The following is a 57,671-nucleotide window of genomic DNA, read 5'->3' on the forward strand; positions in this document are numbered from 1 at the left end:
CTGAGGAGCCGGGTCACCCGTCCTCGGGGTCGAGGAGGCGGATGTCCCACGTGCCGTCCGGACGCCGGTGGACCGCCCAGCGCCCTGGCTCGTCGGTGAAGGGGGCCACGGCGCCCGGGCCCGCTTCGAAGCGCACGCCCTCGAAGCGGACCCGGCCCTGGAAGACCGCGTGCGCGAGGTCGACCGGTCCGTGGAACACGGCGCCGCCGCAGACCAGCCCGCGTTCCCACGCGGCGGACGCGAAGGAGACCGGCCCGGCGAAGTCGGCACCGCTCAGCCCGGCCGGACCACCGAAGACGGTGCGGGAGAAGTCCGCCGTCCCGGTCACCCGCATCCCGTTCAGGTCGGCCGCCGATTCCAGCGCGGCCTGGCCGAAGGAGACCCCCTCGAGGAACTCGGTGTCCGTGAACTCCGCCGAGCCGCGGAAGACCGTACGGCGGAACGTACCCGCACGCTGGAAGAGGCTCCTGTCGAAGACCGCGACGCCGTGGAACACCGCGCCGGTGAAGGAGGCCCGCCCCGCGACGGCGGTGCGCACGAACACGGCCCGGCCCGCGAACACGGCCCGGGAGAAGGAGGCGCGCCCCGAGAACTCGGCGTCCACCGTGTTCCAGTCGTCCACGAAGTGGGCCCGGTCGAAATCGGCCGGCCCGAGCCTCACGCGCCGCGAACGCGGCTGCCGCACCGCCTCCAGGACCTCCTGGAGCAGTCCGCCCTCGAAGGTGGTGCCGCGCAGGTCCAGGGGCGATCCCGGTTCGAGCGTCCCGAGGTAGGCCCGCTGCTCCGCGCTCGCCAGATGGGCCAGGCACCGGTCGTAGCCGGGCAGCCGGATACCCGTGCACGGGGTGCGGGGGGAGCGGACGGAACGGCGGCCGCAGACCGGCCAGTCGACGCCCTCGCCCCGGAGCTCACCGGCCTCCGTCAGGGCGAGGCCCAGTTCGGCGGGGTCTGCGGTGCACAGCCAGCCCTCCGCCGCGCCCCCGACCGGCGCGAGGGCGCGCAGCGCCGCGGGACCGACCAGCTCGCGGAGTTCCTCGTACACGGGAGGGGAGACGGCCACGGCGAGGGGTCCCGCCGTCGACCCGGTCCGGTCCATCTGCCGGAGCACGCGGACGGCCTCGGAGGCGGGCGGCCCGGTGACGGCGGGAAGTCCGTCCGAGAGGCCTTCCATGGGCCCGGCGGCCACGGCCACGCGGAGGGAGAAGGGTCCGCCGTCCGTCCGCCGGCTCGCGAACACGGCGATGGCGCCGGGCAGTTCGGACAGAAGCCGGCCGGCCTTGGCGAGGGCTCCCGGCGCGTCCAGCAGCAGGAGCGCCGTCGCGCCGTCCCCGGCGCCGACGATCCGGACGGCGATGCCCGTGTCCCCCACCAGCCGCACCATGAGGTCCCTCATCTCCGCGTCCGGCGAGCTTCCGGTCGGGTACACGTTGTCGTCGGCGGGCAGCACCGCCAGGCACACACCGGAGTCCTCCGCCGGGTGCGCCCGCCCGTGCTCGGCCATGGCCTCGCGGAAGCCGGGGAGTTCCCGCAGCGCGCGGCCCGACAGGAACACCATGCGGTCCGGCCAGACCCCGTGCACGACGCCGACCAGCTCGCCGGCGCGGGAGACCGGGCCGCCGCGGTAGTGCGTCCAGCTCTCGGGCTCGGCGGAGAGCCGGACGAGCTCGCCGTTGCGGGCGCCGTCGTTCGGGACCACCTCGCCCGTCAGCGCGACGGGTTCCCCCCGGTCCGTCAGGCCGTCGACGCGGACGCGCGCGGTCTCCGTGTCCGCCTCGACATCGGCCTCCGCCTCCGTCTCCGCCCAGGGCAACGGCTCCGGCCGGCCCGCCCGGTCCGCCCGGTCCGTCCATTCCTCCAGGTCCTCGTCGGCCAGCAGCAGGGAGACCCGGGGCAGTGCGTCGTCCCACCACACCGGGCGGCAGGAGACCTCCCGGGCGCCGGCCCGCACCCAGGCGACCGCGCCGCGGGGGAGCGGGGCGTCGCCGACCGTGAGCACCAGCTGTGGCGTCAGCAGGGTGCCGACCTCCTGCGGCTCCGGCATGGCGTCGTAGCGGACGCGGACGACCCGGTCCGGCAGGCCCGGCTCGTGCGGCGGCGCCGCCGCGAAGGGCAGCGCCTCGTCGGCCACCGTGCGGCGGCCCGTCCCTCCCGGGGTGACCCGGACCGCGGTGAAGTCCGGTGCGGGTCGCCGGTTGCGGGACACGAACTCCCAGACGCGGCGGCGCACCAGCTCCCGTACGGCGGCCACGTCTCCGCGCAGCTGCGAGCCGAGCAGGACCTCGCGCACCCCCGGCAGGAAGTCGAACTCGGCGTCCTCGGCCGCCTGTTCGGCGCCCCAGGGGGCGAGGAGCCCGCCGAGGGCGACCTCCGCGAGGTGGCCGTGCTCGGAGTCCCGCAGCAGGGAGCGCCGCACCAGCGTCATCACCGGCAGGGTCAGCGGCACGGCCGCCAGGTGGGCGGCGAGCTGCTGCGCGGTCGGGGAGGCGTTCGCCCGGAAGCGTTCCACCACCTCCAGGGGGCTGCGGGCGGCGGTGGGGGCGGGATCCTCCGGGGTGCTCGCGCCCCCCGGCCCGGCGTCCAGCCGCAGGCAGGCCAGCCGTCGCCACCGGCCGTCGCCGGAGACCACCCGCACCAGCCGGGCCAGGCTGCCCGAGGCGATGCCGACCACCGGTACGACGGTTGCGGCGGCGGCCGCGCGGCGGCGGCCGGCGCCGGACCGCCGGGTGGCCGGGACCCGCTGCCAGGACCGGGTGGCGGCCGCGGGCCGGTCCGCGCGGACGGCGAAGGGGACGGGCCGGACGGCGCCGCGCGTCCAGAGCCTTTCGGGCAGGACGTTCAGGACGGCCACGGCGTTGTGGGCGCACCAGTGCCGGAGCACGCGCTGCACGGGTGCCTCCCGCCAGCCGCCCGCCACGGTGTCGGAGAGTACGAGGATCAGCCGGCGGCCCGCCGGGTCGGCCAGTTCCAGCGGGTTGCGGGGCGGGCCGCCGCGGCCGCGCGTGAGCATCGGGGTGGCGCCGGGGCCGGTGCCGGTCAGCTGCCAGGTGCGTACGTCGCGGAAGACCCCGCTGCGGGTCAGAACGCCGCGGAGTTCGTCCACGAGGTCCGACCACAGCAGCATCGAGTGGTGCGTGTCGACGACCAGTGCCAGGTCCAGCCAGCGGCTCTCGGCGGGCCGCAGGACCGGGGTCGCCATCCTCCGCTCGATGCTGCGCTCGACGGTGAGCTGCTCGTCCAGTTCCTCCCCGGGGCCGCCGATGGAACGCCGGCCGACGGGGCGCAGGGAGCGCATCAGGGCGAGCGGATCGTCGAGGGAGGCGGCGCGGGGCAGCCGTACGGGCGAGCCCCGGCGGCCCGCGGCGGTGTCGGCCGGTTTCCCGGCGGGACCGGGCGGGGCGGCCGGGAAGAGCTGGACGGCGGGCGTGCCGCCGTCCGGGCGGTCGGGCCCGGATGGCGGGAGGGTGTCGGGACCGGCCTCGGGCGGGGCCGGTTCGGGGGCCGGCGGCTGCTCGCCCGTCGGGTCGGCGGCGGGCGCGCCGGGCGGGCGGGCCCCGGCCGGGTCCACCCGGGCCGCCAGCCACAGGATGTCGGCGAGCTCCTCCACGCCGACGCCGGTGCGGGGGCCGCCGTCGTCGGCGCCCTCGGCGATCGCGGCGAGCAGCCTCTCGATCACGCCGTGGGCCCGGTCAGGTGCTGCATGACGGTGGCGAGGAAACGGTCGCGGTCCCCGGGGGCGGACCAGGCGCCGGCGAGGCGCAGCTGGATGGCGTTGAGGAGCTGGTCGGTGGCGAGGTCCCCGTCCTCGCCGCGGTCGAGGAAGCTCCGGACGAGCTCCTGGTACTCCTCACCCGTCTCGATGTCGACGCCCAGCCGGCGGCGCACGATGCGGGCGAGCTTGTCCGGTCCGGGCGGCTCCACGTGGAGGCGGACGCAGCGCCGCAGGAAGGCGGGCGGGAAGTCGCGTTCGCCGTTGCTGGTGAGGACGACGACGGGGAAGTACCGGCACTGGACGTGGCCCTGGGTGATCCGCACGCCGGCTTCGGGGTCGTCGTCGGTGCCGATGGCGACGGTGGGGTCCTCCTGGGCGAGGCGGGCGAGTTCAGGGATCTGGAAGCCGCCGTCCTCGAAGATGGTGAGGAGGTCGCCGGGCAGGTCGATGTCGCTCTTGTCGATCTCGTCGACGAGCAGGACGCGGGGCCGGTCCTGCGGGAGCAGTGCGGTGCCGAGCGGTCCGAGGCGCAGGTAGCGGGAGATCGACGGGGCGCCGGCGGGGACGGCGGCGGCCGGGTCCGGTGGCGGTGGTACGGCCGCCGCGCCGGGCGCCCCGGCGCCCGCGGGGTGCGCGCCCGGCGTGCGCAGCTGTTCCAGCCCGGCCTCCTGGAGGCGCCCGATGGCGTCGTACAGGTACAGCCCGTCCCGCAGCACGGTCCGGCTGGTGATCGGCCAGTGCAGTACGGGGCCCAGGCCCAGGTCCGTGGCGATGCTGGCGGCGAGCGTGGACTTGCCGACGCCCGGCTTCCCGGTGACGAGCAGCGGCCGGCGCAGGTACAGGGCGGTGTTGACCACGTCCTTCTCCGCCTCGTCGGGTACGTAGCCCACGCCGCGCCGCCAGGTGCGCTCCCAGGCGGGTCCCGCGCAGCCGGGTGGCCGGTATCCCGGGTCGGGGATGCCGGTGAAGTCCCGCCAGGGGGGCGGGGATCCGGCCTCCAGCCGGGCGCGCCGGTCCTCGCCGGGTCCGCTCCCGTGGTACAGCCACCAGTCCTTCGCCACTGCCTGTGCCTCCATCGTCCGTGTCGCGGTCTGTCGGTGGTGGGTGGTCGGGGGGTCAGGCCAGGGACCGGTGGCCCGGCACGTCGTCGGGATCGTCCCACAGGAGCACCAACTGGTCTCCCCCGGGCGGAGGTTGGCGGGCGCTCGCGGCGTCCGCGGCCGCGCCCGGGGCGCGCGCGGCGGCGAGCGCGGCCGCCCGGCGCACCTCCCGCACGCGCGCGGGCAGTGCCAGTACGTCGAGCGCGCCGGGGTCGGGCCGGCCGTCCGGCCCGGCCGGTGCGAGCAGGTCGAGGAGCGCGGGCGCCGGCAGGCCGCCCCCGCGCCGCCACACGGCCACCGGTACCCCGCCTTCGAGTACGGCTTCCAGCAGCCCGGCGTGCGGCGCGGCCGTCGTGTGCGCCAGGACGCAGGCGGGCGCGGGCCCCTCGGCCAGTTCCAGCCCGAGCGCGTCCGTGACCTCGGGGTCCGCCACCACCCGGACGGCGTCGGGGTGCCGGCCGCCCCGGGCGCACAGCCACCGCCAGGAGGTGTGCCATTCGGCCCGGGTGTCCGCCCGCTCCTGCGGGCAGCGCACCACCACCTGGTGGAGCCGGCCGAGCGCGTGGGTCCGGCCCCGCGGGCCGCGGGGCACCGGCCACTGGTCGAAGTCGGCGTCGAGCAGTTCGTAGGGCACGTGGAACTCGATGCGGTCCACCGTGCGGTGCGTGCGCCGGCCGGCCTCCGCGTTCCCGTCCGGCGTCGCCCCGATGAGGACCAGTTGACGTACGAGTTCCTCCCGTACGGCGTCCAGCCGGACCGGTGCGCCCTCGGACTCCCATATGTGCTCGGTCCGTTCGCCGTGCAGCCACATCCGGGCGAGGTGGCCGGGGCCGCCGTCCGGCGGCGCCTCCAGCCGGACGTGCACGACGGTCCTGGGCGGGGCGGGCGGGGGCTTGGGCACCGCGGGCAGGCCGAGGCGCTCGCGGGTGGCGTGCACCCAGTCCGTCAGCCGGCCCGCCCAGGCCTGGTCGCCCGCCTTCGCGGCCCGCTCCGCGAGGAGCCGTACGAAGGGCACGGCCAGCGGCATCCCGCCGCGCCCGCCCTGGCGCTCGTCCAGGTCCTGGACCACCTCCAGGAGGCTGTCCCCGGGCAGGCCGGCGCGCACCGGGGTGGTGCAGCCGGCCACCTTGAACGCCCAGGTGTAGGCCTCGTGTGCGCTGCGCGGCAGTTCGCGGCCTTCGAAGAGCTCGCCGAGCCCGTCCCAGGCGGGCTGGTCGAGCCGGGCGGCGCGGGGCTGCCGGGGCCCGGGCGGCCCGTCGTCGAGGAAGGAGCAGGCGTCCCAGTCGCGGTCCACCACGAACTGCGGCAGCTGCCAGCCCTCGCCGCGCTCGCGCAGCTCCTGGAAGGAGCGGTGGATGCTGAGGGCGGCGCCGGGCAGCCCGCTGACGCTCTCCCGCAGGGACCGGTGCCCGATCTCCCCGAGCAGGGCCTCGGTGAAGCGGCCGGCCCCGCGTTCGGCGTCGTTCTGCGCGGCCTCGCCCTCCCGGGAGGCGTAGAGCCGGAACTGGCGGCGGCCGGGCACCGAACTGCCGCCGCCGTAGTCGGTGGTGCCGAAGTTCCACCGGGCGTCGCGGGGCGCGTCGACCCGGCAGGAGTCCACGAGTGCGGCCTGGAGCGGGAAGCGGCGCGGTTTGACCAGGTCGGTCCGCCACCAGCGCAGCGCCGAGTCGAGGTTGAGGTGGCGGATCTGGCCGCGGCTGGCGTCGGCGCAGGGCAGCATCAGCTCCTGGCGCGGGCCGAGGTAGCCGTGTCCGGCCCAGAAGATCCACAGCAGGTCGCCGTCGCACTGCGGGAGTTCGTCGAGCAGCACCGCCTTCACGTTCTCCTCGGTCGCCGGGCGGTGCGCGGTCCGCAGGGCGGCCATGGCGGGCGTGTCCGTCCAGTCGAGGTCGTCCGGCGCGTCGAGCGGGGACAGCAGCAGCCGGACGTTGCCGGCGGGCACCTCGGCGGGACCGGTCAGCCAGCGGGCGAAGCGCAGGGCGTCGCGGGCCGGGCCGCGCAGGTTCCAGTGGTGGCTGATCTCGTAGCGCTCGACCCCGGCGACGAGCGCGAAGGTGCGCCGCGGCCCGAGGGCCGGGGGCAGGAAGTCGGCGGGAGTCACCCGATCTCCGCCTCGGCCACCGCCTGTTCGATCCGCTCGTAGAGGGAGTCCTGTTTCCAGTAGGCGCTGTGGCAGGCCGGGAAGGGCTGGCGGCTGCCGACCTCGTGGTCGGTGACGCGCGGGTCGCCGGGGAAGACCGGTCCGGCGAGGTAGGAGAGCACGTCCTGGCGGTCGTAGACGTTGAGCCAGCGCGGGAAGCCGTACGGGAGTTTCGCGCCCGGTTCGAGCGCGGTCAGTGCGCCGAGCTCGTAGAGGAAGGGGGCCTGGGAGCCGACGGTGACGAGCAGTTCGGCTCCGGGGACGGCCTCGCCGCGGGCGGCGGCCAGGGCGAGGAGGTCCACCAGGGCGATCCCGCCGAGGCTGTGGCCGATGAGTACGGTGGGCGCCGGGTCGGCGGCGATCCGGGCGTGCAGGAAGGTGCGCAGGTCGTGGCCGCGGGCCTGGTAGCGCAGGATGTCGCCGAGCGCGGGCGTGGCGCCGACGGTGAGCGAGCCGCGCCAGGCGTTGAGCAGGGGCTGGGTGGTGACCCGCAGGGCGAGCCGGCCCAGGACGGCGGCCGCGCGGGCGCCGGGCACCCGGGCGTCGCCGCCGAGGCGGGTGGTGAGCAGTTCGACGAGGCGGTCCCGTTCGGCGCCGGTGCAGTCGGCCTCGGCTCCGGCGCGGGCGAGCGCGGCGGCGGTCACGGCCCGGGCGAGGGCGGTGGCCAGCTCGCGCGCCTGCGGCTCGCCGGCGGCGCGTGCCCCGGCCCGGGCCGCCTCGGCGGAGCGGGCGGTGGTCTCCAGGGCGGCGGCGAAGTCCGCGGCGAGTCCGGTGCCGTGCAGCAGCGCGCCGAGCTCGTCCCCGGCCCGGGGCGGCGCCGGCGGTAGCGCGGCCAGCAGCCCGAGCACCCGGGCCCCGGCGGGCTGGACGCCGGGCATCGCGAAGCCGTCGTCCTCCGCGTCGTCGCCGGCCCCGGCGTCCCGGCTGTCCCAGCCGGCCTCGGCGAGGACGCGCAGCTCGCACAGCGGGTCGGCGAGCAGCAGCGCCCACTCGGCCGTCTCGGCGTCCACGGGGTCGGGCTCGGCGTCCGGACCCGGCCGCCGCAGCCCGGGAACGGAGCGGCCGCCCGCGCCGAGGGTCGCACCGAAGCGGTCGCCCCAGTAGCAGGATTCGACGGCCGCGTCGGGGAATCTGGCCGTCAGCCGCTCCCGTACCAGGGCGAAGAGCCGGTCGTGCCGCTCGCGCCGTACCCCCGTGCCGTGGACAAACAGAAAACGCATCGCCGCCCCGCCCCCCTACGTACGGTCGCCCCCGCCCGCACCATAGCGCCGCGCGGGTGACGAGGGGCGTGGAACCGGGAGTTCGGGGCCCCCGCCGCTCCGGGGCTCCCGGCTCCCCCGGGCTCGGCGGCCGCGCTGCACCACCGTCGCCCGGACCTGGCAGCGGGTACCGGTCGGCGGAGACGATCGAGGCGTGGTGGCCCGCGAGGAGCGGGAGGCGGTCGCGGGGGCGGCGCGGCCGGGCCGGGCTCCGGCGCGGCCGGCGGTGTCGAGGTCGGGGTGTCCGGCCGCGAGCCGGCCGGGGCGGTGGACGGCGTCGCCGAGCCTGACGGTCAGCAGCGCGTCGAGGTCGGCGGGGCCGCGGACGGGGGTGGCGGCGAAGCCGTCCTCGAGGTCCGGCTCGAGGACGACCGGCCGGTGGCCGGGGTGGGCGTCGTGCCGGCTGCGGATGTCGGCGAGGCAGCCGGCGACGCGGGGAAGGTCCTCGGCGGCCCCCGCCGGAGACGCGGGCCACGACCGCCGGCAGGGCGGTCACCGCCCCGACCACCGGCAGGGCGGTCACCGCAGCCGCCGTCCGCTTCCGCGCTCTCCTACCCTGGCTCCTGTCGATCAAGGTGGGGCCGCTCACGGCGCCTGGAGCGCAGGGCGGTCGTGTGGACGACAGAAGGCGAGGACGACCCGCACACGGCCATGCGGTCGGCTGTGAGCACGGACACGTCCGGTTCCCGGAACCCGGACCGCCGTCCCCCCATCGAACGAGGCGTCAGACGTGTCGGTGGGGTGGGAGCAGCAGATGGCCAGCAGGGTTGACGGGCGCGGGCGGGGACGGGAACGGGGGCGGGAGCAGGGCCGGAGCGCACGGGGCTCCCTGCTCCTCGGCCTGCTCTGCACCGTGGTCCTGGCGGGCCTCGGGTACGCCGCCTGGGAGCTGCGCGGCATCGCCGCCAACCGCGCCGACGGGGACCCCGCCCGGGGCACCTACCAGCAGGACCCCGAACGCGCCGACAAGACCGCGGGCGCCGTCCTGGACGGGATCGTCCGGGAGGACCCGGAGGAGGCGCCCGACGGCAAGGCCTTCGCCGGGGGCAGCGCCCCCGCGAACTGGCGGACCACCGGCTGGCAGCCCTCCGATCCGCTGGAGACCCGGCCCGCCCCCGCCGAGCCCGCGATCGGAGCGCTCTTCTCCCCCGGCTCCGACGGCGACCCCGACCACCACTGCTCGGCCGTCGTGGTCCACTCCCCCACCGGCGACCTCATCGCCACCGCCGCCCACTGCGTGTACGGCGGCGGCTTCCGCACCAACCTCGCCTTCGCCCCCGGCTACCACGACGGCGTGGCCCCGTTCGGCGTCTGGGTGCCCACCCGGATCGACGTCGACCCGCGCTGGACCGAGGACCAGGACCCCGACCACGACGTCGCCTTCCTCCGACTGCGCCGGCCCGGCTACCCCGGCCAGCGGCTGGAGGACGTCACCGGAGCCGAGACGATCGCCTTCCGGCCCGAACTGCCCGCACCCGCCCGCCTGGTGGGCTACCCGAACTACTCCGAGCAGCCGCTGGAGTGCCGCAACACCGCCCGCGCCGCGGGCCCCACGCAGCTGCGGCTGGACTGTGCGAACGTGCCCAACGGAACCAGCGGCGGCCCCGTGCTGACCGACGGCCGCACGCTCATCGGGGTGATCGGCGGCCGTGACGGGGGCGGCGACGACGAGACCTCGTACAGCGTCTACTTCGGCGACGACACGCGGGCGCTGTACGAGCGCGCCACCAAGCCCTGATCCAGGTCACCAACGGAAGTCACGAAGGACCTTTCCGGAACCGTCTTCCAGTTCCGCGATCTTGCTACGCTCGGTGGCGCAGATTCCGGACAGCACCACGCACACCGACGGGACCGCAGCATGTCTCCCAAGCAACAACGCGGCGAAGCCACCGTCGACCTGCTCCTGACCTCCGCGCTGCGCGTGTTCGCCGAATCCGGTCAGCAGGGCTTCACCGTGAACGCGGTCGTCTCGGCCAGCGGGGTCAGCCTCGGCAGTCTCTACCACCACTTCGGCAGCTTCGACGGCCTCGCCGCCGCGCTGTACATCCGCTGCATGGACATGCTGTGCGACGACATGGTCGCCGCGCTCACCCGCTGCCGCACCGCCCGCACCGGGGTGCGCTCCTGGGTCTCCGCCTATCTGGCCTTCACCCAGGAGCACCGGGACGTCGCGCTGTTCCTGCACGCCTCCGCCTACTCCGGCTACCTGGTGGCCCACGCCGAGGAGATCGGCGCGGCCAAGGCGGAGAAGTTCGCGGCCATCATGCAGTGGCTGGGGGTCCGCATGGAGCGCGGCGAGATCGCCCCGCTGCCGGCGCCCGTGATCGAGGTCCTGGTCATGGGCCCGCTCGCCGAGGCCGCCCGCCGCTGGCTGTCCAGCACCTACGAGATCGACCTCACCGAAGCCGCCCGCCACCTCCCGGAGCACATCTGGCGCTCGCTGCGCCCCGAACCGGCCTGACCGCCCCGAGGACCACCGCAGGGGCGTGGACTGCTGGGTGGTTGTCCGTATCGTCGTCGCTCATGCCGCCGAGTCTCCAGCGCGGGCGGCGCCCGGGTCAGGCCCGGGCCGGGGCGCCCGGAGGCGACCCGGGGGCGGACGGACTCACGGCGGGGGCGCCCGCGCGGCCGCGGGGCCGGATCAGCGCGGCAGGGATGCGTACGAGACTCCCGTGAGCTTCTCGGACGCCGCCCACAGCAGTTCGCCGGCCTTGTCGTCGAGGGTCCACTTCGCCCGCCACGACGGCGCCGGCGCTCCGCGCCAGCCGAACCGCGGGCCGATGAACGCGTCCTGGCGAACGCCGGGCGCGGTGGCCGCGTACAGGGTGGGCAGTGCGCCCGAGGCGGTGGGCTGGGCGAGGACCGCGTTGCCGAAGGCCGCCACGCGCGAGTTGAGGCTCGGCCCCTCCACCTTCGAGGCTCCGGAGTGCAGGTTGCTGGAGGCGTAGCCGGGGTGGGCCGCGGCGGCGGTGATCGTGGAGCCGGCGGCGGTGAAGCGGCGGGCCAGCTCGTGCGTGAAGAGCAGGTTGGCGGTCTTGGAGCGGCCGTAGGCGACCCAGCGGCGGTAGCCCTGCTCGCCGGAGAGCGCGTTCAGGCCGCCGCCCTCGACGTCGATCCTCCCCAGTACGTGGAAGCCGCTGGAGACGTTCACGATGCGGGCCCCGGGGGCGGCCTGCCGGAGCCGGGGCAGCAGCAGTCCGGTGAGGGCGAAGTGCCCGAGGTGGTTGACGCCGAACTGGGTCTCGAACCCGTCGGCGGTGCGCCCGTACGGGAGCGCCATCACCCCGGCGTTGTTGACCAGCAGGTCCAGGGCGGCGTGCCGCTGCCCGTACGCGGAGGCGAACTCTCGCACCGAGGCCAGGTCGGCGAGGTCCAGCTCCATGAACTCCGCCTCGGCTCCCGGCACTTCCGCGCGGAGCCGGACCAGCGCCGCCCGGCCGCGCGCCGCGCTGCGGCAGGCCAGCACGACCGAGGCGCCGTGCCGCGCGAGCTCGCGGGCGGTGACGTAGCCGATGCCGCTGTTGGCCCCGGTGATGACGGCGGTCCGGCCGCTCTGGGCGGGGATCTTGCTGGCGTTCCAGCCGGGCATGGCGGCTCCCTCGTCTCGCGGTGGGTCACCGAGGGTAGACCCCCCGGCGTCGCGGGGGCGCCGTAGGGGCGCCGCGGGGCGCCGCTTCGGGGCGCCGCGAGGGCTCCGCAGCGGCCTTGCGAGGGTGGGCGCGGGCCCCGCATCCGCAGGCCAGTAGGCTGCGGGTCCGCCGTCTTTCCCCTTCCCGTCCCCGAGGTACCGCGCAGTGAGCTCCGCACCGCCCCCCAGAACCGTGACGGTCGTCGGCCTCGGCGCCGACGGCTGGGCCGGGCTCACCACCGCCGCGCGCTCCGCGCTGTCCGCGGCCCAGGTCCTGATCGGCGGGCCGCGCCAGCTGGACCTGCTGCCGGCCGGGGAGTGCGCCGGTGAGCGGGTGGCCTGGCCGAGCCCGCTGCGGCCGGCCGTCCCGCAGCTGATGGCCGAGCACGCCGGCCGCCGCATCGCGGTGCTGGCGAGCGGCGATCCGATGTTCTACGGGATCGGCCGGGCCCTCGCCGAGGAGCTCGGGCCGCTGTCGCTGCGGGTCCACCCGCACCCGTCGTCCGTGTCGTACGCCTGCGCCCGCCTGGGCTGGCCGGTGGAGGACACCGAGGTGATCACGGTGGTCGGCCGCCCGGTGGCCCGCGTCGCGGCGGCGCTGCACGACGGCCGCCGGGTGCTGGTGCTCAGCGCCGGAGCGGCGACCCCGAACGAGATCGCTGCTCTGCTTCGAGAGCGGGGCTTCGGTCCGAGCCGGATGCGGGTGCTGGAGCAGCTCGGGTCCGAGCGCGAGGACGCGTACGAGGGCCGCGCCGACAGCTGGGACCACGCACCCGGCGACCCCCTGAACGTCGTGGCCCTCGACTGCCGGCGCGACCCGGCCCACGCCGCACCGCGCCTCGGCGCGACCCCCGGCCTGCCGGACGCCGCGTACGAACACGACGGGCAGCTCACCAAGCGCCACGTCCGCGCCGCGACCCTGTGCGCGCTGGCGCCGGCCCCGGGCGAGCTGCTGTGGGACATCGGCGGCGGCTCCGGCTCCATCGGCATCGAGTGGATGCGCACGCACCCCTCGTGCCGGGCGGTGGCGGTGGAGCGCGTACCGGAGCGGGCCGCACGCATCAGCCGTAACGCGGCGGCGCTCGGCGTACCGGGCCTGCGCGTGGTCGTCGGCGCCGCGCCGCAGGCCCTCGACGGACTCCCGGCCCCCGACGCGGTGTTCATCGGCGGCGGGCTCACCGCGCCGGGCCTGCTGGACGCGGCCTGGGCGGCGCTGGCCCCCGGCGGCCGCCTCGTCGTCAACACCGTCACCCTCGAATCGGAGGCGGTCCTCACCGACCGCTACCGCCGCCACGGCGGCGAACTGGTGAAGCTCGCGGTCGCGCACGCCGTGCCCGTCGGCGGATTCACGGGCTGGCGGCAGGCGATGCCGGTCACCCAGTGGTCGGTCACGAAGCCTGCCGAGCCGGCCACCGCATCCAAGGAGAAGGATCGAACATGACCGTGTACTTCATCGGTGCGGGCCCCGGCGCCGCCGACCTGATCACGGTGCGCGGTGCCCGGACCCTGGCCGCCGCCCCGGTCTGCCTCTACGCGGGCAGCCTCGTACCGCGCGAGCTGCTCGCCGAGTGCCCGGCGGACGCCCGCCTCGTCGACACCTCGCGGCTGAACCTCGACGAGATCATCGCCGAGTGCGTACGGGCCCACGCCGGGGGCCAGGACGTGGCGCGGCTGCACTCCGGCGACCCGTCCATCTTCAGCGCCGTCGCGGAGCAGATGCGCCGGCTCGACGCGGCCGGCATCCCCTACGAGGTCGTCCCCGGCGTACCCGCCTTCGCGGCGGCGGCCGCCGCCCTCAAGCGGGAGCTGACGGTGCCCACCGTCGGCCAGACGGTGATCCTGACCCGCATCGCCCAGCAGGCCACCCCGATGCCGCCCGGCGAGGACCTGGCCACCCTGGGCCGCAGCGGTGCGCTCCTGGTCCTGCACCTGGCCACCCGCTACGTGGACCGGGTCGTCGACGAACTGCTGCCGCACTACGGGGCCGAGTGCCCGGTGGCGGTCGTGGCGATGGCCAGCCGCCCCGACGAGCTGATCCTGCGCGGCACCCTGGCCGACATCGCCGCCCAGGTGAAGGAGGCGGGCCTGGTGCGCACCGCCGTCATCGTGGTCGGCCGCACCCTGGGGGCGGAGCAGTTCCGGGACAGCCACCTGTACTCCCCGGAGCGCGACCGCCATGTCTGCTGAACCCGGCCGCGAGCCGGACCGGCACGTCCTGATCCTCGGCGGCACCACGGAGGCCCGCCGCCTCGCGGAGGCACTGGAGCACCACGGCTCGTACCGGGTGACGACCTCGCTCGCGGGCCGGGTCGCCGCGCCCGTCCTCCCGCCGGGCGACACCCGCGTCGGCGGCTTCGGCGGCATCGCGGGACTCGCGGGCTGGATCATCGGCTTCGGGGTCACGCACGTGGTCGACGCCACCCACCCGTTCGCGGAGCGGATCAGCTTCAACGCCGCCGAGGCGCAGGCGCTCACGGGCGTCCCGACGCTGGCGCTGCGCCGGCCCGGCTGGACCCCGGGTCCCGGCGACGACTGGCGGTTCGCCGACTCCCTGGAAGAGGCGGCCGCCGCACTGCCCCCACTGGGCGGCCGGGCCTTCCTGACCACCGGGCGGATGGGCCTGCACACCTTCGCGCACCTCACCGACACCTGGTTCCTGGTGCGCTCGGTGGATCCGCCGGACGGTCCCGTGCCGCCGCGCCTGGAAGTGCTGCTGGACCGGGGCCCGTTCACCCTGGCCGACGAGCGGGAACTGCTCGCCCGCCACCGGATCGACGTACTCGTCACCAAGGACAGCGGAGGCTCGGCCACCGCCCCCAAACTCACGGCCGCCCGCGAGGCCGGCATCCCGGTCCTGGTCGTCCGCCGCCCCGCGGTGCCGCAGGGCCAACCGCAGGCGACCTCGGTCCTCGAGGCACTGCGCTGGCTCGACTCCGATCCCGCGTAGGGCGCGGACGCCCGCAGACGCGGACGGCGCGGGCCGAGGCGGGACCCCGGGCCGCGGTCCGGCTCCGGCCGCCGTCCGGCCCCGGGCCGCGAACAGCCCGGGGCCCGGAGACGGTTCGCCGCTCCGGGCCCGGCCAGACCTACGTGGCCGCCCTCACGGGTAGCGGCGCGGGGTCCACGTGATCCGCGACCCGTCGGGCCGCTCGGTGACCTGCGTCTGCGAGGAACCGATCAGCAGGATCGTGCGCATGTCGACCTCGGACGGCTCCAGTTCGCCGAGCGTGACGGTCCGCACCGACTGCTCCGGCCCGCCCACGTCGCGGGCGACGACCACCGGGGTCTCGGGAGCGCGCAGTTCCAGCAGCAGCTCGCGCGCCTGCGCCACCTGCCACGTGCGGCTGCGGGAGCCGGGGTTGTAGAGGGCGAGCACCAGGTCGGCCGAGGCGGCCGCGCGCAGCCGCTCCGCGATGACCTCCCACGGCTTGAGCCGGTCCGAGAGGGAGACGGTGGCGTAGTCGTGGCCGAGCGGGGCGCCGGCCGCGGCGGCCGCCGCGTTGGCCGCGGTCACGCCCGGCAGCACCCGTACGGGCACGTTCTCGTACTCCGCCTGCCCGGCCACCTCCAGGACGGCCGTGGCCATGGCGAAGACACCGGGGTCGCCGCCGGAGACCACGGCCACCCGCTGCCCGCGCCGGGCCAGGTCGAGGGCGAACTCGGCGCGCTCCGACTCCACTTTGTTGTCGGAGCCGTGCCGGATCTGGCCCGGCTTCACGGGAACGCGGTCCAGGTACGTCGTGTAGCCGACCAGCACCTCGGCGTCGGCCAGCGCGCGCCGGGTCTGCGGGGTGAGCCACAGCGGGCCCGCCGGGCCGGTGCCGACGACCACGACCTCGCCGGGGCCGGACGGCACGCTGCCCGGGTTGCCGATCCGGCTGGGCACGACGGCGACGGCGAAGTACGGCACGCTCGCCGGGTCGGTGTCGGCGAGCCGGCCGGTCCGCTCCCCCTCCATGGTGGCGCGTTCGACGTAGCGGGCCTCGGCGAGCCGGCCGCTGTTCTCCATCGCGCCCCGCACGGCCGGGAAGGTGCGGCCGAGCTTCATCACGACCGCCGAGTCGGTGGCGGCGAGACGGGCGGTGAGCTCCTCCTCGGGCAGGGTGCCGGGGAGGATGGTCAGGACCTCCTCGCCCTCCACCAGCGGGGTGCCGAGCCGGGCGGCGGCGGCGCTCACCGAGGTGACCCCGGGGATGACCTCGGTCTCGTACCGGTCCGCGAGCCGCTTGTGCATGTGCATGTACGAGCTGTAGAAGAGCGGGTCGCCCTCCGCGAGCACGGCGACGGTCCGGCCGGCGTCCAGGTGCGCGGCCAGCCGGGCGGCGGCGGCCTCGTAGAACTCCTCCATCGCGCCCTGGTAGCCGCCGGGGTGGTCGGTGGTCTCGGTGGTGACCGGGTAGACCAGCGGCTCCTCGATGTGCGTCTCGCGCAGGTGCGCCGCCGCGATCGAGCGGGCGATGGAGCGCCCGTGCCGGGCGCTGTGATAGGCGACGACATCGGCCTCGCCGATCACCTGCACGGCCCGCAGCGTCATCAGGTTCGGGTCGCCGGGCCCGAGCCCGACCCCGTAGAGGCGCCCCCGCAGGGCCTGGTCGGCGCTCATTCGGCCACGCTCGCGATGGCGTTGACGGCGGCCGCGGCGATGGCGCTGCCGCCCCGCCGGCCCCGCACGATCAGGTGGTCGAGCCCCGAGGGGTGGGCGGCGAGGGCGTCCTTGGACTCGGCGGCGCCGATGAAGCCGACGGGGACGCCGATGACGGCGGCCGGGCGCGGAGCGCCCTCCTCGATCATCTCCAGCAGCCGGAACAGCGCGGTCGGGGCGTTGCCGACGGCGATCACCGAGCCCTCCAACAGGCCGCGGTCCCGCCAGACTTCGAGGGCGGCGGCGCTGCGCGTGGTGCCCATCTTCGCGGCGAGGTCCGGCACCGCCGGGTCGGAGAGGGTGCAGATCACGTCGTTGTCGGCGGGCAGCCGCTTGCGGGTGACCCCGCTGGCGACCATCTGCACGTCGCACAGGATCGGCGCGCCGGCCTCCAGTGCGGCGCGGGCGCGGAGCACCACCTCGGGGGTGTAGCCGAGGTCCTGCGGGAGGTCGGTCATTCCGCAGGCGTGGATCATGCGCACCGCGACCTGGGCGACCGAGGCGGGCAGGCCGGAGAGGTCCGCCTCGGCGCGGATCGTGGCAAAGGACTGGCGGTAGATCGCGGCGCCGTCCTTCTCGTACTCGAACACGGTGTACTCGCTCATTTCTGCACTGAGTCGGGGAGGTTGTCACGTACGTGATCTGCGTGGCGGGCGTCCGCGAGGGCGGGGGCGAGCTCGCCCTCCGGTACGCCGCGTCGCGGGGCGCGGCCTTCGAGGTGGAGGTCGTATCCGCCGGGGGTGGCGACCAGGTCCACCCAGGCGGAGCCGCGCGGGTGCCCGCACCGGCGCTCGCAGCCGGACCAGTGCACGGGCAGCGGCCCGCGGGCGCGTTCCATGACGGCCCGCGCGTCGGCGCGTACGTCGGCCAGGGACTTCGTACAACCGGGCTTGCCGGTACAGGCGGTGACGGACCGCCAGGGGCTGTCGGTCGCCGTGACGAGACCCGCGTCGGCGAGGCCGGCGAGCGCGGCGGAGGCCGCGCGGCCGGGCAGTCCGGGGGTCACGATCCCCCGCCAGGGAGTCAGCCGGACCCGGCCCGTGAGCCCGGCGAGCCGACGCCACTGCGCGGTGGTGAGGCGCCCGAGCGGCGCGAGCAGGGAGAGCGAGGCGGTGCCGTCGGGCCCGGGCACGACACCCGGCTCGGGCGGCGGGGCGGACGGTACGGTCGGCGCGGACGGGTCCGGTGTCGCCAGGACGGCGTGGACACCGGCATCGGCCAGCCGCTCCGCCAACCGGGCACCGGACAGAGCGTGTTCGGGAGCCAGCTCGGCCACCCGCCAGACCCGGGTACCGGCTTCGCGGACGGCGTCGAGGAAGTACTCGGCGGCCACCAGCGCGGCCTGCGGCGCGTCGTCCGAAGAGACGCGCACGGCCGCGTCACCCCTGGCCCCCACCCACAGCAGGGCGCTCCCTCCCGCCCGCGGGACGAGGTTCACGTCCGCGTCGAGCGAGGTCACGTCACCCCGGCCGTCGTCGAGGGCGAAGAGGAACCGCCCGGACAGCCCGGCCGCCGCCCCGCTCGCGCACAGCAGCGCGTCCAGCTCCGCGACCCAGGGGGACACATCGGGCAGGCCCAGCAGGTCGAGGCCGGTGAGCGGCGAGCAGACGATGTTGCGTACCCGCTCGTGCGTGGGTGCGGGCAGCAGCCCGGCGGCTGCCAACAGCCCGGCCAGTTCCCCGCCGCAGCTCTCCCCGAGGCCGCGCAGCTGTACGTTGCCGCGCGAGGTCAGGTCGAGGTGCCCGTCGCCGAGCCGGTCGGCGGCATCGGCCAACAGCAGCGCCGCGGCGCCGTCGAGCATGCCGCCGGGAATCCGCACCCGCGCCAGGAACCCGTCGTCCGCCGCGTGCAGCCGCAGCGCACCCGGGCAGGCGTCACCACGGTCCCGTATGACGGGTTCGTCCCGCGATGCGGCGGAAGGTGGCTGGGGCATGGCGGCGAGCATACCCACGATTCCCCTCCCCCGACCTGTGTCCGTCACCACCCCCACCAGCCCGGACACCATTCCAGCCAGACCCGGACCATCCAGCCCCGACAAGGGCGCCGCACCCACCTGGCCACCCAAGGCCCCGCCAATCCAGCCCCGCCGGCGTTTGAGGCGCGGGGCCCGGGGCAGAGCCCCGGCAACGGCGCCGCACCCACCCGGCCACCCAAAGCCCCGCCAATCCAGCCCCGCCGGCGTTTGAGGCGCGGGGGCCCGGGGGCAGAGCCCCCGCAACGGCGCCGCACCCACCCGGCCGGCCAGCCAGGCCACATCCCGCCCCAGCCCAGCGCAGCGACCGGCAGAGCGCCCGCAACCACGCCGCACCCAACCCGACCACCCCAGCCCGGCGGCGCACCCCGTCCCACCCCACCCCTAAGATGACCTTCCGGCGGACCACACGGCCCGCCGTCGCCGAGGACGGCGACATGGGAGGAAGCCCGGTGCGATTCCGGCGCGGTCCCGCCACTGTGAACCCGGCAGCGCCACACCGCCGGGCAAGTCAGGAACTCCCGCTGTCCTCACTGCCCGGGGCGCGGAAACCCCGAGGAAGGCCTGCCGCCGCATGATCCTGCTGCTGTCGACGTCCGACACCGATCTGCTCAGCGCCCGCGCGGCGAACACGGCGGACGGCCCCGTCCCGTACCGGTTCGCGAACCCCTCCCGCCTTCCCCTCGACGACCTCCCCGGCCTCCTCGACGGGGTCGACCTGGTCGTCGTACGCCTCCTCGGCGGCCTCCGCGCCTGGCAGGACGGCCTCGACCTGCTCCTCGCCCCCGGCCAGACCCGCCCTGTCGTGGTCCTGACCGGCGAACAGGCGCCGGACGCCCAGCTGATGGAGGCCTCCACGGTCCCGATCGGCATCGCGGCCGAGGCCCACGGCTATCTCGCGCACGGCGGTCCCGCCAACCTCGACCAGCTGGCCCGGTTCCTCTCCGACACGGTCCTGCTGACCGGCCACGGCTTCGAACCGCCCGCCGCCGCCCCCACCTGGGGCCCCCTGGAGCGCGACGCCCAGCGGACCCCCGGCACCACCACCGGCACCGCCACCGGCACCGCCCCCAAGGTCGCCGTGCTCTACTACCGCGCCCACCAGATGAGCGGCAACACCGCCTTCGTCCACACCCTCTGCGAGGCCATCGAGGCGAAGGGCGCCCAGCCCCTCCCCCTCTACGTCTCCTCCCTGCGCACCCCCGAGCCGGAGCTCCTCCAGGCCCTGGAATCCGTGGACGCGATCATCACCACCGTCCTCGCGGCCGGCGGCACCCGTCCCGCGACCGCCTCCGCCGGCGGTGACGACGAGTCCTGGGACGCCGGCGCACTCGCCGCGCTCGGCGTGCCGATCCTCCAGGCCCTGTGTCTGACCGGTTCGCGCAGCGCCTGGGAGGAGAACGACGAGGGTCTGTCCCCCCTCGACGCCGCCACCCAGGTCGCCGTGCCGGAGTTCGACGGCCGCCTGATCACCGTCCCGTTCTCCTTCAAGGAGCTCGACGAGGACGGCCTGCCCGCCTACGTGGCCGACCCCGAGCGGGCCGCCCGGGTCGCGGGGATCGCCGTACGCCACGCCCGTCTGCGCCACATCGACCGCCGCGACAAGAAGGTCGCGCTGGTCCTGTCCGCGTACCCCACCAAGCACTCCCGCATCGGCAACGCCGTCGGCCTCGACACCCCGGCCAGCGCCGTCGAGCTGCTGCGCACGCTGATCGCCGGCGGCTACGACTTCGGCCCCGCCCAGGACGTCCCCGGTCTGGTGTCCGGCGACGGCGACGAGCTGATCCGCGCCCTGATCGAGGCCGGCGGCCACGACCAGGACTGGCTGACCGAGGAGCAGTTGGCCCGCAACCCGGTCCGCATCCCGGCCGCCGACTACAAGCGCTGGTTCGCCGAGCTGCCGGCCGAGCTCCGCGAGAGCGTCGAGCAGCACTGGGGCGAGGCCCCGGGCAACATGTTCGTGGACCGCTCGGCGAACCCGGAGGGCGACATCGTCCTGGCGGCCCTGCGCCGCGGGAACCTGCTCGTCCTCATCCAGCCGCCGCGCGGCTTCGGCGAGAACCCGATCGCGATCTACCACGACCCGGACCTGCCGCCCTCGCACCACTACCTGGCCGCGTACCGCTGGATCCAGGCGCGCGCGGAGGACGGCGGCTTCGGCGCCGACGCGATGATCCACCTGGGCAAGCACGGCAACCTGGAGTGGCTGCCCGGCAAGAACGCCGGTCTGTCCGCGGCCTGCGCGCCGGACGCCGCGCTCGGTGACCTCCCCCTCATCTACCCCTTCCTGGTCAACGACCCGGGCGAGGGCACCCAGGCCAAGCGCCGCGTGCACGCGACCCTGGTCGACCACCTCGTCCCGCCGATGGCCCGGGCCGAGTCCTACGGCGACATCGCCCGCCTCGAACAGCACCTCGACGAGTACGCCCAGATCTCCGCGATGGACCCGGCGAAGCTGCCGGCCATCCGCGCCCAGATCTGGACCCTGATCCAGGCGGCGAAGCTCCACCACGACCTGGGCCTCGAAGAGCGCCCGGACGACGACGGCTTCGACGACTTCCTGCTGCACGTCGACGGCTGGCTGTGCGAGGTCAAGGACGCCCAGATCCGCGACGGCCTGCACGTGCTCGGCGGCGCCCCGACCGGTGAGGCCCGGGTCAACCTGGTCCTCGCCATCCTGCGCGCCCGGCAGATCTGGGGCGGTACGACGGCCCTCCCGGGCCTGCGCGAGGCGCTCGGCCTCGACGAGTCCAAGGCCACCCGTACCTCGGCGGACGCCGTCGAGGCGCAGGCCCGCGCCCTGGTGCAGGCGATGGAGGACGCGGACTGGTCCCTCGACGCCGTGTCCTCGGTCGCCGCGGACCAGTCGCCGGAGGTCGCGGCGGTCCTGTCCTTCGCGGCCCGCGAGGTGGTCCCCCGGCTGGCGGGCACGACGGACGAGATCGCGCACGTCGTCGCCGCCCTCGACGGCCGGTTCATCCCGGCGGGCCCCTCGGGCTCCCCGCTCCGCGGCCTGGTCAACGTCCTGCCCACGGGCCGCAACTTCTACTCGGTCGACCCGAAGGCCGTCCCCTCCCGCCTCGCGTGGGAGACGGGCCAGGCGCTGGCCGAGTCCCTCCTGACCCGCTACCGCACGGACAACGGCGAGTGGCCCGCCTCCGTCGGCCTGTCCCTGTGGGGCACGAGCGCGATGCGCACGTCGGGCGACGACGTGGCGGAGGCCCTGTCCCTCCTCGGCGTCCGCCCGGTCTGGGACGAGGCCTCGCGCCGCGTCACGGGCCTGGAACCGATCCCGCTCGACGAGCTCGGCCGCCCCCGCATCGACGTGACCCTGCGCATCTCGGGCTTCTTCCGCGACGCGTTCCCGCACGTCATCGGCCTGCTGGACGACGCGGTCCGGCTCGCGGCCTCGCTGGAGGAGCCGGCGGAGTCGAACTTCATCCGCGCCCACGCCCAGGCGGACCTCGCCGTCCACGGCGACGAGCGCAAGGCCACCACTCGTATCTTCGGCTCGCGCCCGGGTACGTACGGAGCCGGCATCCTCCAGCTGATCGACTCCCGCGACTGGCGTACGGACGCCGATCTCGCGGAGGTTTACACGGTGTGGGGCGGCTACGCCTACGGCCGCGGCCTGGAGGGCCGTCCGGCGCGCGACGAGATGGAGACGGCTTACAAGCGCATCACGGTCGCCGCCAAGAACACGGACACGCGCGAGCACGACATCGCGGACTCGGACGACTACTTCCAGTACCACGGCGGCATGGTGGCCACCGTCCGCGCCCTGCGCGGCACGGCCCCGGAGGCGTACATCGGCGACTCCACCCGTCCCGAGACCGTGAAGACCCGCACGCTGGTGGAGGAGACCAGCCGGGTCTTCCGCGCCCGCGTCGTCAACCCCAAGTGGATCGAGGCGATGCGCCGCCACGGCTACAAGGGCGCCTTCGAGCTCGCCGCGACGGTCGACTACCTGTTCGGCTACGACGCCACGACGGGCGTGGTCGCGGACTGGATGTACGACAAGCTCACCGAGACGTACGTCCTCGACCCGACCAACCGCGCCTTCCTGGAGGAGGCCAACCCCTGGGCCCTGCACGGCATCGCGGAGCGCCTCCTCGAAGCCGAGTCCCGCGGCATGTGGGAGAAGCCGGACGCCCGGATCCTCGAAGCCCTCCGCCAGGTCTACCTGGACACCGAGGGCAACCTCGAGGGCGAAGGCGAGTAGGACACGAAAGAGGCCGTCCTCCCCACCCCTCCCGGGGCCGGGGAGGACGGCCTCCCGCTAGGCCTTGACGGTCTGGTTCAGCGCGACGAGCGCCTGCGCCCACCGCACGTACTTCAGCTGCCCGAAGTCGGCGACGGTCCTGACCCCGAACGCCTCGTGCAGCAGCTCGCCGTCCTTGTCGCTGACGCCCTTGAGCGCGGCCACGGGAGCCGCGAGCACCTCGGCGAGCGGCTTGTCGGCCCACGCCTTGTCGAGCACCTTGTCCAGATCAATAGCCACGAGTGTCCCTCCCGGAACGCCGAAACCAACTACCGTGGCAAATCTACCCGAACTGGACATTTCCCCAAGCTCCGACACCCCCACCACCCCTGTTCGACCCCGCACACCCAGGACTTCGCAGCCCAACCACCCGCCCCGCCCGGGCCGACCCCACGCGCCTGCGCGGCTCACCGCACCACTCCCGAACCAGGACCCGCCGACGCCGGCGCACATCCACTCCATGTCCAAGTCCAAGTCCACCCTGGAGCGTGCCATCCGCGAGGGAGGAGATCGCGCACAGCGCCGCAACGCCCCGACCGCGCCGACGCAGCCCGCCAGTCCTTCACCACCGCCCGAAGCGACCACCTGCGCGCTGCACGAACTCACCCTCCGCACCGAACTCCGCAAGCGGCCAACTACTCCCGTCAGACACCCCCGGCGGGCCGCCGGAAACAGATCCTTGAAGGAAACTCCACAGCTGCGGCATGCGAGGTGAACTTCGGCAGTGACGCCTTCCATATAGCGCGGTCAACCCTGCGATCCGGCACCCAGCCGGCGCGCCGAAGGGCACCCTCTACTTCTCGGGAGAACCGCGGCCTCACGGCGCCTCGGGCGCAGCCCCATCAGCACCAAGTCGCGCCGCTGCCCCTCGGGAAGGGGACGCTCCAGAGCTGAATCTCGTCAGCTCGACAGAAGCGAAAGAAGCCGACTGGCGGCAGCTGCCACTCCGCGGTCCGTGTCCCGCGCAAGAAGCTCGACGACTTGCTTGTGCGCTAGCACCGCATCCTTCGCCGCCAGCTCCCAGGCGACCTTTGCTTCGAACGCTGAACGATATCTCGGATCTGCCGCAGCCGAGGCGTCTGCCCACTGCGTTGTCTTGTGAATCGAGGTGATCAAGTCAATCACCTCCACCCGGCACTGCGCCTCGGGGTGACCTGCCAGTTCCACAAGGAATGGAACCGTGACCGGCGTGACCTCAGACACCACGAAACCGAGCGCACAGACCCTGTCCGACAATTCATCTACAGCCGCACACGCAGCTGGCCCATCCGCCCACGCCGCCCGTGAAAGCAAAGCGGGAATGCCGTCTGCCGAGCCAGTTGCGTCCGACAGGTCGGCCCAGCGCACTGCAGCCAACCGCTTGAGAACTCTACCCACTACGGCGCCCCATTTCCTGGGTACAGGTCAGCGATTCGGAGCCTGGCCATGACGAGTTGACACGACTCACAAGCCGGAAGGAGATCCCTGTATCGCGGGTGGTCGAATGGCTTACGGAGGACCGCCAAGCTACTGCCACCTCGCACCACATCCCCGGCTTCCATCGCCTGCGCGATACATCCGATCTCAGCACAACCACCGTGATGTCCTGTCTGATCAAGAACCCTACGAAGGGGAAGGGGGAGGCTCCGCCTTGCCTCTCCAACCCTGCGCGTACTTACGTCGGAAATACGCACCTCCCGAAGGAGTTAGCAGAGCACTTGCCGCGCCCTCGTTCTTTCCAGGGCCCAGACGGTTGAGATCCGCGAATGCGCGAAGACCACGTTCGGCATTCCCGCAGTTGTGGACTAGGACGGGGGTGGCGCCTGCGAGCACATAGTACGTGTGCTGGCATCCCCTCCTCTAGCCGCCTTTATGCAGGTGGGGAGGGATTTGGCGGTCCGCCGGAGTCCGTGGTTGTGCGCCTGAATCTGTGGTTGTTGCCGTCGCTACTGCCGTCAGGAGCCGGGGCTCTCGGGCGGGGCGGGGATGCGGTCACCGCGCGACTCTGCGACCCGGAGTGCGTCGGTCAGGGCTTCAGTCAGCCGGCAGGCGAGCCACCGGTATTCGGCGGCCGAGAGCATCTTGTCCCCAGGAGCCACGACTCCGCGGGCGTACCCCAGGAGTTCTTCGCCCATGTCGAGTTGCACCTCTTCGATGCTGTCGGCGAGGGAGGAGAGGTAGCCCCTGCCGTCGGTGCTGAGGTAGCAGGGGTTCCCGTCCTGGGTGATCCAGGGCAGCAGGCGCGGTCCTGTCACCCCGGCTGCGGCGTCGTAGAGGTCCCTGCGACGCAGGCGGTCTGCGTCGCTCCTGGATGTGCTCACTGTGCACCCCCGCCTGGGTCGCCGATTGGGAACACGGCGACCGTAGGGGCCGGCGGTCTGTCACTCCATCCATGGAACATGCCAGTTGGCGACTGAGGGTGCGCGAAGTATCGCGCTGCGTGGCACCTATCCGACGACGGTCAGGTAGGCGGCCATGTCGCGCATCTCGGCCGTGAGGGTGCGCTTGCGCTTCTTCAGGATCTCCTGCATGGTCTCGGCCGCCATCCGCTGATGCCTCAGCCACTCCGGGGACGCGCGGCGGATGCCTGTCAGCTCGTCCATCGCCGCGGAGAGGTCGTTGGTCCGGGCGTGGGCGCGTGCCACGTCCAGCCGGTGGCGGTTCCAGTTCTCGTCACTCGGCCGCCCGGCGCTCTTCCACGCCTTCGGTGACATGGCGTCCTCGCCGGCCCTACGGACGACGGCGCGCGCGTCCCCGACGACCATGGCGTCTTCCACGCCCTTCATGCCGACCGTCAGGGGCCCGAAGGTGGTCCAGTGCCGGAAGAACGATCCGGTGTGTTCCCGGCCCACGGCGGACGCCGCGGTGCTCGCGACGCAGTGGTAGTGCCGTGCCTCGTCGGGGCGGTTGTTGCGGCCCGCAGCAGCCGCTGCCCGAAGTGCCAGCCAGCCCCACGCCGCGCATTCGTCTGGCGTCGCCCGCGACAGACGCGGCTCGATCACGTCGGCCGTCTGGGAGGCAAGTTGTTCGGCCTCATCCAGCCGTCCCTGCCGCAGCAGCAGCCAGCACATCCCGATCACGCCCGATGCCCCGGTGAGCTTGTCGTCTGCGCGGCGTGCGTCCGTGATCGCGCCGGCCAGGGCGGTGTAGGCGAGGTCGTACTGCCGTACCTGCGTGAGGTACCGGCCGGCCAACTGCAACGCCTCGGCCCTGGCCAAGACCGCCTGGCGGTGCTCCTCGCCGCTGTCGTAGTAGGCGACCGCGCTGTTGGCGTCCCGCAAGAGATCCGGCAGTTGGGACGCAACGCTCTTGTAGCTGTCGGAGTGGTACAGCACCGCGCCGTCCTGGACCGTCCTGCGGAACCGGCGCAGGTTCGGCTCGTCCTCGGCGGCCTCGCCGTCCAGGTCGGTGAGGCCCACCGGTGGCGTGAGCGCGGCGCGAAGCTGGATCAGGTTGACGCGGTTCGGGTCCTCCCCGCGACCCACGGGTTCGGGAGCATCGGGGGCCAGTAACGTCGCCGTGGTCACGCCCAGTGCACGGGCCAGGGCGTGCAGCGTCTCCATCCGGACCGTTCCGCCCTGTCCACCTTGCGCACCGTGCCCGGCGACACGCCTGCGGCGTGGGCGAGTTCTTCTTGGCTCATCCCGGCCCGACGCCGGTACTTGCGGACGTTGTCAGCCAGTTCCGTAGTCATCCGCTCACCACCTCCAGCGCCACGGTACGCCGGTCCGGCGAGCCAACCGAGGGCTATCCGGCAGATACCCGCCCGAAGCAATGCCCGCCTCTGCGCTCGCTGCTGGTTAGGTAGCCGGCCGGTGCAGGGCCGGCCAGCGCCCTGGCAACACCGGGGCCTGAGCGGGAGGGGTCCCTCGTCGGTCGGGCAGCTTCGCCGTACCAGGGTTCTCCGGGGGCCGCCAAGGCTCACCGGGTGACGCTTGCGCTTGGCCTTGGCGGCCCCCGGGGTTCCTGGTACGCCTCCGGTGACCGGGCGACGAGGGCCCCCTCCCGCGACCCCGACCACCCATCAACACGACGGAGCCGCACCCACACTCGACCTCCTCCCCCTCGGAGAGAGGGCCGGGGCCTGGGGCAGAGCCCCAGAACAATCCACGCTGGCGACTGTTGCGCACCCGGACCGGCGGGGCCGCCGGCAAGCGGGGCGGAGACAGGAGCGGGCGGCGGCCCTGACGGGCCGGAGCGCGCGCGGGCCGCGTCAGCGGGCCGCCTTGATCAAGTAAAGAAACTCTGAACGGCTCACCCAACGTTGACGGCTGAGCCCGTAAGCATCCTGGGGTCTGTTTGCCGGGGCAGCGGCGCTTCTTCGCCTGGCAGTGCTCGGTCTTGGGCTCCTTGCGAGCGGCTGCCGGGCCTCGTGGAGGGGGGCCACGCCGGCCACGCGGACCAGTCCCCTGGTGATCTTTCGGCCCTTGCTGACTGCTTCCTGTACGCCTCGCTGGCTCGATCGAGCTCGTCGTGGTGCTCAGCTTCGGCTCCAGCGGGACACCATCAACCTCCTCGGCCGCACTCTCCACAACCCCACCGAAGCCGCTACAGGTTCATACGCCAGTGTTGGCCCACCGATTGGCGAAACGGCCGTCCGCTGACGTTGCCGTCAACTACTGCCATCAAACACCCCAGCGGCCCCACCGGGAAAAAATCCGGCGGGGCCGCTGGGGCACTGTGAGGATGCGGCGGTCGACAATGCTTCATTCCCTGCAGAGCGCAGATCCAGAGCTCACCCTCAACTTCGCCTGCCGCCTACTATTCGGGACCGGTGATGGGGTCAACTTCGGGGGGCATGTTAACTCCGAAGCACCCGATCACCTTGAGCGGGTGCGGGTCAAGGTAAACCTTGAAATAGTATCCCGATCGCTCGCGATCGTTCGCAAAGGCCACAAGAAGTCCCCGCTCGCCCATTTCTGCAAGACTTGCAAGGCATTCCGCTACCCCGACCGTTGGCCTGCCACGCCTTTGTGCGGCCTTTACCCTCCCCAAGCAGATGCCAAGAAGCCTTGCCGCCGGAATCGGTTCGAGCCCGACTTTGAAATGAGCTCCAGAGATTAGCGCATTCCTGACAAGAGCATTGACCTCGGAATCCATCTCGAGCGCAGCCAGCAGTTCACTGGCAGGCATTTCATTCACCTCATCCCCCCGAAACGCTTCTCCATGTCGCCCCGAAGTCAAAACTGATATCGTGGGCCATAATTTCCCCGACAATGAGATGCTCATCTTCAAGTTGGTCGAATTCGCCGCCGTGGATTTGAATATTCCTCGAGGGCCCCACGAGAGGATCTATGTCCGCCACTCTGATGCGCATCATGACGCCTTTCCCGGTCCATTTCCGCCCCAGATTCTGGGCGAAATAAACGGACTGTTCGGGGTCATCCGACCAGGAGGTGAAGATGGAATCCGTATTATCTCCACCCACGTGGTCTTCTATGTTTGAGTGGCCTCGACCTCCCATGAGAGTCGCGCGGCCGTTAGTGGCGGCCTCATAACTGTGGTGCCCCTCGGCGAGGCCACGATAAAGATATCCGTCACTGATATCGCAGTTGTGGACGAGGACTGGGGTGGCGCCCGCCAGCACATAGTACGTGTGGAAGTCGTCGACCGTCAGGTTGTAAGTGGTGACGGCGTAGGGGTAGTTGCGGGTGGTTTGGACGGTGAGGGTGGTGCCGTTGGGCTGGCGGAGTTGTTCGCCGGGGGTGAGGTCCCCGGCGTCGGTCCACCGGCGGCGGGTTTCGCTCCAGTAGGGGTGGTGGAACGTGGAGGTGAGGGTGGCCGGCGGGCCGCGGGGGTTGGCGTCGTCAGTGAGGGTGAGGTCGGTGAAGTCCTTGTCGTCGGGGGTGGTGATGGTTGCGGTGACCTGCTTCGGGCGGGTTTGGCCGGTCTGCGGGTCGGTTGCCATCACGGTGTCGCCGACACGGATGTCCTCGATGGCCTTGGTGGTGCCGTCGGCCATCTGAACCTTGGTGCCCGTGGGGAAGCTGTTCGTCTTGAGCTCGCAGGAGTCGGACTTCGTCCGCGCGTCGGAGCCGCTGCCCTGGGCTTCGGCGTCCGCATCGCTTCTGCCTGACTTGGACTCTGTGCCGGCGCTGTCGCTGGCTGATTCCTTCGAGGCTTTCGCGTCACCTGATTTGGCCGCCTTGGCTGCAGCCGCAGATGCTTCGTCTTCGGCCTTCTTGGCCTTGGTGAATGCTGCCATGGCCCGACTTGATCTGCGTTCGGCGGCACTGACAGCGTCGTAGGCCTTGTTGAGTTCCTTGTAGATCTTGAAGGCCTTGACGCCGATTTTGATGGCCTTGAAAAGCTTGCCCCAGGGGACGGCGTTGAGGGCGGTATTGATGCAGGCCATGACGTCGCCCTTGGTGAAGCAGTCACGGGCGTCGTTGTAGCCGATGAGGTCCATGACCAGGTCGACCACGGCGTGCTTCAACTCGTCGCGCCGCTTCTTCGCTTTGGTGAGTTCCCCGTTGGACTCGTTCAGGGCGACTCTCTCAGGGGTCGCGAGTTCCTCGCCTTCCTGGGTCGTGTTCCTCAGGTAGTGGGTAGTGTCGGCCTCGGTGTCACCGATGTAGCGGAGGCCACTGGGGTCCGTTTTGTCGATCGGGTCGTTGTTGGAGTAGGCGTACGCGTTCCACTGCTGGGGGTCGCCCGCGTCGATGATCGGGTCGGGGCTGATGAAGCGGCCGGTGGTGGGGTCGTATTCGCGGGCACCGAGGAGGGTGAAGCCGGTGGCCTTCTCCTTGGTTCCGCCGACGAATCCCTTGTCGCCGGCCCACGTACCGGCGGCGGGCTGGGTGCCGCGTTCGTTGCCGAAGGGGTCGGCGGGGCGGCGGGCCTGGGCCAGGTCGGTGGCGTTGAACTGGACACCGTTCGTGCCGTGGTGGTCCGAGGCCTGGTAGGTGAGGGCGGAGGTTCCGGAGGTGGTGGTGCGGGTGATGGACAGGCCGCCGGGCGCGCTGTAGGTGCGGACGTTGGAGACCTTGCCGGTGGCCGTATCCAGAGTGATCTGGTCGGGGCCGAGGTTGAGGGTGGTCTTGCCCGGGTCGCGGCGGATGAGCTGGTTGCCGCCGGTGTCGTAGAGGTAGCTGGTGCCGGCGCTTTCGCCGGTACCGGTGATCTTGTCGAGCTTGCCCTGGTCGTTCCAGGTCAGGGTCTTCGTGCCCGGCGTGCTGGTGATGGAGGCGGTGTTGCCGCCGGCGTCGTACGTGTACGAGGTGACCTTCGTGCTGGAGCTGCTGGACTCGGTCGATGTCATGAGGGCGTGCGGGCCGCCCGTACCGCCGCCCGTCTTCGGGTCGGAGGACGGCGCGTTCGGGCCGGCGCCGAAGGTCTGGGTGACCGTCGTGTCCTTGGCCGTGTTGCCCGTGACGTCCTTCTTGACCAGCTTGGTGCGGTTGCCGATCTTGTCGTACTCGTACTGCTGCCAGTACGGTGCCGGGCCGCCCACGCTCGGCTTGCCGGCGCCGTCGACCGCGGGCCCGGTGCTGTGGGAACAGCCGCCGATGCCGCGGACGCTGGGCTGGGGTGCCGTGGTGGTGGTGCCGGTGTCGGTCCAGGCCTGGGTGAGGCGGCCGAGGTAGTCGGTGGTGAAGCACTGAAGATCGCGGGCGGCGCCGTCCTGTGTGTTGCTGATCGAGGTCAGCCCGCCGACCCGGTTGTAGGTGTAGTCGACGACGTCGACGCTGGCCCTGGTCGCGGTCTGCTTGTCCAGGGTGGAGCGGACCGGCCGGCCGGTGGCCTGGTCGTAGTCGACGGTCGAGACCACCTGCATGCCCGTCTCGCCGACCGTGGTGCGGATGGCACGACCGTACGGATCGTGGAAGACGTCCACCACGTAGGGCGTGCGGATACCGGCGATGGTGCCGCCGAGCGACGACAGCTTGCCGACGTCGTCAATGCCGAAGGCGAGCTGCTCCGGACCCAGACCGGCAGCGGCGATGGCGGGCAGGGCGGTGGCCCGGAGCTGCCCGTGCTTGTCGTAGGTGTTCTTGGTCTCGTAGGTGCCGGCCAGCTGCTTCTCGAACTCGGGGATGGTGACCTTGGTGCCGAGGGGCCGGTAGCCGCTGTCGTAGCCGGTGATCTCCGTGATGTAGGCGCGGCCGGCGACATAGCGGGTGGTGGTGTCCGGCTTGCCCAGGGCCTTGGTGTCGTAGGTGAAGGCTCCGACCTGCTTGGCAGGGTCGACAGCCGTCCCCTCGTACGTCGCGACGGTGCGGCCGAGGAGGTCGCTGACGGTGATGGCGCTCCTGTTGCGGGCGTCGGTGACGGTGACGAGGTTCTTGCTGTCGTCGTAGACCGTGGTGGCGGTGCCCGAGTCCGGGTCGGTGGTCTTCACCGTGCGGCCGAGGAGGTCGTACGCGAAGGTCCACTCGTTGCCCGCGGCGTCCTTGCGGCGGAGCTCCTGGCCCTGGGTGTTCGTCTCGTACGTCGTTTCGTCATACGCGCCGTCGGGGGTGTTGCCCTTGTACTGGCGCAGGACGGAGGTGGTGCCGTTGGTGATGCTCGCCGTGGCGTAGCCGCCGTTCGGCGGGATGGTGCGAACTTCGTCGGCTCCCGGGTACTCGGTCTTCGAACGCCACTGCTCGATGCCGTAGGACTGGAAGACCGAGGCGGTGGTGCGGCCGAGGCCATCGAAGACGGAGACGGTCTGCGCCGGGATCTGGCTGTCGGGGTTCACCCCGCCGTTGGGCAGGAAGAGTGCACCCGACGGCTCTTTCTCGTCGTTGTAGTAGGGGGCGCTGGTCTTGACCTGCCGTCCGTGGGAGTCGAAGAGCGCGTCGGTGATCATCCGGCCCGCGGCGCCGGACGGCGTGTGCGCCTGGGTCTGCCGGATGCGGCCGAGGCCGTCGTAGATGGTGTAACTGGAGACGTACGTCTGCTTGTTGGCCATGAGCGTCTGGCTCAGCACGGTCGTCGGCGCGTTCGTGCCGTTCATGACGTAGGAGAACTTGCGGACCGGCGGGTCGTTCTTCGTCCGGTCCTGGCCGGGCTGCCAGACGGCGGTGACCCGCCCCAGGGCGTCGTAGCCCCGCTCGGCGACATGTCCGTTCTCGTCGCTGGTCTTCATCGGCAGCGCGCGCCCGGTGTCCAGCGTGGTGGTGGTCTTCCAGCCCAGCGGGTTGGTGTGGGTGACCTCGTACGGCAGGGCGTTGGGCAGGGCCTTGTACTCGGTCTTGGTGACCGCGCCGTCCGGGTGGGCTGCGTCCTTGCGCACCTTGTTGGTCGTCGTCGTGAGACGGCCGTAGTCGTCGTAGGTGGAGGTGACGTTGAGGCGGTAGACGGGCTTGCCCGCCGCGTCGTACTTCTCCAGGACCTCGGTGCCGGTCTGGTCCGCGACGGCGCCGGCTTCGCCGAGGGGCTTGCCGTCGAAGTAGGCGCGGGTGTCGCCGACGGTGTTCGCCGCGGTCGGCGTCTCGCTGCAGCCGCCGGCGCCGTTGAGGACGAGGGTGCGGGAAGCGAGCTGGGTCAGCGCGCCGCCGGGGCCGGAGGCGTACGTGAAGGTGGTGCACAGCCGCTGGTCGGGGCGGGACAGGTCGCTCTTGTCGTCCACCTGGAGGGGCCGCGTGAAGGCGGTGTCGTCGTAGGTGGAGGTGCGCTCGCTGGTGCGCCAGGTGCCGTCGGCGAGTCTGGCGCGGCTGGTCACCTTCCCGGTGTTCATCACGCGGGCCGTGATCGGCGGCATGCCGCCGGACTGGGCGCGGGTCGCCGTTGCGTTCGGCTTGATCAGGGGGGTGGTGACCTCGTCGGCGATGACGGTGCCGCCGTCACCGTCATAGGTCTCGGTCTGGCGGACGAACCCGGACAGGACTTCCTCGTCCTTGATCGTGCCGCCGTGGGCGTCGCGGACGTCGACGCTTCGCTTGCTGCCGTTGGCGAGCACGTCGCCGTCCATGCCGCGCAGGAACGTGGCGACCGACTTGGTGCGCGGGGCCTCGGCGCCGTTGCCGTTGCCGGTGCGGGTGGTGACGGTGGCGAAGCCGCGGAACTGGTCCCAGGTACGGGTCTTGGGGTCGGTGAACTCGGAGTCGTTGCGGTGCCAGGCGATGCCGCCGCCGTACTCGTAGTCGGTGACCTGACTGACCTGGCCGGCGACCTTGTCCTGCTGGGTGACGGACTGGACGACGATCTTGTGGAACCAGTCGTCGACGGGGTCGGGGAAGGACTGTCGGGGCAGGTACCACTTGACCGGCATGCAAGCCATCGTGTTCGTGTCAGCGGCCGTCGGCATCGCGCCCTTGACGCGGGAACACTCGGGGGCTTTGTAGGCGACGTTGATCTGGCCACCGGTCTCGGTGGTGATCGTCTTGACGCGCGGTCGATTGAAGGGCGAAGCGCCTGCATCGGTGCCGTTCGGACGCTTGACGACGCCGTCCACACGGTTCGGGATCTGCTCCGGTACGCCGAAGGTGACGGGCGGCACCTCCAGCTTGGCGCGGGAGTTGGTGGCGAAGCGCTGGATGGATTCGAGCCAGAGGGTCGCCGCGGTGCCGTCGCCCGGCGGTTCGAGTCGCTGCTTGAGTACGTAGGAGTCGACGTTGCGGTAGCCGCCGGTGCCCAGGACCTCGGTGTCGATGGTCGTCAGGCGCTTGGTGGAGAAGTAGGTGGGTGACAGGTTGAGGCACTGGCCGGTGGCCGCGCACTCCTGGTCGACAGGGGTGTCTTCCCACGCGGTGGGGTTGGTCTTGCGCTTAGCGGGGTCACACGCGGCTCCCGTCTGGAAGCAGCGGTCGGCCGTCCGCAGCCAGACCTGGGCCGCGGTGTTGGCCTTGCCCTTGGCTGCGATCTGGTCGGGCAGGCGCTGGCCGTAGCCGATCCAGGTCGGGTAGGAGGCGCGCTGGTAGAGGGTGGGGGTGCCGTTGCCGTTGTTCTGGCCGCCGCCGCGCCCGTAGTAGTTGTCCTCCTGGTCGTAGCGGTACGAGATCAGGTTCTGGTGTGGGTCCACGACGTAGTCGAGGTTCCACTGCCGGCCCAGCTGCTGCCAGGTTCCGTTGGCGGGGGTGTCCGCACCCAGGCACGTGTCCCGGCCGCTGTTGAAGTAGACCGGGACCGTGGAGACCGACTTGGCCTCCGGGTCCGTTCCGTCACCGCCCGGGAGGCGGTTCGAGCCGAAGTAGTACTGCGTGCCGTCGGTCGTGGTGACCTTGAACCCCTCGCCCTTCCAGGCGGAGTTTCGCTGGCCGGTGAGGCGCTCGATCTTCGTCCCGTCATCACCCTGGAGGCGGTAGACGCAGGTGGTGTCGTCGCGCACGATCTGCCCGGCGTGCCCGGCCAAGGAGAGCGAGAGGATGTCGCCGGCCCAGCACTCGTCGCCGGAGTCCTTGATGCCCGCGTCCTTGCATCCCCGGTACGAGCGCGAGATCGAGCCCGGGTGCCAGTCCCAGCCTTCACCGATCAGGCCGGCCTGCGCGTTCGTCGACGCCGTACGGCCGTCGATCGAGGAGGAGTCGTAGCCGAGCACGACGCTCGGCGCCGCGCCGGCGATCGCCGAGGGCACCTCGGCCGTGTAGCCGTAGGTGAAGTTCGCCGCGTTCGCCCCGGCCTGCCAGGAAGCCGACGGCAGCAGCGGCGTCGCGGAGTAGTCACCGAGGTCGCTCGACGGACCCGGCTCCACGCCGAGGACGACGTCCTGAGGGCTCAGTACCTGGGGCGCGGGGGCGGACTTCGCGCCGGGCTGTGGCTTCAGCACGGAAGCGTGAGCCGCTGCCGGGTTCGGTACGTCGATCTCCGCCACCAGCCGGCCGGAGGCGTCGAGGCGGGACTCCACCGGCGTACGGGTCGTGCAGTCCGCGGCGCCCGGTGTGGTCAGGGCGCAGGCGGGGAGCCGCACCAGCCTGGCGCGACTTGCCCAGTTGGCGCTCCCGAAGTTCGCCCATGCCGAAATGTCGAGACCGACTTCGACCTTGCCGGCCGCCGCGGTTCCCACGGGGTCCGTGAGGGCGATCATCGCGCCGTTCACACCCGCAGCCTTGGCCTTGGCCGGGTCCTTCACCTCGACTTTGAGGCTGTCGGTGCCCGCTTTGACGGCCGGCGAATTTGCGCCATTCACTGCTGCGATCCAGACAGGGAGCTTCCCCGCCTGAACCGGCCCCCTCGATGCAGCCGCTTGCGCAGCACCCGCACCACCCAGCTCTACGGACGCCACACCCGAAGGGATCTTCCCGTTCGATTTTTGGGTCGACTTCCGGCCAAGCGACGGCCGCTCACCCGAGGGCTTCGCATCCGAACCCTTGACCGCCTTGACACCCGGTAATGGGGTCTGCGGCGGCGCCCACACCTCGGGGGGCTTGTCAGCCGCCCCGGCCAGGGGAATCCCCAGGCCAGAAGCGAGTACGGCGAACACTGACACGAGTACGACGCGCGAGCGAGCGGCACGCGAGCGCATGAAGATTCGACCCCGATAAGACAATCGGATCCCCCCACGGGATACATGCAACGAGAACGCCGGGCCGGCCGGGCCCGGATCACAGCGCACCCTACGCAGCGCGCGTTCGATTCATCAGCGGAGTCTCACATTCCTCCGGAGTGACTCACGTCACCCACGACTCGGCTCGGGAGTTCGCAGTACAAAACGGGCAGCGAAAGCTCCCAGTCTGTTGACAGATTGCAGGCGTGAAGGAATTGTGCGGCTGACTTCTGTCCGTCTCACTGCTTGGGGGGCCATGAACGTGAGGCCGCAATTACTCTCTTCGCCACCGTCGGGACCAGGAGGCCCGCGACGGCGGGCCTCTCGCGTGTCGCTTATCCCCGCGGTGGGCGCCGCAGTCCTCGCGCTCGGCGCCGGCCTGCTCACCGCGCCGCCCGCAGCCGCTCAGGACGCGCGGGGCCACGGACCGGCGGACAGCGCGTGGCCCGCTCCGGCGCCCCGTCCTCCCAGCCCGGAGACGAGAGCTGTCGATGCCGCCAAGGCCTTGGCCAAGAGCAGCGGCAAGCCCGTCGTCATCGAGCAGCTGACGACGGCGAGTTCGCAGACATCCGCCACTCCGCGGGGCACGCTCACCACCGAGTCCACGCCCGTGCCGCAGCGGGTCAAGACCGCCTCGGGGGCCTGGCAGCAGGTCGACGCGACACTCCGGGCCAACAGTGACGGCACCGTGTCCCCGGCAGTCGTCCCCTCCAGGCTCAGCCTCTCCGGCGGTGGCACCGGCCCGATGGCCACGATGACCACCGAGGACGGCAAGAAGCTGGCCCTCAAGGCCCCCTTCCCCCTGCCCAGGCCCGCGCTGAACGGCGACAGCGCCCTGTACTCGTCCGTCCTGCCCGGCGTGGACCTCGAGCTCAGCGCCACCCCCCTCGGCGGCTGGCGCCAGGTGCTGATCGTGCGCACCGCCGAGGCCGCCGCCAACCCCGCCGTCAAGACGTTCCGGCTCGCCGTCGAGGCCGACGGGCTCATCGTGAGCGCGGACGGCTCCGGCAACCTCAAGGCCGTGGACAGCCAGGGCGCGACCCGCTTCTCCGCCCCCGCACCTCTCATGTGGGATTCGGCGGGCACTGCGCCCTCCGCCCCTTCCGCCTCCTCGAAGTCAGCGGGCGCCCCGGCCGAGCAGTCCGCTCCGGCCGAAGACGCCCCGACCCGCTCGACCACCGACGGGCCCGGCACCGGTGCCGCCGTGCAGAAGATCGGCACGACCGTCGACGCCCAGGGCATCCAGCTCGTCCCCGACGCCACCCTTCTCGGCCAGGGCACCGGCCCCTGGTACATCGACCCCGGATGGATCCCGAGCCTCAGCAACGCCAACCAGGCCTGGGCGCAGGTCCAGGAAGCACCGGAGTACGCCGACGTCAACGAGTTCAACGGAACCGAGTACGGGCAGGACAAACCCGCCACCGGCTACTGCGGATACAGGTTCGGCAATCCACCGTGCTCCGGTATCGGACGCACACGCGCGTACTTCCAGATCGGTGTGGACTCGCGGCTCTACAACACCGAGGTCATGAACGCGACGTTCCACGCCACCGTGGTGTCCTCCTCCAGCCCGGACACCCCTACCCCGATGGGCCTCTACTCCACCGGCTACATCAGCAACCCGACCAGCTGGAACAGGCAACCCTGCGGCACCGGTTCCAGGATGCAGGGGTGCGGTCAGGTCGGTACGACCACCATGTCCGGGTCGGGCGACATCCAGTTCGACGTCAAGGACCTGGTGAGGAACGCCGTCCGGTACCAGTGGCCCACCATCACCCTCGGTCTGGCCCCCGACGACGAGTACGAGAAGCACTACCGGCAGCGGTTCACCAACACCCCTCGCATCGTCGTCGAGTACGACATCCGGCCCACCGTCTGGTGGCCCCGCACCAGCCCCACCCCCGGCTTCGCCGACATCACGTCCTACGCCGACTGCCGCACCCCGGGCACCACCCATCCCTGGGACAACCCCGGCTGGGTCGGCGCCAACAACAACATCACCCTCACCGCGTCCACGAATTCGGCGACCGGCCTGCAGCTCTGGACCGGCTTCCAGTACTGGGACGACGACGATGGCGGAAAGACCAAGTACGCCGACTCAGGATGGAACGGCAGTTTCGGCCCCATCACGGTCGACATCGGCCCCCTGACGGACGGCCACCAGTACGGCTGGCAGGCGCGCGTCACGGACGACTTCCTCACCAGCGATCCCACCGAGATGTGCTTCTTCCGCGTCGACCGCACGCCGCCGACCGCCGCGGTCGCCTCCACCGACTTCCCCGCCTCCGGCACCATCGGCGCCCACCCCAAGCTCGTCGGCCAGGAGGGCACCTTCACCCTCACCGGCAGCGACCCGGCACCGGCAACGGGCGGCCGGGCCTCCGGCCTGGCCTGTGCCCGCTGGACCACCGACCCGGTGAAGGCGGCCGCCACCGGATGGAAGTGCAGCGACACCGGACCCGGCATCGTGAAGCTGACCGACGGCAAGGCAGCCATCAAGATCGCGCCGCCTACCTGGGGCACCAACCACGTCTACCTGCAGACCCAGGACAACGCGGGCAACATGTCCCAGCCCGTCGTCTACAGCTACTACGCGCCGTCCAATCCGAGCAGCCCCGCCCCGATCTTCGGTGACCTCACCGGCGACAACAAGGCAGACGTTCTGCTGCCCGACTCGGCCGGTGCCCTCCGCGTGATCGGCGGTGGCTCCGATCCGGCCGCCGCACCCAAGGCCGGCATCAACGCCGCCCCCGGCGCCAACGGCTGGAACGGTATCCAGATCAGCCACCGCGGCAGCCTGGGCTACAAGACCGTTGACGATCTGTTCGCCCACGCGCCCACTGCCCCGGACCTGTCCCTCTACCGCAACGACGGCATCGCAGGCCGGTTCGACGCCCGCGCCACCGAAACCGTACGCAAGCCGACCGCATGCGTCACGCGCTCCCTCGCCCCCCTCCCCTGCGTCGAGGCCGGGTACGGAGCCAACTGGTCCAACGTCACCCAGATAGCAGCCTTCGGCAACCACACAGGTGACACGAGCACCCAACCGAACTCCGTGCCACGCACATCACTCCTGTTCGTCGAGAAGGGGCGGCTGTGGCTCGCGACGGCGGGCGACCCCGACCAGCTTGAGACGCAGGCCATCCTCCTCTCGGCCAACGACACCCGGTGGAGTTCATACGACCTGATCACACCCGGCCGCGCCCAGGGCACCAACTTCCCCACTCTGTGGGCCCGCTCCAAGACCAACGGCACTCTGCGTGCCTTCACGGTCAAGGGCACCTCCCAGGCCCCCGACCTCAGCGGGTTCACGGATCCGGCCGCAGGCCCGGCCATCGGGAACATCGACCCCAAGGCCTACCCCCGGATCGGGTCCGACGGTGATCTCAGCGGCGACGGCATCCCGGATCTGTGGGCCGTTGACACCAACCAGCAGCTCGTCGCCTTCAACGGCATCGGCACCCGCCCCGCCGGGCAGGGCGCTCCGCACCCCACCGTCACCGGCTTCGACTCCGTCCCGGTCACCCTCGGCAACCTCAACATGCCCAAGGCCCAGTGGCCGCTCACCGGGGAGAAGGACGGCACCACCCCGAGCACGGTCGGGAACTTCCCCGCCACCGCTGCGGGGGTCACCTGGCCCACGGGTGTCATCGGCGGACGTAGCACCAGCTATGCCGCCTTCAACGGCTCCTCGTCCGTCATCACCACGTCCGGACCGGTGATCGACACCCGCAAGAGCTTCACCATCAGCACCATGGCAAAGGCCGATCAGGCCGGAGGAGTCGTCCTCAGCCAGGATCTGAACCGCAACAGCTCTCTGCTCCTCTACCCCGACCACAAGCTGAACATCTGGCGCTTCGGCCTCGCCAACACCGACGCCGACACCGACACCGGCGCCTGGCCGTACGACCAGACCGACGAGTCCAACAGCACCGCCACGCTCGCCCTCGGCGCGTGGACCCGGCTCACCGCCGTCTACGACCACACCACCGGGCAGATGCGTCTGTACGTCAACGGCACCCTCGCCGGCACGGGCCGTCACAGCGCCGCCACCAGTCCGGCCCCGGTCGGCCCCCTCACCCTGGGCCGCTTCAGGGAAGCCGGGGCCCCCACCCCGTCCGGTTTCACCGGCGGCATCAGCAATCCGGCGGTCTACCCCTACGCCGCCTCCGTCACCGCCACGGAAGCCGTCAGCCCCATCAACCTGAGCGCGGCCGCCGACAACTGCGTCGACAACGACGGGAACAGCCCCGACGACGGCAACAAGATCCAGATCGCGGGCTGCAACGGCACCGACGCACAGAAGTTCCAGGTCCGCGACGACGGCACCATCCGGACCCACGGCAAGTGCCTCAACGCCACGGCAGCCGGCACCGCCAACGCCACACCCGTCGAACTCCGCACCTGCGACAGCAGCGCACCGAGTCAGCAGTTCCTCCCCCGCGCCGACGGCGGTATCCACCACCCCGCCTCCGGCCGCTGCCTCGACCTCGGCGGCTTCAACACCACGCCCGGAACCCGGCTCTGGCTCTACGACTGCAACAGTTCGCCCGCCCAGCGGTGGACCGTCCCCTCGCTGGGCACCGCCCCTCTCCCGATCCCCAGCCCGTAAGCACCACGCCACGCGGAGGCCGCCTCCCCCACCGGGGGGCGGTCTCCGTCGTGTTCGCATCCCGCTCCTCTTCTAGCCCCCGGCGGGGCGGTGGGGTGGGGAATGGCGGGGGTGTCACCTGAAGCGGTGAAAACTCCCTTATCCCAGGGGCACCACGGGTAGGGCACTGCTCATCTCGTGCAGGGGCCCGGGACGACCGGCCCCCGCACCCCTGGACGAAAGGCCCATCCCGTCGTGACGCAGCCCTTTCAACTGCCGGATTTCTACGTGCCTTATCCGGCGCGACTGAACCCCCACCTGGAGGCCGCGAGGGTCCACACCAAGCGGTGGGCGCGCGACTTCGGGATGCTGGAGGGTTCCGGCGTCTGGGAGGAGAGCGATCTCGACTCGCACGACTACGCGCTGCTCTGCTCGTACACCCACCCCGACTGCGACGCCGAGGCGCTGTCCCTGGTCACCGACTGGTACGTGTGGGTGTTCTTCTTCGACGACCACTTCCTGGAGACGTTCAAGCGCTCGCAGGACCGGGCCGGCGCCAAGGAGTACCTCGACCGGCTGGCCGCCTTCATGCCGATGGACCTGGCCGCCGGCTTTCCCGCGCCGACCAACCCGGTCGAGGCGGGGCTCGCGGACCTCTGGGCGCGGACCGTTCCCGCGATGTCCGAGGACTGGCGGGAACGGTTCTCCTTGTCCACGAAGAACCTCCTCGACGAGTCGATGTGGGAGCTCGCCAACATCGACATCGGGCGGGTGGCGAACCCCCTCGAGTACATCGAGATGCGCCGCAAGGTCGGCGGCGCCCCCTGGTCGGCCGGCCTGGTCGAATACGTCGCCGCCGAAGTCCCGGCGCGGGTCGCGCACTCGCGCCCGCTCGGCGTCCTGCGCGACGCCTTCTCCGACGCCGTGCACATCCGCAACGACCTGTTCTCCTACCAGCGCGAGGTCGCCGACGAGGGCGAACTGTCCAATGCCGTACTGGTGTTGGAGACCTTCCTCGGCTGCACCACCCAGGAGGCCGCCGAGGTCTCCAACGACCTGCTCACCTCCCGCCTGCACCAGTTCGAGCAGACCGCCCTCGCCGAACTCCCCCAGCTCTTCGCCGACCACGCGCTGGACCCGGCGGAGATCGCGGCCGTCCTCGCCTACGCCAAGGGCCTGCAGGACTGGCAGTCCGGCGGCCACGAGTGGCACATGGTCTCCAGCCGCTACATGAACAAGGAGGCCAGGGCCACCGCCCCGCTCACCCTGCCGTTCCTGCCGTCCGGGCTCGGCACCACCGCGCTCGACGTGAAGTCCGTGTTCACGCAGCGCTCGGCGGAGCTGCGCCGCCGCTCCTTCACCCACGTCCCGTTCGAGCGCACCGGACCGTCCGTGATCCCGGACGTCTACATGCCGTTCGCGCTCTCCCTCAGCCCGCACCTGGACCACGCGCGCGAGGGATCGGTCGACTGGGCCCGGCGCATGGGCCTGCTCCAGGCCCACCCCGGCGACCCCGGTTCCGCCATCTGGACCGAACAGCAGCTGCGCGGCTACGACTTCGCGCTGTGCTCCGCCGGCATCGACCCGGACGCCACACCCGACGCGCTGCTCCTCAACGCCTGCTGGCTGACCTGGGGGACGTACGGGGACGACTACTACCCGGTGGCCTTCGGACGGACCAAGAACCTCACGGCCGCCAAGGCGACGACCGCGCGGCTGATCGCGATGCTCCCTGTCGACCCCGCCGAACAGCCGCAGCCGCTGACGGCGATGGAGCGCGCGCTCGCCGACCTGTGGGTCCGTACGAGCCGGGACATGACCCGGGGCGTGCGCGCCGAGTTCCGGGCGACCCTGGTCAGCATGCTGGAGAGCTGGGTGTGGGAGATCGACAACCAGATCTGCAACCGCATCCCCGACCCGGTGGACTACGCGGAGATGCGCCGGCACACCTTCGGCTCGAACCTCACCATGTACCTGTGCCGGCTCGGCCACGCGGGCCGCGGCATCCCCGAGGAGATCTACGCCTCCGGCACCATCCGGTCCCTGGAGAACGCGGCGGCCGACACCGCGTGCCTGATGAACGACATCTTCTCCTACCAGAAGGAAGTGGAGTTCGAGGGCGAGGTCCACAACCACGTCCTGGTCACCCGGAACTTCTTCGACATCGGCTACCCGGAGGCCCTGCACATCTGCCACTCGCTGATGACGCAGCGCACGGAGGAGTTCGAGCACATCGTCGCGAACCAGCTGCCGCTGCTCTACGAAGACTGGAAGCTGTGCGCCGAGGCCCGCGCCGGGCTCGACGCGTACGTCGGCGAGCTCCGGGACTGGCTGTCCGGAATCCTCAACTGGCACCGGAAATGCCGTCGTTACCGCGAGGAGGATCTGCACCGGATCGGCCCGGGGCCGGCCACCGACGTCCGGAGCCCCGGCTTCGGCATGTCGGCGGCCCGGATCTCCCTGCCGGCCTGACCCCCCGGCCCGACCTGCCGGCCCGTGCCGCCCGCCTTCAGAACTCGTCGCCCGTGTGCGGCAGTACGGGCGTGCGCAGGGCCGCGTCCAGCGCCGCGGCCGCGCCCGGGGTGTGCTCCCGTACCAGCCCGGCCGCGACCAGCTCGGCGACCCGCGTCCCGCCCAGGTAGCAGGCGGCCAGTTCGCGTACGTCCAGGGCCAGGTCGGCGGCGCCGTCCGAGGGCTCGTACGCCGCCCACCCCGGCCCCGCGTCGAGCCGGAACCGCCCGGTGTTGCCGGGCAGCCGTACGTCGTGCACCTCCAGCACCACGTCCACCGGCGCGGCCCACGACCGCGCGGTCAGCGCCGCGCGTACGTCGACCAGGCGCAGCCAGAGCGCCGGGTACTGGGCGGTGACCCGCACCTGGTCCCGGTCGGCGGCGAAGTGCAGCAGCGGGTCGTCGGCCGGGCGGCCCCACGCACGGACCCGGCCGGTGAGGTCGAGAGCGGCCAGACACTCCCACAGGGCGGCGGCGACGGCCGGGGTGTCGGCTTCCAGCTCCTCGACCCGGACCAGGCCCTGGGGTGCGCGGGCGGGCCCGGCGTCGTCCTCGGGCTTCGTTCGGTAGAGCACGTAGCCGGCGATCGGCTCGCCCGGCTCCCCGAGGACGATGATCCGCGGCGGGCTCAGTTCCTCGTCCTGCTCGTCCTCTTCGGTCAGCCACTCCTCGCGCCAGCGGGGTGCGCTGCGGGTGGGGCGGCCGGCGCGGCGGGCGCGGGCGGACTCGTGGAAGGGCCCGATCACGGCGAGCGCCTCCGCCGGGTCGACGAGCCGCAGCGGGCGCCGGTCCGGGTCGATGCGCAGGGCCAGCGGCCGGGTGGAGTCGATCTCGATGGTGACGCCGGTGGTCGCGCCGCCGAAGCCGAAGCGGCCGTAGATGGCGGCCTCGGAGGCCCACAGGGCGGCGAGCGGGTTGCCGGTGGCCGCGGCGCGCTCCAGCATCTCGGTCATCAGCCCGGTGAGCACGCCGCGGCGGCGGTGGGTGGGGGCGACGCAGACGAAGGTGAGCCCGGGGCAGGGCAGGTCCGCCCCGGGTACCGAGAGCCGGAAGTCGTGGGCGGCCATGAAGCCGACCAGGGCGTCCCCGTCGTAGGCGCCGATCCGCAGGCACCGCACCAGCAGCGCGTGGTGGCGGGCGCGGGCCTCCTTCTCGGGCCGGTCGTGGAAGACGAGGTACGCGAGTTCCAGAGCGCGGTCGATGTCGTCCTCGGGTACGTCGCGGATGTCCACCATGATCGCGAGACTAATCGGTCATCGCGGACCGGTCACCTCATATGGGCCGGAGGTCACGGGTTTCGGCCGTTGCGGCGGCGGGCCGCGAGGCGGGGCACCTCTCCGGCTCCGGAAATCCGTGGCCGCCATGATCATCCGTGGGTACGGTGTGCGCCGTCGACCGTCGACCGTCGGCCGTCGCCGTCACCGTCACCGTCACCGTCACCGTCACCGTCACCGTCACCGTCACCGTCACCGTCACGAGGAGAGGATCGGGGCTTGATCGAGGGAGAGCTCGTCGCACTGCGCGCCCTGCGCGCGGAGGACGCGGAGCACCACCTGCGCTGGCGCAACGACCCCGAGGTGGTCCGTTGGGCGACCGCCGGGGACCCGTGCTTCGGCCCGGTCACACGGGAGGCGCTGACGATCTCCTTCGAGCGGATGCTGGTGCTCCCGCCCCGCGAGTCGGCGGTGTTCACGGTGGAGACCCTGCCGGACCGCCGGGTGATCGGCATGGCCGACTACCGCGACCTGGACCCCTGGGCCGGCTCGGCCACGCTCGGGATCACCATCGGCGAACGGGAGTTCTGGGGCCGGGGACACGGCTCCGAGGCGACGCGGCTGCTGGTCGACCACCTCTTCGGCGCCTTCCCGCTCACCCGGCTCCAGCTCGACACATGGAGCGGGAACGAGCGGGCGGTCCGGGCGTTCACCCGGCTCGGCTTCCGGGAGGAGGGGCGGCGGCGGGGCGCCGTGCTGCTGGCCGGTGAGCGGTACGACGAGGTGTTGTTCGGGATGCTCCGGGAGGAGTGGCGGGCCTGACCCCACTCGTGGTGCGCGCGCCCGGTGGCGACGGCGGCGTCGGCGCCCCGCGGAGGGAAGCGGGCGTGGCCGTCGCGAGGGCCGTACGATCCACGTCGGCGCCAGGCACCACCGGTCACGGCCCGGCACCGTCGACTCGACGCCGCCGCTTCCGCGTCCCGGACACCCGCGCCGCCCAGTCCCGTACCCGAGAGAGGGAGTGGCCGCCATGGCCCGACTGCACTCCTACGTCACCCGTGTCACCTGGACCGGAAACCTCGGCACCGGCACCAGCCACTACCGCGCCTACTCGCGGGCGCACGAGGTGGCCGCCGGAGAGCTGCCGGTGATCCTCGGCAGCTCCGACCCGACCTTCCGCGGCGACGCCTCCCGCTGGAACCCCGAACAGTTGCTGCTCGCGGCACTGTCCCAGTGCCACATGCTCTCCTACCTGCACTTCTGCACGGTCAACGGCGTGGTGGTCACCTCGTACGCCGACGAGGCGACCGGGACGATGGCCACCGCCGGGGACAGCGGACGGTTCACTGAGGCCGTGGTGCACCCGCGGATCACCGTCAGCGAGGAGTCGATGGTGGCCGCGGCGATCGGCCTCCACGAGGAGGCCCACCGGGCCTGTTTCATCGCCAACTCGGTGAACTTCCCCGTCCGGCACGAGCCGACGGTGACCGTGGGCTGAGCCCCCGGCAGGGCGACCGGCCGGCAACACCCCCTAGCGGCCCGCGGGGCCGGTCCAGGCGGCCGGCACGTGGCCGATCCGGACGCGCTGGGGGTGGTCGCCGACGGGGACCGAGACCCGCTTGGCGCCGGTGGCGAAGTCGATGGCCGTGACCCGGTCGGCGCCGCTCTCGGAGATGACGCAGGCCGTCCCGTCGCCGTCCACCGTGGCCCAGTACGGCTTCACGGCGGGTACGAGCGGCCCCTCGGTGAGGGTGGCGCGGTCCACGACGGTGGCGTAGTCGTCCATGGTGCCCGCGATGCACAGCTTGGCCCCGTCGGGGCTCATGGACATGCCGTGGTGGCGGGAGTCGTTGACCCAGGTGGTGCGGTCGGTGCTGGTGGCGGGGTTCTGGGGGAGGGTCTTGAGGCGGGTGATCCGGTCGGAGGCCACGTCGTACTCCAGGAAGCCGTTGAAGAACGACACCTGGAAGTAGAGCTTGGACTCGTCGGGGCTGAAGGACACGGGGCGTACGGCGTCGGACAGGTCGCGGCGGCCGAAGGCGTCCAGCCGCTCCCGCATGTCGATCACCCGGACGGTCCGGAAGGTCTGCGCGTCGACCACGGTGATCTTCCGGTCGCCCTTCGTCCAGTCCAGCCAGGGCGCGTCGAGTGCGGTGTTCACCTCGCCGATGGAGCTGTTCCACAGGAAGCGGCCGTCGCGGGTGAAGGTGTTCTCGTGCGGCTTGTCGCCGGTGCCGAAGGAGCCGACCTGGCGTCCGGTGGCGATGTCCAGGACGTGCACGGTGTTGGAGGTGGAGGCCGAGACGGCGAGGCGGGTGCCGTCCGGGGAGACCGCCATGTGGTCGGAGCGGTAACCGGAGACGGGGAAGCGCCAGTTGATCCGTCCCGAGGTCACGTCGATGGAGACGACGTCGGCGAAGCTGGGGCGGGAGACGACGACCGCGGAGCCGTCCGGGGTGGTGAACATGTCGTCGACGAACTGGTCGTGGCCCTCGCCGGCGCTCTCCCGGATGCCGAGGAAGAAGGCGAGCTTCAGGGGGTTGAGGTGGATCTCGCGGAGCCGCTCCGCCTTGTCGGGGATCACGTTGATCCGGCCGACCTTGGCGAGGTCGCCGGTGGAGGCGAGGACGTCGGCGGTCCCCTCCCAGTTGTTCCCGACGAAGAGCACCTCGCGCAGGCCGGCCGGGGCCAAGGCGGGGGCGGCGGCGCCGGCCGCGGGGGCCTGCGCCGACGTGAAGGCGGTGAGCAGGGTGGCGGCCGCCAGCACACCCAGGGTTCGCACGGTACGCAACATCCGCTCAACTCCGGTGCGGGAAAGGGATGGAGAGGGCGCTTCCAGTGCGAGCACCCTCTATTACCGGCCGGTAAAATAGGGGGAACGTCAAAAGGGCGCAACCCCTACGGGTGGCGCCCTTTTCTCACCTTCGGCCGTCACTCACCCCTTCAAGCGACGGAACCGATCCTGCTGACCACGGTGTTCGCGACGTCCGGGTGGATCGGGATGTGCGCTCCGGTGAGGGCCGCGCCGCTGCCGCCGCGGCGGTTCGCGACGATCTCGGCGGCGATGGACAGCGCGGTCTCCTCCGGGGAGCGGGCGCCGAGGTCCAGGCCGATCGGGGAGCGCAGCCGGGCCAGTTCGAGCTCGGTGACACCGACCTCGCGGAGCCGCTTGTTGCGGTCCTCGTGGGTGCGCCGGGAGCCCATGGCGCCGACGTAGGCGACGGGGAGCCTGAGGGCCAGTTCGAGGAGCGGGACGTCGAACTTGGCGTCGTGGGTGAGCACGCACAGGACGGTCCGGCCGTCCACTTCCGTGCTCTCCAGGTAGCGGTGCGGCCAGTCGACGACGATCTCGTCGGCCTCGGGGAAGCGGGTCTTCGTCGCGAAGACGGGCCGGGCGTCGCACACCGTCACCCGGTAGCCGAGGAACTTGCCGATCCGCACGAGGGCGGAGGCGAAGTCGATGGCACCGAAGACGATCATCCGCGGGGGCGGGACGCTGGACTCGACGAGGACCTTCAGCGGCTCTCCGCAGAGCCTGCCGTCGGCGCCGATCTCCAGCACGCCGGTCTTGCCGGCGTCGAGCATGGCGCGGGCCTCTTCGGCGATGGTGCGGTCCAGCTCGGGATGCCCCCCGAAGCCGCCCTCGTGGGCGCCGTCCGTACGGACGAGGACGGCGCGGCCCATGAGCTCGGCCGGACCCTCGGCCACCCGGGCCACGGCCGCGGCCTCCCCGCGGGCCGCGGCGGCCAGGCCGGCCGCGAACACCTCCCGTACGGGAGAGCCCACGGGGACCGGGGTGACGAGGATGTCGATGATCCCGCCGCAGGTCAGACCCACGGCGAAGGCATCGTCGTCGCTGTAGCCGAAGCGCTCCCGGACGGTCTCGCCGTCCTCCAGCGCCTGCCGGCACAGCTCGTACACCGCACCCTCCACGCATCCGCCGGAGACGGAACCGATGGCCGTGCCCTCGCTGTCGACGGCGAGCGCGGCCCCGGGCTGGCGGGGTGCGCTCCCGCCGACCGCCACGACCGTGGCGACGGCGAAGTCGCGTCCCTGCTCGACCCACCGGTTCAGTTCGTCGGCGATGTCCAGCATGGGGGCCTCCTCGGAGAGGTTCGGTTCCAGTATGGGATGCGTGGAGCGTGCGGTACTTCGTACGGATCAGCCCGGTCCGGGTCAGGCGACCCCGAGCCAGCTCTCGATCGGGTTGAGCGCGAAGAACACCAGGAAGATTCCGGTCAGCGCCCACATGAAGCCGCCGATCTCCCGGGCCTTGCCCTGAGCGACCTTGATGGCGACGTAGGAGATGACGCCCGCGGCGACACCGGCGGTGATCGAGTAAGTGAACGGCATGATCACGACGGTCAGGAAGACCGGGATCGAGGTCGCGCTGTCGGCCCAGTCCACGTGGCGGGCGTTCTGCATCATCATCGCGCCGATGACGACCAGGGCCGCGGAGGCGACCTCACCCGGGACGATCTGCGTGATCGGGGTGAAGAAGAGGCAGGCGGCGAAGAACAGGCCGGTGACCACGGAGGCGAGACCCGTGCGGGCACCCTCGCCGACGCCGGTCGCGGACTCGACGAACACGGTCTGGCCGGAGCCGCCCGCGACGCCACCGATGGCGCCACCGGCGCCGTCGATGAAGAGGGCCTTGGACAGACCCGGCATGCGGCCCTTGTCGTCGGCCAGCTTGGCCTCGGTGCCGACACCGATGATGGTGGCCATGGCGTCGAAGAAGCCGGCGAGCACCAGGGTGAAGACGATCATGCCGACCGTCATGTAGCCGACATCGCCCCAGCCGCCGAAGGAGACGTCACCGAAGAGCGAGAAGTTCGGCATCGAGACCGCGGAGCCGTTGAGCTCCGGCGGGCCGTTCTTCCAGGCCTTCGGGTCGATGTCGACGACGGCGTTGAGGATCGCGGCCAGGACGGTGCCACCGACGATGCCGATCAGGATGGCGCCGGGCACCTTGCGGGCCTGGAGCATGAAGATGGCGACCAGGGTGATGCAGAAGAGCAGGACGGGCCAGCCGGACAGCTCACCGACCGCACCGAGCTGGACGGGGGGACCGAACTCCGGACCCTTGCCGACGAAACCGGCCTTGAAGAAGCCGATGAGGGCGACGAAGAGGCCGATGCCCATGGTGATGGCGTGCTTGAGCGCGAGGGGGATCGCGTTCATGATCATCTCGCGGAGGCCGGTGACGACCAGGAGACAGATCACGACGCCGTACACCACGCACATGCCCATGGCCTGCGGCCAGGTCATCTGCGGGGCGACCTGCGAGGCGAGCACGCCGGACACGGAGAGGCCGGCGGCGAGGGCCAGCGGCACCTTTCCGACGAAGCCCATGAGGAGCGTGGTGACGGCCGCGGCGAAGGCGGTGGCGGTGATGATCGCCGATCCGTCCATCACGGTGCCGGCGACGTCCTTGCCCGAGAGGAGCAGGGGGTTGAGCAGGAGGATGTACGCCATGGCCATGAAGGTCGTGATACCGCCACGGACCTCGTTGCCGACGTTGGAACCTCTGTGCGTGATGTGAAAGTAGCGGTCGAGCCAAGAACGCCCCGCGGGAGTGCGTGAGCCGTCTCCGGCGTCCTCCGCGGTGGTCTTGGTCTCTACAGACGACTGGGTCATGGTGCCTAACTCCCAAGGTTCAAAGGGGCACCCGCTTGGGGATTGGAGATTGCGGGATTTGGGATGGTGCGTTTGGCTGCACGACCCGGGGTGACGGCCCGAGGCGACGCGAATGTGCACTGCGTGTACTGCGGGTAGTGCGGGGGTGACCGCTGGTACTACGTGGGGGTTTTCGCAGGGGTACTGCCGGCTGAAGGGACCGCGAGCGGTGCGGTGCTTCGTGGGTGCTCCGGACGGTGCGGTGTGAAGTGTGACGTTCCCATTGCGCACCGCCCGGAGAGTCTGAGGGGGTCCGGGGGCCTCGCAGCCCCCGGACCACGCCGGTCTAGAGGGTCCCGGTAAGGGCTTCCGGACGGATCGGCGTCTTGTTGATCTCAAGACCCGTCGCCTGCCGGATCGCCGCAATGACGGCCGGGGTGGACGAGAGGGTCGGGGCCTCGCCCATACCGCGCAGGCCGTACGGCGCCTTCGGGTCGGCGAGCTCCAGGACGTCGACCGGGATGGTCGGGGTGTCGAGGATGGTCGGGATCAGGTAGTCCGTGAAGGAGGGGTTGCGCACCTTCGCGGTCTTCGGGTCCACGATGATCTCTTCCATGATCGCCACGCCGAGACCCTGGGTGGTACCACCCTGGATCTGGCCCACCACGGAAAGCATGTTGAGCGCCTTGCCGACGTCCTGCGCGGTCGCCAGCTCCACGACCTTGACGAGGCCGAGCTCGGTGTCCACCTCGACGACCGCGCGGTGCGCGGCGAAGGTGTACTGGACGTGGCCGTTGCCCTGGCCGGTCCTCAGATCGAAGGCCTCGGTCGGCGCGTGCCGGAACTCGAGCTCGAGGTCGATGGCCTCGTCCTCGAGGATGTCGGCGATGTCCGCGAGGACCTCGCCGCCGTCGGTGACGACCTTGCCGCCTTCGAGCAGCAGCTCGGCGGTGGCCCACGCCGGGTGGTACGAGCCGTTCTTGCGGCGGCCGATCTCCAGCAGGGCCTCGCGGACCGCCTCACAGGTGTTCTTCACGGCGCCACCGGTCATGTACGTCTGCCGCGAGGCGGACGTGGAACCGGCGGAGCCGACCTGCGTGTCGGCCGGGTGGATGGTCACCTGGGTGACGCCCAGCTCCGTACGGGCGATCTGCGTGTGGACGGTGATGCCGCCCTGGCCGACCTCCGCCATGGCCGTGTGGACCATCGCGACGGGCTCGCCGTTGATGACCTCCAGGCGCACCCGGGCGGTGGAGTAGTCGTCGAAGCCCTCGGAGAAGCCGACGTTCTTGATGCCGACCGCGTAGCCGACGCCGCGGACGACGCCCTCACCGTGGGTGGTGTTGGAGAGGCCGCCGGGCAGCGCGCGGACGTCCGCGTTCTCGCCGGCGGACTCCCACTGGCGCTCCGGCGGCAGCGGGCGGGCCTTGACCCGGCGCAGCAGCTCGGCGACGGGCGCGGGGGCGTCCACGACCTGGCCGGTCGGCATGACCGTGCCCTGCTCCATGGCGTTGAGCTGGCGGAACTCCACCGGGTCCATGCCCAGCTTCGCCGCGAGCTTGTCCATCTGGGCCTCGTACGCGAAGCAGGCCTGGACGGCGCCGAAGCCGCGCATCGCGCCACAGGGCGGGTTGTTCGTGTAGAGCGCGATCGCCTCGATGTCCACGTCCTCCAGGACGTAGGGACCGACCGAGAGGGAGGAGGCGTTGCCCACGACCGCCGGGGAGGCCGACGCGTACGCGCCGCCGTCCAGGACGATCTTGCACTTCATGTGCGTGAGCTTGCCGTCCTTGGTGGCGCCGTGCTCGTAGTACAGCTTCGCCGGGTGCCGGTGCACGTGGCCGAAGAAGGACTCGAAGCGGTTGTAGACGATCTTGACCGGCTTGTTCGTGGCCAGGGCCAGGAGGCAGGCGTGGATCTGCATCGAGATGTCCTCGCGGCCACCGAAGGCACCGCCGACGCCCGAGAGCGTCATGCGGACCTTCTCCGGCGGCAGGCCGAGGACCGGGGCGATCTGCTGGAGGTCGGAGTGCAGCCACTGGGTGGCGACGTACAGCTCGACGCCGCCGTCCTCGGACGGCACGGCGAGGCCGGACTCCGGGCCGAGGAAGGCCTGGTCCTGCATGCCGAAGGTGTACTCGCCCTCGACGATGACGTCGGCGCGCTTGCGGGCCTCTTCCACGTTGCCGCGGATGATCGGCTGGCGGTGCACGATGTTCGGGTGCGGGACGTGACCGATGTGGTGGTCGTCGCGGTTCTCGTGGATCAGCGGCGCGTCGGGGGCGAGGGCGGAGGCCTCGTCGGTGACGAGCGGCAGCTCGCGGTAGTCGATCTTGATCTTGGCGGCCGCGCGGCGGGCGGTCTCCGGGTGGTCGGCGGCCACGAGGGCGACCGGCTCACCGTGGTGGCGTACCCGGCCGTTGGCGAGGACCGGGGTGTCCTGGATCTCGAGGCCGTAGTTCTTCATCTCGGCCGGCAGGTCGTCGTACGTCAGCACCGAGTAGACGCCGGGCATGGCGAGCGCCTCGGAGATGTCGATGGAGACGATCTCGGCGTGGGCGACGGTGCTGCGCAGGGTCTGGCCCCAGAGCATGTCCTCGTGCCACATGTCCGAGGAGTACGCGAACTCACCGGTGACCTTGAGGGTGCCGTCCGGACGGAGAATCGATTCTCCGATGCCGCCCTTGTTGTGCTTCTGGGTGACGTTCGTCGGCGTACCGGCGGGCGCGGTGCGGGTGTTCCGAGCCATGGTCAGACCGCCTCTCCCTGACGGGCGGCCGCGAGGCGGACCGCGTCGAGGATCTTCTCGTAGCCCGTGCAGCGGCAGAGGTTGCCGGACAGGGCCTCACGGATGTCCTGGTCGGACGGGGAGGAGTTCTCCTCCAGCAGCGCGTCCGCCTGGATGAGCAGACCCGGGGTGCAGAAACCGCACTGCACGGCACCGGCGTCGATGAACGCCTGCTGGATGTTGGAGAGCTCCACGCCCTCGCCGGTCTGCGAGTCGGCGGGCTTGGCCTGCCACTGCTTGGCCGCGTCCAGGGACACGCCCTTGCTGCCGCAGCCGCCGCCGGTGCCGCAGGCACCGCCGTGGCCGTGCTCGTCACGCTGCTTGGAGAACTCCGCCAGGCCCTCGACGGTCACGACGTCGCGACCCTCGACCTGGCCGGCGGCCACGAGACAGGAACAGACCGGCACGCCGTCGAGGCGGACGGTGCAGGAACCGCACTCGCCCTGCTCACAGGCGTTCTTCGAACCGGGCAGGCCCAGGCGCTCGCGCAGGACGTAGAGGAGGGACTCGCCCTCCCACACGTCGTCGGCTTCCTGCTGACGGCCGTTGACAGTGAAATTGACGCGCATGATTACGCAGCCCCTTCAAGCGAGCGGCCGTTGCCGGTACCGCGGTACTGCTCCCAGGTCCAGACGAGCTGGCGGCGAGCCATGATGCCAACCGCGTGACGGCGGTACTTCGCCGTGCCGCGGACGTCGTCGATCGGGTTGGCCGCGCCGGAGGCGAGGTCACCGAACTGCTTGGCGATCGACGGGGTGATGACCTTGCCGGACTCCCAGAAACCGCCCTCTTCGAGCGCGGCGTTCAGGAACTGCTCGGCGGCCTTCGCCCGGATCGGGGTCGGGGCGGCCGAGCCGATGCCGGTGCGGACCGTGCGGGTCTCCGGGTGCAGCGCCAGACCGAACGCGCAGACCGCGATGACCATCGCGTTGCGGGAGCCGACCTTGGAGTACTGCTGGGGGCCGTCCGCCTTCTTCACGTGCACGGTCTTGATGAGCTCGTCGGCGGCGAGCGCGTTGCGCTTCACGCCGGTGTAGAACTCGTCGATCGGGATCAGGCGGGAGCCGCGTACGGACTCCACCTCGACCTCGGCACCCGCCGCGAGCAGCGCGGGGTGGGAGTCACCGGCCGGCGAGGCGCAACCGAGGTTGCCGCCGACTCCGCCGCGGTTGCGGATCTGCGGGGACGCGACCGTGTGCGAGGCGAGCGCGAGACCCGGGAGCTCCGTCCGGAGGTTCTCCATGATCTGGGTGTACGGGACGGAGGCGCCCAGACGAACCACGTCCTCGCCGACCTCCCACTCCCGCAGGAGACCGATGCGGTTCAGGTCCAGGAGGTACTCCGGCCGACGGTGGTCGAAGTTGATCTCGACCATCACATCGGTGCCACCCGCAATCGGCACAGCTGTGGGGAACTCGGCCTTAGCGGCGAGCGCCTCCTCCCAGCTGGCGGGGCGAAGGAAGTCCATGTGCGGCTCTCTTCTTCTTCATCGTGTCGTTCACTTCAAGCCAGGAGGCCTACGGCCCTCGACTGGTCGTTCACGTGCTGTTAACGCGGTGTGGACTCAGTACACCGGCCGCCCGTCCCCCCGGTGCAGTCACCGAAACCATGAAGGAGTTGGCTGACGGCCTCCCTCGTCTTGTAGATTCGTATGAAAGGCAGGATGCGACGACCTGCCCGATTTCCAACGGCAACATTCGAGACAGATCGGCGGCGACATCATGCGGCTGCGCGCACTGCTGGAAACCGAGGCGCTGGGGCTGCGGCTGCTCGGCGGCGAGGAAGAACTCGACCGGACGGTCCGCGGGGTCATGACGACCGACCTGCGTGATCCCAGCCGGTACTTGTCGGGGGGTGAACTCGTCCTCACTGGCCTGGCATGGAGACGAAATTCAGCCGACTCCGAGCCGTTCGTACGAATCCTCGCGAGCGCCGGCGTCGCCGGGCTCGCGGCGGGCGAGGCGGAGCTGGGCGCGATCCCCGATGATCTCGTTTCGGCCTGTGTGCGCAACCGGCTGCCGCTGTTCGCCGTGAACGAGGACGTTGCATTCGCCACGATCACCGAGTACGTCGTACGGCAGGTTTCGGGCGAGCGGGCCGGTGATCTCGCCGCCGTCGTGGACCGCCACCGCCGTCTGATGACCTCGGGTCCGGCCGGCGGCGGCCCCGACGTGGTGCTGGATCTGCTCACCACCGACCTCGACCTCCGGGCCTGGGTGCTGTCCCCCACGGGCCGGCAGATCGCCGGGGCGGGCGAGCCGCTGGCGCCGGGCGTGTGCGCAGCACTGGCGGGCGAGCACCTCGCGGCGGTCCGGACGGGCCGCAGGGGACCGCATCGGATCTCCATCCAGGGTATTACCTACTCGCTCTTCCCGATCAGAGGACACGGGCGCGGCGCGGCGGGCCCGGCGGCCCGGGACGTGCGCGAGACCGTGCTGTCGGACTGGCTGCTGGCCGTCGAGGCGGACGCCGGCGACTGGCCCGCCGAGCGCCTGGACCTGCTCCAGGGCGTGACCCAGCTGATCGCCGTGGAGCGGGACCGCCGCGACGCGGCCCGTACGGTGCGCCGCCGCCTCGCACAAGAAGTGCTCGAGCTGGTCCAGACGGGTGCCGCGCCCGCCGAGATCGCCGCCCGTCTGCGGGTGGCGGCCCCGGTGCTGCTGCCCGGGCTGGGGGCCGCACCGCACTGGCAGGTCGTCGTGGCCCGGGTGGACTGGGAGGGCGGGGACATCCCCGGCGGCCCGGTGGCCCAGTCGCTGCTGGAGGAGATCCTCGTCGACCCCTCGGTGTCGGGGCCGGAGCCCTCGGACCGGATCGCGGTGGCCCATGCGGGTGACGAGGCCATCGCCCTCGTGCCGCTGCCGTCGCTGTCCGGCGACGCCGGCGAGGACAAGGGCCCGGACTCGGCCCTGCACGCCGACGAGCTCCTCGCGGCCGTACGGGACCCCCTGGCGGCCGGTCTCGCCGACGACGGCCGGGTCACGCTGGGCGTCAGCGCGGCCGTGCACTCCGCCGAGGGGCTGCGCGGGGCGCTGGAGGAGGCCCGGCACGCCCGCCGGGTGGCCGCGGCGCGCCCGGGCCGGGTCTGCGCGGCCGGCCACCACGAGCTGGCCTCGCACGTGCTGCTGCTGCCGTTCGTGCCGGACGACGTGCGCCGCGCCTTCACGGCCCGGCTGCTGGACCCGCTGCGGGACTACGACCGGCGCCACCGCGCGGAGCTCATCCCGACACTGGAGGCGTTCCTGGACTGCGACGGTTCGTGGACCCGCTGCGCGACCCGGCTGCACCTCCACGTCAACACATTGCGCTACCGGGTCGGGCGGATCGAGCAGTTGACGGCGCGGGACCTGTCCCGGCTGGAGGACAAGCTCGACTTCTTCCTCGCACTGCGCATGAGCTGAGGAGATCCGTCCTGCGGCCGGAGGGGTCCGGCCGCGGGTCGGCTGATGATCCGTCCGGACTTTGTGAAAGAGTTCACCCGACCCCTTGGCCGATGCCGCCGATCCGTGCTCTCATTTCGCCCCAGGGCTCAACGATGTGCTGCTTGGTTGCTTTGGGGAGGGCAATGTGGCGGATACCGCCATGTCGGGTGCCGGAACAACCGGAGGGGACGACCCCCTCCAGCGGGCGATATGGCGGCTGCGCTCGCGCGGCTGTTGGACCGACGCGGCGGCGCTGCTGACGCCGCACCTCGCGGATGCGGGTGCCGCGGTCCAGCGCACCGCGCTGCTGGTCGAGCGGTGCCTGTTCACCGGCCAGGGCTGGGCCGAGGCCGAGGACGCGCTGCGGGTCGCCGAGGCGGTGGCGCAGGACGACGACCACCGGGGCGCGGCCGCGTGCGAACGGGGCCAGCTGGCCTACGCGGCCACCGTGCTCGGCGTACGGGACCGGGCCGACGAGGCCCGCTCCGCGCTGGGCCGGGCGGCGGCCCTGCTGTCGCCGGAGTCGCGGACCCGCCCGCTGCTGGACTTCCGCCGCGGGCTGGTCGCCGAGCACCTGGCGGACGCCCCGCAGTCGGCCCGGCCGGCGTACCACCGGGCGCACGCGGGCGCGGAGGCCCACGGGGACACGCTGCTGCTGTCGTTCACGTGGCGGCACCTGGCCGCGCTCTCCCTGCGGGACGGCGAGGTGGCCGAGGCCCGCAAGGGCTTCGCGGAGTCCCTCCGCATCCGGGAGGACCTGGGCTTCCTGATCGGCACGGCTCCGGCGCTGGCCGCGCTGGCCGAGGCCGAGCCGGAACCGGAGGCCGCCCGGCTGCGCGCGGAGGCCCGCCGCCTGTTCCACCTCTTGGGCGGCATCCCCACCTGGCTGGCGGACCAACTCCACCCCACCCCGTCGCCTGCGGCGTAGCCCCGCCGGACTCCGTCCCTTTCAGCCCCGCCGGCGTTTGAGGCGCGGGGTGCGGGGCGGAGCCCCGGTCAGGAGCCGGCGAAGTGTTCGCGGACCAGGGACTCGACCACCGGGAGGTCCCGCGCGATCAGCGCCTCCAGCAGCGCCGCGTGCTCCGCCGCGTCGGCGACGAGATCCGCCCGCCGAACCCGCGGTGCGCCCGGCAGGGGCCACTGCGCCCGCCGGTGGAGCTCCTCGGCCACCTGCACCAGCTGCGCGTTGCCCGCGAGCCCCAGTACCGCCCGGTGGAAGGCCCGGTCCGACTCCGCGTAGCCCGGCAGATCGCCCGCCGCGGCCGCCTCCGCCGTGGCGGCGGCCTCGGGGCGCAGGGCCTCCCAGGCGTCCGCCGGCACCGTACGGGCCAGCCGGAGCATGACGGGGACTTCGAGCAGCGCCCGGACCTCCACCAGCTCGGCCAGCTCCCGCGGCGTGCGCGCGAGGACGCGGAAGCCGCGGTTCGGCAGGCATTCCACCGCCCCCTCGACCGCCAGCTGCTGCATCGCCTCGCGCACGGGGGTCGCGGAGACCCCGAAGCGCTCTCCGAGGGCGGGGCCGGAGTAGATCTCCCCGGGCACCAGCTCGCCCTCGATCAGAGCCGCGCGCAGGGCGTCGAGGATCTGCCCGCGCACCGAATGGCGCAACACCTTCCGTGCTTTCTGTGCCGGTACCCGGGCTCGGGCCGCGTCGTGCACTCGGTCCTCCTCCGGATCTCGACCTGACCTGAGGATACGGCCTGGCCGGAGATCGAGTAAGGTAAGCCTTACCTGTAACGATCGTGCGATTCGGTGGTCCCCCCATGGCCGTCACTGTCGTGACCCCTGCCCTGCACACCCCCTCCGCCCCGGCCGGCTCTCCCGTGGCGGAGGCGTACACCCGCCTGGCCGAGGTCTACAGCGGCCTGCGGGTCGACGAGCGGGCCGCGCACGACCCCGTCCCCCGCGGTGCGGGATGGGTCGGCGCGGACGAGCTCGCGGGCGGCGGACCGGCCCTGGACGCCTTCCTCGCCTGGGACGAGGCCCAGGTCCTCAGGGACTACGGGACCCAGGGCCGCCCCGACGTGATCGCGGGCTTCGGGCTGCACCGGTACGCGTGGCCGGCCTGCCTGCTGATCACGCTGCCGTGGTTCCTGCACCGGAGGGTGCCGTACCTCCCGGCCGGCGCGGTGGCCTTCCACCGGACCCTCGGCCGCATGTCCGTGCGCGTCGAGGAGTTCGCCTGCCTGCCGGACGACCCGACGGCCGCCCTCCCGGGGGCCCGCGTCGTGCCCGGCGAGGAGGCGCTGCGCGGTGAGGTGCGGGCTGCGGTGGCCCTGCACCTCGGGTCCGTGCTGGAAGGTTTCGGCCCCCGCATGCGGCGCGGCCGCCGCGCCCTGTGGGGCATGGTGACCGACGAGGTCGTCGAGGGACTATGGTACGTCGGCGAGCTGTTCGGCGAGGAGCAGCGGGCCAGGGCCGAGCTGGA

37 protein-coding genes and 1 riboswitch (2 of these 38 only partly in view) are annotated in these 57,671 nt (G+C 72.1%); of the genes, 14 read left to right on the forward strand and 23 right to left on the reverse strand.

Going from position 1 to position 57,671, the window contains the following annotated elements:
* Positions 1–4 carry the end of an ion transporter gene (locus ACZ6JT_RS07110; RefSeq protein ID WP_469207991.1) on the forward strand. It extends 896 nt beyond the left edge of the window, so 4 of the gene's 900 nt are visible here — the last part of the coding sequence; its start codon lies off the left edge, out of view; the stop codon is at positions 2–4.
* A gap of 9 nt (positions 5–13) precedes the next feature.
* On the opposite strand, the gene ACZ6JT_RS07115 is transcribed toward ACZ6JT_RS07110, so the two are convergent.
* The 4 genes from ACZ6JT_RS07115 to ACZ6JT_RS07130 are packed head-to-tail and all read right to left on the reverse strand — an operon-like array spanning position 14 to position 8,169.
* Positions 14–3,673 carry an SAV_2336 N-terminal domain-related protein gene (locus ACZ6JT_RS07115; RefSeq protein WP_469207993.1) on the reverse strand — a complete coding sequence of 1,220 codons (3,660 nt, stop codon included), beginning with the start codon at positions 3,671–3,673 and terminating at the stop codon, positions 14–16.
* On the reverse strand, positions 3,670–4,785 hold the full coding sequence (locus ACZ6JT_RS07120) for an AAA family ATPase (RefSeq protein WP_469207994.1): 1,116 nt from the start codon (positions 4,783–4,785) through the stop codon (positions 3,670–3,672). Before ACZ6JT_RS07120 ends, ACZ6JT_RS07115 begins: the two co-directional genes overlap by 4 nt.
* Before the next feature lie 40 nt (positions 4,786–4,825).
* The gene (locus tag ACZ6JT_RS07125; RefSeq protein WP_469207996.1) at positions 4,826–6,910 is read right to left on the reverse strand and encodes a VMAP-C domain-containing protein; all 2,085 of its coding nucleotides are present in this window, start codon (positions 6,908–6,910) and stop codon (positions 4,826–4,828) included.
* Positions 6,907–8,169, reverse strand: coding sequence for a hypothetical protein (locus tag ACZ6JT_RS07130; RefSeq protein ID WP_469207998.1), 1,263 nt, complete (start codon positions 8,167–8,169; stop codon positions 6,907–6,909). The genes ACZ6JT_RS07125 and ACZ6JT_RS07130 overlap by 4 nt, the downstream gene beginning before the upstream one ends.
* A gap of 793 nt (positions 8,170–8,962) precedes the next feature.
* Between ACZ6JT_RS07130 and ACZ6JT_RS07135 the strand changes: the two genes are divergently transcribed.
* Together ACZ6JT_RS07135 and ACZ6JT_RS07140 are read left to right on the forward strand one after the other, a co-directional pair.
* On the forward strand, positions 8,963–9,946 hold the full coding sequence (locus tag ACZ6JT_RS07135; RefSeq protein WP_469208000.1) for a trypsin-like serine peptidase: 984 nt from the start codon (positions 8,963–8,965) through the stop codon (positions 9,944–9,946).
* 120 nt (positions 9,947–10,066) lie between these two features.
* The gene (locus ACZ6JT_RS07140; RefSeq protein ID WP_469208002.1) at positions 10,067–10,669 is read left to right on the forward strand and encodes a TetR/AcrR family transcriptional regulator; all 603 of its coding nucleotides are present in this window, start codon (positions 10,067–10,069) and stop codon (positions 10,667–10,669) included.
* A 180-nt stretch (positions 10,670–10,849) separates the two neighbouring features.
* On the opposite strand, the gene ACZ6JT_RS07145 is transcribed toward ACZ6JT_RS07140, so the two are convergent.
* Entirely contained in the window at positions 10,850–11,797 is a 948-nt protein-coding gene (locus tag ACZ6JT_RS07145) for an oxidoreductase (RefSeq protein WP_469208006.1), read from the reverse strand.
* 205 nt (positions 11,798–12,002) lie between these two features.
* On the opposite strand from ACZ6JT_RS07145, the gene cbiE reads away from it, so the two are divergent.
* From cbiE to ACZ6JT_RS07160, 3 genes are read left to right on the forward strand one after another with little or no spacing between them, the layout of a single operon-like run.
* A complete protein-coding gene (gene cbiE, locus ACZ6JT_RS07150) occupies positions 12,003–13,277 on the forward strand; it encodes a precorrin-6y C5,15-methyltransferase (decarboxylating) subunit CbiE (protein WP_469208008.1) in 1,275 nt (424 codons plus the stop codon).
* Positions 13,274–14,023 carry a precorrin-4 C(11)-methyltransferase gene (gene cobM, locus ACZ6JT_RS07155; RefSeq protein WP_469208010.1) on the forward strand — a complete coding sequence of 250 codons (750 nt, stop codon included), beginning with the start codon at positions 13,274–13,276 and terminating at the stop codon, positions 14,021–14,023. Before cbiE ends, cobM begins: the two co-directional genes overlap by 4 nt.
* Complete coding sequence (locus ACZ6JT_RS07160) at positions 14,013–14,783, forward strand: cobalt-precorrin-6A reductase (RefSeq protein ID WP_469208012.1); 771 nt, start codon at positions 14,013–14,015, stop codon at positions 14,781–14,783. Before cobM ends, ACZ6JT_RS07160 begins: the two co-directional genes overlap by 11 nt.
* A gap of 153 nt (positions 14,784–14,936) precedes the next feature.
* Here ACZ6JT_RS07160 and ACZ6JT_RS07165 read toward each other — a convergent pair whose 3' ends face one another.
* From ACZ6JT_RS07165 to cobG, 3 genes are read right to left on the reverse strand one after another with little or no spacing between them, the layout of a single operon-like run.
* Positions 14,937–16,439 carry a precorrin-2 C(20)-methyltransferase gene (locus ACZ6JT_RS07165; protein WP_469208014.1) on the reverse strand — a complete coding sequence of 501 codons (1,503 nt, stop codon included), beginning with the start codon at positions 16,437–16,439 and terminating at the stop codon, positions 14,937–14,939.
* A complete protein-coding gene (locus ACZ6JT_RS07170) occupies positions 16,436–17,083 on the reverse strand; it encodes a precorrin-8X methylmutase (protein ID WP_362807581.1) in 648 nt (215 codons plus the stop codon). Before ACZ6JT_RS07170 ends, ACZ6JT_RS07165 begins: the two co-directional genes overlap by 4 nt.
* Complete coding sequence (gene cobG / locus ACZ6JT_RS07175; protein ID WP_469208017.1) at positions 17,080–18,411, reverse strand: precorrin-3B synthase; 1,332 nt, start codon at positions 18,409–18,411, stop codon at positions 17,080–17,082. Before cobG ends, ACZ6JT_RS07170 begins: the two co-directional genes overlap by 4 nt.
* A gap of 459 nt (positions 18,412–18,870) precedes the next feature.
* Positions 18,871–18,971: riboswitch (cobalamin riboswitch) on the forward strand.
* Between the two features lie 53 nt (positions 18,972–19,024).
* Here cobG and cobN point away from each other — a divergent pair.
* On the forward strand, positions 19,025–22,672 hold the full coding sequence (gene cobN, locus ACZ6JT_RS07180; RefSeq protein WP_469208019.1) for a cobaltochelatase subunit CobN: 3,648 nt from the start codon (positions 19,025–19,027) through the stop codon (positions 22,670–22,672).
* 57 nt (positions 22,673–22,729) lie between these two features.
* Here cobN and ACZ6JT_RS07185 read toward each other — a convergent pair whose 3' ends face one another.
* From ACZ6JT_RS07185 to ACZ6JT_RS07215, 7 genes are all read right to left on the reverse strand, one after another.
* Complete coding sequence (locus tag ACZ6JT_RS07185) at positions 22,730–23,011, reverse strand: hypothetical protein (protein WP_469208021.1); 282 nt, start codon at positions 23,009–23,011, stop codon at positions 22,730–22,732.
* A gap of 600 nt (positions 23,012–23,611) precedes the next feature.
* Positions 23,612–24,058 carry a hypothetical protein gene (locus ACZ6JT_RS07190; RefSeq protein ID WP_469208246.1) on the reverse strand — a complete coding sequence of 149 codons (447 nt, stop codon included), beginning with the start codon at positions 24,056–24,058 and terminating at the stop codon, positions 23,612–23,614.
* A gap of 587 nt (positions 24,059–24,645) precedes the next feature.
* Positions 24,646–25,011: a hypothetical protein gene (locus tag ACZ6JT_RS07195; RefSeq protein WP_469208023.1), complete on the reverse strand. Its 366-nt coding sequence runs from the start codon at positions 25,009–25,011 to the stop codon at positions 24,646–24,648.
* A gap of 126 nt (positions 25,012–25,137) precedes the next feature.
* Complete coding sequence (locus ACZ6JT_RS07200; RefSeq protein ID WP_469208025.1) at positions 25,138–26,253, reverse strand: transcriptional regulator; 1,116 nt, start codon at positions 26,251–26,253, stop codon at positions 25,138–25,140.
* Complete coding sequence (locus ACZ6JT_RS07205) at positions 26,214–26,384, reverse strand: helix-turn-helix transcriptional regulator (RefSeq protein ID WP_469208027.1); 171 nt, start codon at positions 26,382–26,384, stop codon at positions 26,214–26,216. Before ACZ6JT_RS07205 ends, ACZ6JT_RS07200 begins: the two co-directional genes overlap by 40 nt.
* A 1,067-nt stretch (positions 26,385–27,451) precedes the next feature.
* The gene (locus ACZ6JT_RS07210; protein ID WP_469208029.1) at positions 27,452–27,823 is read right to left on the reverse strand and encodes a hypothetical protein; all 372 of its coding nucleotides are present in this window, start codon (positions 27,821–27,823) and stop codon (positions 27,452–27,454) included.
* A 10-nt stretch (positions 27,824–27,833) separates the two neighbouring features.
* On the reverse strand, positions 27,834–34,742 hold the full coding sequence (locus ACZ6JT_RS07215; RefSeq protein ID WP_469208031.1) for a polymorphic toxin-type HINT domain-containing protein: 6,909 nt from the start codon (positions 34,740–34,742) through the stop codon (positions 27,834–27,836).
* 685 nt (positions 34,743–35,427) lie between these two features.
* Between ACZ6JT_RS07215 and ACZ6JT_RS07220 the strand changes: the two genes are divergently transcribed.
* Both ACZ6JT_RS07220 and ACZ6JT_RS07225 read left to right on the forward strand, forming a co-directional pair.
* Complete coding sequence (locus ACZ6JT_RS07220; protein ID WP_469208033.1) at positions 35,428–39,711, forward strand: ricin-type beta-trefoil lectin domain protein; 4,284 nt, start codon at positions 35,428–35,430, stop codon at positions 39,709–39,711.
* Between the two features lie 234 nt (positions 39,712–39,945).
* On the forward strand, positions 39,946–42,162 hold the full coding sequence (locus ACZ6JT_RS07225) for a terpene synthase family protein (RefSeq protein ID WP_469208035.1): 2,217 nt from the start codon (positions 39,946–39,948) through the stop codon (positions 42,160–42,162).
* Positions 42,163–42,199: 37 nt separating this feature from the next.
* Here ACZ6JT_RS07225 and ACZ6JT_RS07230 read toward each other — a convergent pair whose 3' ends face one another.
* Entirely contained in the window at positions 42,200–43,435 is a 1,236-nt protein-coding gene (locus tag ACZ6JT_RS07230; RefSeq protein WP_469208037.1) for a GNAT family N-acetyltransferase, read from the reverse strand.
* A gap of 258 nt (positions 43,436–43,693) precedes the next feature.
* Here ACZ6JT_RS07230 and ACZ6JT_RS07235 point away from each other — a divergent pair, with 258 nt between their 5' ends.
* Both ACZ6JT_RS07235 and ACZ6JT_RS07240 read left to right on the forward strand, forming a co-directional pair.
* Positions 43,694–44,236 carry a GNAT family N-acetyltransferase gene (locus ACZ6JT_RS07235; RefSeq protein ID WP_469208039.1) on the forward strand — a complete coding sequence of 181 codons (543 nt, stop codon included), beginning with the start codon at positions 43,694–43,696 and terminating at the stop codon, positions 44,234–44,236.
* 208 nt (positions 44,237–44,444) lie between these two features.
* Positions 44,445–44,912, forward strand: a complete 468-nt coding sequence (locus tag ACZ6JT_RS07240) for an OsmC family protein (protein ID WP_469208041.1) — start codon at positions 44,445–44,447, stop codon at positions 44,910–44,912.
* Positions 44,913–44,945: 33 nt separating this feature from the next.
* Here ACZ6JT_RS07240 and ACZ6JT_RS07245 read toward each other — a convergent pair whose 3' ends face one another.
* The 6 genes from ACZ6JT_RS07245 to ACZ6JT_RS07270 all read right to left on the reverse strand — a co-directional run bounded on the left by ACZ6JT_RS07245 (position 44,946) and on the right by ACZ6JT_RS07270 (position 53,289).
* Positions 44,946–46,208: a YncE family protein gene (locus ACZ6JT_RS07245; RefSeq protein WP_469208043.1), complete on the reverse strand. Its 1,263-nt coding sequence runs from the start codon at positions 46,206–46,208 to the stop codon at positions 44,946–44,948.
* A gap of 149 nt (positions 46,209–46,357) precedes the next feature.
* A complete protein-coding gene (locus ACZ6JT_RS07250) occupies positions 46,358–47,509 on the reverse strand; it encodes an XdhC family protein (RefSeq protein ID WP_469208045.1) in 1,152 nt (383 codons plus the stop codon).
* An 81-nt stretch (positions 47,510–47,590) separates the two neighbouring features.
* The gene (locus ACZ6JT_RS07255; RefSeq protein ID WP_469208047.1) at positions 47,591–49,054 is read right to left on the reverse strand and encodes an NCS2 family permease; all 1,464 of its coding nucleotides are present in this window, start codon (positions 49,052–49,054) and stop codon (positions 47,591–47,593) included.
* A gap of 325 nt (positions 49,055–49,379) precedes the next feature.
* On the reverse strand, positions 49,380–51,782 hold the full coding sequence (gene pucD / locus ACZ6JT_RS07260; RefSeq protein WP_469208049.1) for a xanthine dehydrogenase subunit D: 2,403 nt from the start codon (positions 51,780–51,782) through the stop codon (positions 49,380–49,382).
* Between the two features lie 2 nt (positions 51,783–51,784).
* Positions 51,785–52,390 (reverse strand): (2Fe-2S)-binding protein, encoded by a 606-nt coding sequence (locus tag ACZ6JT_RS07265; protein WP_469208051.1) that lies wholly within the window; start codon positions 52,388–52,390, stop codon positions 51,785–51,787.
* Between the two features lie 2 nt (positions 52,391–52,392).
* Positions 52,393–53,289: an FAD binding domain-containing protein gene (locus tag ACZ6JT_RS07270; protein ID WP_469208053.1), complete on the reverse strand. Its 897-nt coding sequence runs from the start codon at positions 53,287–53,289 to the stop codon at positions 52,393–52,395.
* Positions 53,290–53,542: 253 nt separating this feature from the next.
* Between ACZ6JT_RS07270 and ACZ6JT_RS07275 the strand changes: the two genes are divergently transcribed.
* Together ACZ6JT_RS07275 and ACZ6JT_RS07280 are read left to right on the forward strand one after the other, a co-directional pair.
* A complete protein-coding gene (locus tag ACZ6JT_RS07275) occupies positions 53,543–55,222 on the forward strand; it encodes a PucR family transcriptional regulator (protein WP_469208055.1) in 1,680 nt (559 codons plus the stop codon).
* Between the two features lie 181 nt (positions 55,223–55,403).
* Positions 55,404–56,171 (forward strand): hypothetical protein, encoded by a 768-nt coding sequence (locus ACZ6JT_RS07280; RefSeq protein ID WP_376619817.1) that lies wholly within the window; start codon positions 55,404–55,406, stop codon positions 56,169–56,171.
* Between the two features lie 68 nt (positions 56,172–56,239).
* On the opposite strand, the gene ACZ6JT_RS07285 is transcribed toward ACZ6JT_RS07280, so the two are convergent.
* Positions 56,240–56,902 (reverse strand): GntR family transcriptional regulator, encoded by a 663-nt coding sequence (locus ACZ6JT_RS07285; RefSeq protein ID WP_469208057.1) that lies wholly within the window; start codon positions 56,900–56,902, stop codon positions 56,240–56,242.
* A 104-nt stretch (positions 56,903–57,006) separates the two neighbouring features.
* Here ACZ6JT_RS07285 and ACZ6JT_RS07290 point away from each other — a divergent pair, with 104 nt between their 5' ends.
* On the forward strand, positions 57,007–57,671 hold the 5' portion of the coding sequence (locus ACZ6JT_RS07290) for a (2Fe-2S)-binding protein (protein WP_469208059.1). Its footprint extends 211 nt past the window's final position; the window shows 665 of its 876 coding nt (coding positions 1–665); the start codon lies at positions 57,007–57,009; its stop codon lies off the right edge, out of view.

This window comes from Streptomyces sp. NPDC046308, assembly GCF_055588065.1.

Coding starts and splice junctions, on each gene's coding strand:
- ACZ6JT_RS07120 (WP_469207994.1), bottom strand. CDS start 4,785: ATGGAGGCACAGGCAGTGGCGAAGGACTGGTGGCTGTACCACGGGAGC.
- ACZ6JT_RS07130 (WP_469207998.1), bottom strand. CDS start 8,169: ATGCGTTTTCTGTTTGTCCACGGCACGGGGGTACGGCGCGAGCGGCAC.
- ACZ6JT_RS07135 (WP_469208000.1), top strand. CDS start 8,963: ATGGCCAGCAGGGTTGACGGGCGCGGGCGGGGACGGGAACGGGGGCGG.
- ACZ6JT_RS07140 (WP_469208002.1), top strand. CDS start 10,067: ATGTCTCCCAAGCAACAACGCGGCGAAGCCACCGTCGACCTGCTCCTG.
- ACZ6JT_RS07145 (WP_469208006.1), bottom strand. CDS start 11,797: ATGCCCGGCTGGAACGCCAGCAAGATCCCCGCCCAGAGCGGCCGGACC.
- cobM (WP_469208010.1), top strand. CDS start 13,274: ATGACCGTGTACTTCATCGGTGCGGGCCCCGGCGCCGCCGACCTGATC.
- ACZ6JT_RS07160 (WP_469208012.1), top strand. CDS start 14,013: ATGTCTGCTGAACCCGGCCGCGAGCCGGACCGGCACGTCCTGATCCTC.
- ACZ6JT_RS07165 (WP_469208014.1), bottom strand. CDS start 16,439: ATGAGCGCCGACCAGGCCCTGCGGGGGCGCCTCTACGGGGTCGGGCTC.
- ACZ6JT_RS07170 (WP_362807581.1), bottom strand. CDS start 17,083: ATGAGCGAGTACACCGTGTTCGAGTACGAGAAGGACGGCGCCGCGATC.
- cobG (WP_469208017.1), bottom strand. CDS start 18,411: ATGCCCCAGCCACCTTCCGCCGCATCGCGGGACGAACCCGTCATACGG.
- cobN (WP_469208019.1), top strand. CDS start 19,025: ATGATCCTGCTGCTGTCGACGTCCGACACCGATCTGCTCAGCGCCCGC.
- ACZ6JT_RS07185 (WP_469208021.1), bottom strand. CDS start 23,011: ATGTCCAGTTCGGGTAGATTTGCCACGGTAGTTGGTTTCGGCGTTCCG.
- ACZ6JT_RS07200 (WP_469208025.1), bottom strand. CDS start 26,253: ATGGAGACGCTGCACGCCCTGGCCCGTGCACTGGGCGTGACCACGGCG.
- ACZ6JT_RS07205 (WP_469208027.1), bottom strand. CDS start 26,384: ATGACTACGGAACTGGCTGACAACGTCCGCAAGTACCGGCGTCGGGCC.
- ACZ6JT_RS07210 (WP_469208029.1), bottom strand. CDS start 27,823: ATGCCTGCCAGTGAACTGCTGGCTGCGCTCGAGATGGATTCCGAGGTC.
- ACZ6JT_RS07230 (WP_469208037.1), bottom strand. CDS start 43,435: ATGGTGGACATCCGCGACGTACCCGAGGACGACATCGACCGCGCTCTG.
- ACZ6JT_RS07240 (WP_469208041.1), top strand. CDS start 44,445: ATGGCCCGACTGCACTCCTACGTCACCCGTGTCACCTGGACCGGAAAC.
- ACZ6JT_RS07245 (WP_469208043.1), bottom strand. CDS start 46,208: ATGTTGCGTACCGTGCGAACCCTGGGTGTGCTGGCGGCCGCCACCCTG.
- ACZ6JT_RS07250 (WP_469208045.1), bottom strand. CDS start 47,509: ATGCTGGACATCGCCGACGAACTGAACCGGTGGGTCGAGCAGGGACGC.
- ACZ6JT_RS07255 (WP_469208047.1), bottom strand. CDS start 49,054: ATGACCCAGTCGTCTGTAGAGACCAAGACCACCGCGGAGGACGCCGGA.
- pucD (WP_469208049.1), bottom strand. CDS start 51,782: ATGGCTCGGAACACCCGCACCGCGCCCGCCGGTACGCCGACGAACGTC.
- ACZ6JT_RS07265 (WP_469208051.1), bottom strand. CDS start 52,390: ATGCGCGTCAATTTCACTGTCAACGGCCGTCAGCAGGAAGCCGACGAC.
- ACZ6JT_RS07270 (WP_469208053.1), bottom strand. CDS start 53,289: ATGGACTTCCTTCGCCCCGCCAGCTGGGAGGAGGCGCTCGCCGCTAAG.
- ACZ6JT_RS07275 (WP_469208055.1), top strand. CDS start 53,543: ATGCGGCTGCGCGCACTGCTGGAAACCGAGGCGCTGGGGCTGCGGCTG.
- ACZ6JT_RS07280 (WP_376619817.1), top strand. CDS start 55,404: ATGTCGGGTGCCGGAACAACCGGAGGGGACGACCCCCTCCAGCGGGCG.